Source organism: Streptomyces sp. NPDC017529 (assembly GCF_044329785.1).
Taxonomy (GTDB): Bacteria; Actinomycetota; Actinomycetes; order Streptomycetales; family Streptomycetaceae; genus Streptomyces.
The window spans coordinates 327493-383349 of the sequence record NZ_JBIRJY010000002.1; the positions used below are offsets into that span (position 1 = coordinate 327493).

At 72.8% G+C, this 55857-nt stretch carries 51 protein-coding genes, 4 tRNA genes and 1 pseudogene (2 of these 56 cut by a window edge); 25 read left to right on the forward strand and 31 right to left on the reverse strand.

The features are described 5' to 3' along the window. On the forward strand, positions 1 to 139 hold the 3' end of the coding sequence (locus tag ACH4K4_RS05160; protein ID WP_398164924.1) for an NAD(P)-dependent oxidoreductase. Its footprint begins 797 nt before the window's first position; the window shows 139 of its 936 coding nt (coding positions 798-936); its start codon lies off the left edge, out of view; it ends in the stop codon at positions 137 to 139. Here the strand turns inward: ACH4K4_RS05160 and ACH4K4_RS05165 are convergent. Next, positions 130 to 735 (reverse strand): HD domain-containing protein, encoded by a 606-nt coding sequence (locus ACH4K4_RS05165; protein ID WP_398164925.1) that lies wholly within the window; start codon positions 733 to 735, stop codon positions 130 to 132. The two genes, ACH4K4_RS05160 and ACH4K4_RS05165, sit on opposite strands and share 10 nt — an antisense overlap. An 81-nt stretch (positions 736 to 816) precedes the next feature. After that, positions 817 to 1083, reverse strand: coding sequence for a GntR family transcriptional regulator (locus tag ACH4K4_RS05170; RefSeq protein ID WP_398164926.1), 267 nt, complete (start codon positions 1081 to 1083; stop codon positions 817 to 819). A gap of 290 nt (positions 1084 to 1373) precedes the next feature. Between ACH4K4_RS05170 and ACH4K4_RS05175 the strand changes: the two genes are divergently transcribed. Together ACH4K4_RS05175 and ACH4K4_RS05180 are read left to right on the forward strand one after the other, a co-directional pair. Then, positions 1374 to 1511, forward strand: a complete 138-nt coding sequence (locus tag ACH4K4_RS05175; protein WP_398164927.1) for a hypothetical protein — start codon at positions 1374 to 1376, stop codon at positions 1509 to 1511. Continuing rightward, the gene (locus ACH4K4_RS05180; RefSeq protein WP_398164928.1) at positions 1508 to 1792 is read left to right on the forward strand and encodes a hypothetical protein; all 285 of its coding nucleotides are present in this window, start codon (positions 1508 to 1510) and stop codon (positions 1790 to 1792) included. The genes ACH4K4_RS05175 and ACH4K4_RS05180 overlap by 4 nt, the downstream gene beginning before the upstream one ends. Positions 1793 to 1799: 7 nt before the next feature. Here ACH4K4_RS05180 and ACH4K4_RS05185 read toward each other — a convergent pair whose 3' ends face one another. Continuing rightward, complete coding sequence (locus ACH4K4_RS05185) at positions 1800 to 2015, reverse strand: hypothetical protein (RefSeq protein WP_398164929.1); 216 nt, start codon at positions 2013 to 2015, stop codon at positions 1800 to 1802. A 71-nt stretch (positions 2016 to 2086) separates the two neighbouring features. After that, positions 2087 to 3616: a monooxygenase gene (locus tag ACH4K4_RS05190; RefSeq protein WP_398165408.1), complete on the reverse strand. Its 1530-nt coding sequence runs from the start codon at positions 3614 to 3616 to the stop codon at positions 2087 to 2089. A gap of 69 nt (positions 3617 to 3685) precedes the next feature. On the opposite strand from ACH4K4_RS05190, the gene ACH4K4_RS05195 reads away from it, so the two are divergent. The 4 genes from ACH4K4_RS05195 (at position 3686) to ACH4K4_RS05210 (ending at position 8679) form a co-directional block, all read left to right on the forward strand. Further along, on the forward strand, positions 3686 to 4366 hold the full coding sequence (locus ACH4K4_RS05195; protein ID WP_398164930.1) for a TetR/AcrR family transcriptional regulator: 681 nt from the start codon (positions 3686 to 3688) through the stop codon (positions 4364 to 4366). A gap of 193 nt (positions 4367 to 4559) precedes the next feature. Further along, on the forward strand, positions 4560 to 5033 hold the full coding sequence (locus tag ACH4K4_RS05200) for a MarR family winged helix-turn-helix transcriptional regulator (protein ID WP_398164931.1): 474 nt from the start codon (positions 4560 to 4562) through the stop codon (positions 5031 to 5033). Positions 5034 to 5044: 11 nt separating this feature from the next. Beyond that, a complete protein-coding gene (locus tag ACH4K4_RS05205; RefSeq protein ID WP_398164932.1) occupies positions 5045 to 7612 on the forward strand; it encodes an MFS transporter in 2568 nt (855 codons plus the stop codon). Positions 7613 to 7821: 209 nt separating this feature from the next. After that, the gene (locus ACH4K4_RS05210) at positions 7822 to 8679 is read left to right on the forward strand and encodes a YceI family protein (protein WP_398164933.1); all 858 of its coding nucleotides are present in this window, start codon (positions 7822 to 7824) and stop codon (positions 8677 to 8679) included. Positions 8680 to 8772: 93 nt separating this feature from the next. On the opposite strand, the gene ACH4K4_RS05215 is transcribed toward ACH4K4_RS05210, so the two are convergent. The 9 genes from ACH4K4_RS05215 to ACH4K4_RS05255 all read right to left on the reverse strand — a co-directional run bounded on the left by ACH4K4_RS05215 (position 8773) and on the right by ACH4K4_RS05255 (position 19937). Further along, positions 8773 to 9009, reverse strand: a complete 237-nt coding sequence (locus ACH4K4_RS05215) for a chaplin (protein ID WP_398164934.1) — start codon at positions 9007 to 9009, stop codon at positions 8773 to 8775. A gap of 156 nt (positions 9010 to 9165) precedes the next feature. Then, on the reverse strand, positions 9166 to 9954 hold the full coding sequence (locus tag ACH4K4_RS05220; RefSeq protein WP_398164935.1) for a TetR/AcrR family transcriptional regulator: 789 nt from the start codon (positions 9952 to 9954) through the stop codon (positions 9166 to 9168). A gap of 43 nt (positions 9955 to 9997) precedes the next feature. Continuing rightward, complete coding sequence (locus ACH4K4_RS05225; protein WP_398164936.1) at positions 9998 to 11569, reverse strand: MFS transporter; 1572 nt, start codon at positions 11567 to 11569, stop codon at positions 9998 to 10000. A gap of 124 nt (positions 11570 to 11693) precedes the next feature. Beyond that, complete coding sequence (locus tag ACH4K4_RS05230) at positions 11694 to 13904, reverse strand: ArnT family glycosyltransferase (RefSeq protein WP_398164937.1); 2211 nt, start codon at positions 13902 to 13904, stop codon at positions 11694 to 11696. Beyond that, on the reverse strand, positions 13901 to 15232 hold the full coding sequence (locus tag ACH4K4_RS05235) for a glycosyltransferase (protein ID WP_398164938.1): 1332 nt from the start codon (positions 15230 to 15232) through the stop codon (positions 13901 to 13903). The genes ACH4K4_RS05230 and ACH4K4_RS05235 overlap by 4 nt, the downstream gene beginning before the upstream one ends. Before the next feature lie 27 nt (positions 15233 to 15259). Then, positions 15260 to 16864 carry a sensor histidine kinase gene (locus tag ACH4K4_RS05240; RefSeq protein ID WP_398165409.1) on the reverse strand — a complete coding sequence of 535 codons (1605 nt, stop codon included), beginning with the start codon at positions 16862 to 16864 and terminating at the stop codon, positions 15260 to 15262. A gap of 87 nt (positions 16865 to 16951) precedes the next feature. Beyond that, positions 16952 to 17707, reverse strand: a complete 756-nt coding sequence (locus ACH4K4_RS05245) for a response regulator transcription factor (protein ID WP_398164939.1) — start codon at positions 17705 to 17707, stop codon at positions 16952 to 16954. Positions 17708 to 17964: 257 nt separating this feature from the next. Then, positions 17965 to 18894 carry a DUF2797 domain-containing protein gene (locus ACH4K4_RS05250; RefSeq protein ID WP_398164940.1) on the reverse strand — a complete coding sequence of 310 codons (930 nt, stop codon included), beginning with the start codon at positions 18892 to 18894 and terminating at the stop codon, positions 17965 to 17967. Beyond that, complete coding sequence (locus ACH4K4_RS05255) at positions 18891 to 19937, reverse strand: GlxA family transcriptional regulator (RefSeq protein ID WP_398164941.1); 1047 nt, start codon at positions 19935 to 19937, stop codon at positions 18891 to 18893. The genes ACH4K4_RS05250 and ACH4K4_RS05255 overlap by 4 nt, the downstream gene beginning before the upstream one ends. Positions 19938 to 20016: 79 nt before the next feature. On the opposite strand from ACH4K4_RS05255, the gene ACH4K4_RS05260 reads away from it, so the two are divergent. Next, positions 20017 to 20796, forward strand: coding sequence for an NAD(P)H-dependent oxidoreductase (locus ACH4K4_RS05260; protein ID WP_398164942.1), 780 nt, complete (start codon positions 20017 to 20019; stop codon positions 20794 to 20796). A gap of 65 nt (positions 20797 to 20861) precedes the next feature. On the opposite strand, the gene ACH4K4_RS05265 is transcribed toward ACH4K4_RS05260, so the two are convergent. The 5 genes from ACH4K4_RS05265 to ACH4K4_RS05285 all read right to left on the reverse strand — a co-directional run bounded on the left by ACH4K4_RS05265 (position 20862) and on the right by ACH4K4_RS05285 (position 23293). Beyond that, positions 20862 to 20935, reverse strand: a tRNA-Met gene (locus ACH4K4_RS05265). After that, positions 20913 to 21806 (reverse strand): GAF domain-containing protein, encoded by an 894-nt coding sequence (locus tag ACH4K4_RS05270; RefSeq protein ID WP_398164943.1) that lies wholly within the window; start codon positions 21804 to 21806, stop codon positions 20913 to 20915. Before ACH4K4_RS05270 ends, ACH4K4_RS05265 begins: the two co-directional genes overlap by 23 nt. Before the next feature lie 234 nt (positions 21807 to 22040). Then, positions 22041 to 22113, reverse strand: a tRNA-Arg gene (locus ACH4K4_RS05275). A gap of 132 nt (positions 22114 to 22245) precedes the next feature. Further along, complete coding sequence (locus ACH4K4_RS05280; protein ID WP_398164945.1) at positions 22246 to 23028, reverse strand: HD domain-containing protein; 783 nt, start codon at positions 23026 to 23028, stop codon at positions 22246 to 22248. Positions 23029 to 23202: 174 nt separating this feature from the next. Further along, positions 23203 to 23293 (reverse strand) — tRNA-Ser (locus tag ACH4K4_RS05285). 240 nt (positions 23294 to 23533) lie between these two features. On the opposite strand from ACH4K4_RS05285, the gene ACH4K4_RS05290 reads away from it, so the two are divergent. Beyond that, positions 23534 to 24109 carry an SSI family serine proteinase inhibitor gene (locus ACH4K4_RS05290; RefSeq protein WP_398164946.1) on the forward strand — a complete coding sequence of 192 codons (576 nt, stop codon included), beginning with the start codon at positions 23534 to 23536 and terminating at the stop codon, positions 24107 to 24109. Positions 24110 to 24301: 192 nt separating this feature from the next. Beyond that, positions 24302 to 28222, forward strand: a complete 3921-nt coding sequence (locus ACH4K4_RS05295) for a PAS domain-containing protein (protein ID WP_398164948.1) — start codon at positions 24302 to 24304, stop codon at positions 28220 to 28222. Positions 28223 to 28282: 60 nt separating this feature from the next. On the opposite strand, the gene ACH4K4_RS05300 is transcribed toward ACH4K4_RS05295, so the two are convergent. Next, entirely contained in the window at positions 28283 to 29938 is a 1656-nt protein-coding gene (locus ACH4K4_RS05300) for a long-chain fatty acid--CoA ligase (RefSeq protein ID WP_398164950.1), read from the reverse strand. A gap of 135 nt (positions 29939 to 30073) precedes the next feature. Here ACH4K4_RS05300 and ACH4K4_RS05305 point away from each other — a divergent pair, with 135 nt between their 5' ends. Continuing rightward, positions 30074 to 30913, forward strand: coding sequence for an MOSC domain-containing protein (locus ACH4K4_RS05305; protein WP_398164952.1), 840 nt, complete (start codon positions 30074 to 30076; stop codon positions 30911 to 30913). Positions 30914 to 30944: 31 nt separating this feature from the next. Here the strand turns inward: ACH4K4_RS05305 and ACH4K4_RS05310 are convergent, their stop codons facing one another. From ACH4K4_RS05310 to ACH4K4_RS05330, 5 genes are all read right to left on the reverse strand, one after another. Then, complete coding sequence (locus ACH4K4_RS05310) at positions 30945 to 31478, reverse strand: SigE family RNA polymerase sigma factor (protein WP_398164953.1); 534 nt, start codon at positions 31476 to 31478, stop codon at positions 30945 to 30947. Between the two features lie 176 nt (positions 31479 to 31654). Beyond that, positions 31655 to 32518: a DUF1906 domain-containing protein gene (locus ACH4K4_RS05315; protein WP_398164955.1), complete on the reverse strand. Its 864-nt coding sequence runs from the start codon at positions 32516 to 32518 to the stop codon at positions 31655 to 31657. 142 nt (positions 32519 to 32660) lie between these two features. Further along, the gene (locus tag ACH4K4_RS05320; protein ID WP_398164956.1) at positions 32661 to 33827 is read right to left on the reverse strand and encodes a lipid-transfer protein; all 1167 of its coding nucleotides are present in this window, start codon (positions 33825 to 33827) and stop codon (positions 32661 to 32663) included. Then, positions 33824 to 34267, reverse strand: a complete 444-nt coding sequence (locus ACH4K4_RS05325; protein ID WP_398164957.1) for a MaoC family dehydratase — start codon at positions 34265 to 34267, stop codon at positions 33824 to 33826. The genes ACH4K4_RS05320 and ACH4K4_RS05325 overlap by 4 nt, the downstream gene beginning before the upstream one ends. After that, positions 34264 to 35238: a bifunctional MaoC family dehydratase N-terminal/OB-fold nucleic acid binding domain-containing protein gene (locus tag ACH4K4_RS05330; protein ID WP_398164958.1), complete on the reverse strand. Its 975-nt coding sequence runs from the start codon at positions 35236 to 35238 to the stop codon at positions 34264 to 34266. Before ACH4K4_RS05330 ends, ACH4K4_RS05325 begins: the two co-directional genes overlap by 4 nt. A 126-nt stretch (positions 35239 to 35364) precedes the next feature. Between ACH4K4_RS05330 and ACH4K4_RS05335 the strand changes: the two genes are divergently transcribed. Together ACH4K4_RS05335 and ACH4K4_RS05340 are read left to right on the forward strand one after the other, a co-directional pair. After that, positions 35365 to 36210, forward strand: a complete 846-nt coding sequence (locus ACH4K4_RS05335; RefSeq protein ID WP_398164959.1) for a bifunctional DNA primase/polymerase — start codon at positions 35365 to 35367, stop codon at positions 36208 to 36210. A 105-nt stretch (positions 36211 to 36315) separates the two neighbouring features. Beyond that, positions 36316 to 36954, forward strand: a complete 639-nt coding sequence (locus ACH4K4_RS05340; RefSeq protein ID WP_398164960.1) for a GNAT family N-acetyltransferase — start codon at positions 36316 to 36318, stop codon at positions 36952 to 36954. Positions 36955 to 37058: 104 nt separating this feature from the next. On the opposite strand, the gene ACH4K4_RS05345 is transcribed toward ACH4K4_RS05340, so the two are convergent. Both ACH4K4_RS05345 and ACH4K4_RS05350 read right to left on the reverse strand, forming a co-directional pair. Then, positions 37059 to 37146, reverse strand: a tRNA-Ser gene (locus tag ACH4K4_RS05345). A gap of 43 nt (positions 37147 to 37189) precedes the next feature. Then, positions 37190 to 38782 (reverse strand): S1C family serine protease, encoded by a 1593-nt coding sequence (locus tag ACH4K4_RS05350; protein WP_398164962.1) that lies wholly within the window; start codon positions 38780 to 38782, stop codon positions 37190 to 37192. Between the two features lie 288 nt (positions 38783 to 39070). On the opposite strand from ACH4K4_RS05350, the gene ACH4K4_RS05355 reads away from it, so the two are divergent. Both ACH4K4_RS05355 and ACH4K4_RS05360 read left to right on the forward strand, forming a co-directional pair. Then, positions 39071 to 39913: a glycerophosphodiester phosphodiesterase gene (locus ACH4K4_RS05355; RefSeq protein WP_398164963.1), complete on the forward strand. Its 843-nt coding sequence runs from the start codon at positions 39071 to 39073 to the stop codon at positions 39911 to 39913. 230 nt (positions 39914 to 40143) lie between these two features. Continuing rightward, positions 40144 to 40710 (forward strand): ATP-binding protein, encoded by a 567-nt coding sequence (locus ACH4K4_RS05360; RefSeq protein ID WP_398164964.1) that lies wholly within the window; start codon positions 40144 to 40146, stop codon positions 40708 to 40710. A 111-nt stretch (positions 40711 to 40821) separates the two neighbouring features. Here the strand turns inward: ACH4K4_RS05360 and ACH4K4_RS05365 are convergent, their stop codons facing one another. After that, on the reverse strand, positions 40822 to 41019 hold the full coding sequence (locus ACH4K4_RS05365) for a hypothetical protein (protein ID WP_398164965.1): 198 nt from the start codon (positions 41017 to 41019) through the stop codon (positions 40822 to 40824). 64 nt (positions 41020 to 41083) lie between these two features. Here ACH4K4_RS05365 and ACH4K4_RS05370 point away from each other — a divergent pair, with 64 nt between their 5' ends. Continuing rightward, on the forward strand, positions 41084 to 42052 hold the full coding sequence (locus ACH4K4_RS05370; protein WP_398164966.1) for a DUF5926 family protein: 969 nt from the start codon (positions 41084 to 41086) through the stop codon (positions 42050 to 42052). A gap of 336 nt (positions 42053 to 42388) precedes the next feature. Here ACH4K4_RS05370 and ACH4K4_RS05375 read toward each other — a convergent pair whose 3' ends face one another. Together ACH4K4_RS05375 and ACH4K4_RS05380 are read right to left on the reverse strand one after the other, a co-directional pair. Next, positions 42389 to 42700, reverse strand: a complete 312-nt coding sequence (locus tag ACH4K4_RS05375) for a hypothetical protein (RefSeq protein WP_398164967.1) — start codon at positions 42698 to 42700, stop codon at positions 42389 to 42391. Positions 42701 to 43325: 625 nt separating this feature from the next. Then, positions 43326 to 44048, reverse strand: a complete 723-nt coding sequence (locus tag ACH4K4_RS05380) for a bifunctional DNA primase/polymerase (protein WP_398164969.1) — start codon at positions 44046 to 44048, stop codon at positions 43326 to 43328. 449 nt (positions 44049 to 44497) lie between these two features. Here ACH4K4_RS05380 and ACH4K4_RS05385 point away from each other — a divergent pair, with 449 nt between their 5' ends. Continuing rightward, positions 44498 to 46294, forward strand: a complete 1797-nt coding sequence (locus tag ACH4K4_RS05385; RefSeq protein ID WP_398164971.1) for a PP2C family protein-serine/threonine phosphatase — start codon at positions 44498 to 44500, stop codon at positions 46292 to 46294. Positions 46295 to 46453: 159 nt separating this feature from the next. Further along, positions 46454 to 47926: an aminopeptidase P family protein gene (locus ACH4K4_RS05390; protein WP_398164973.1), complete on the forward strand. Its 1473-nt coding sequence runs from the start codon at positions 46454 to 46456 to the stop codon at positions 47924 to 47926. A gap of 39 nt (positions 47927 to 47965) precedes the next feature. On the opposite strand, the gene ACH4K4_RS05395 is transcribed toward ACH4K4_RS05390, so the two are convergent. Then, entirely contained in the window at positions 47966 to 48607 is a 642-nt protein-coding gene (locus ACH4K4_RS05395) for a TetR/AcrR family transcriptional regulator (protein ID WP_398164974.1), read from the reverse strand. A gap of 333 nt (positions 48608 to 48940) precedes the next feature. On the opposite strand from ACH4K4_RS05395, the gene ACH4K4_RS05400 reads away from it, so the two are divergent. Beyond that, positions 48941 to 49981, forward strand: a complete 1041-nt coding sequence (locus ACH4K4_RS05400; protein ID WP_398164975.1) for a hypothetical protein — start codon at positions 48941 to 48943, stop codon at positions 49979 to 49981. A 106-nt stretch (positions 49982 to 50087) separates the two neighbouring features. Next, entirely contained in the window at positions 50088 to 50492 is a 405-nt protein-coding gene (locus ACH4K4_RS05405) for a peptidase inhibitor family I36 protein (RefSeq protein WP_398164977.1), read from the forward strand. Between the two features lie 78 nt (positions 50493 to 50570). Here the strand turns inward: ACH4K4_RS05405 and ACH4K4_RS05410 are convergent, their stop codons facing one another. Next, the gene (locus tag ACH4K4_RS05410) at positions 50571 to 51065 is read right to left on the reverse strand and encodes an ATP-binding protein (protein WP_398164978.1); all 495 of its coding nucleotides are present in this window, start codon (positions 51063 to 51065) and stop codon (positions 50571 to 50573) included. A gap of 298 nt (positions 51066 to 51363) precedes the next feature. On the opposite strand from ACH4K4_RS05410, the gene ACH4K4_RS05415 reads away from it, so the two are divergent. The 5 genes and pseudogenes from ACH4K4_RS05415 to ACH4K4_RS05435 all read left to right on the forward strand — a co-directional run. Continuing rightward, the gene (locus ACH4K4_RS05415; RefSeq protein ID WP_398164980.1) at positions 51364 to 52182 is read left to right on the forward strand and encodes a hypothetical protein; all 819 of its coding nucleotides are present in this window, start codon (positions 51364 to 51366) and stop codon (positions 52180 to 52182) included. Positions 52183 to 52318: 136 nt separating this feature from the next. Beyond that, positions 52319 to 53059: a YcnI family protein gene (locus ACH4K4_RS05420; protein WP_398164981.1), complete on the forward strand. Its 741-nt coding sequence runs from the start codon at positions 52319 to 52321 to the stop codon at positions 53057 to 53059. Positions 53060 to 53137: 78 nt separating this feature from the next. Continuing rightward, positions 53138 to 53785, forward strand: a complete 648-nt coding sequence (locus tag ACH4K4_RS05425; protein WP_398164983.1) for an SCO family protein — start codon at positions 53138 to 53140, stop codon at positions 53783 to 53785. Further along, positions 53782 to 54222 (forward strand): annotated as a pseudogene (locus ACH4K4_RS05430) (copper chaperone PCu(A)C); the annotation flags it as partial. The gene ACH4K4_RS05425 and the pseudogene ACH4K4_RS05430, both read left to right, overlap by 4 nt. 165 nt (positions 54223 to 54387) lie before the next feature. Continuing rightward, a protein-coding gene (locus tag ACH4K4_RS05435; RefSeq protein ID WP_398164984.1) for a copper resistance CopC/CopD family protein crosses the window boundary here: on the forward strand, positions 54388 to 55857 show its 5' portion. Its footprint extends 570 nt past the window's final position; 1470 of the gene's 2040 nt are visible here — the first part of the coding sequence; it begins with the start codon at positions 54388 to 54390; the stop codon falls past the right edge of the window.

Sequence of the window (55857 nt, forward strand, 5' to 3'; positions counted from 1 at the left end):
CCAGCCGGAGCTGATGAAGGCAATCGCCGGGCAGGCGATCGCCCAGGGCCACGGCGGCAAGAACTACCTGGCCGTGTTGGAAGTCTTCAAGAAGGCGGCACAGGCTCCGGCTGTTGCACCCGCCCGGCCTCAGCCCTGATCGAGCGGATTGGACGTAGTCCGCTCCGCCCAGGCTCCCGCCATCAGCTTCGCCGCCGCGCACCCCGGCTTGCGCTCCGCCTGGTCCTGGAGCAGTCCTACGAAGGACTTGGCGAAGCCCAGCCGGGGGTACGCCTCGACGAGCGCGCCCCGGAAAGACGGGTCGAAGGCCTCCAGGCCTGACCCCGATACATCCGCGCTGGTTCCCACCTGCAACAACCGGCTCTCTACGTCAACTTCCGGCGCCACGTCTTCCCGCATGTGGAGCACGATCAGCTCGGCCGCCCGGTCGCGTCGCTCGGTCGGCCAGCCGAGGCCGGCCGTGAAGACCCGGGCCAGGTGCCCGCCGGTCTCTTCGAACGCGACCGTGTGGCTGTCGAAGGGCGGGACGAGGGCCAAGTCGTGCAGCAGCGACGAGACGAAGAAGAGTTCGCGGTCGAAGTCGAGTCCCCGCTCCTCCGCCCAGGCCGCGCCGAAAAAGTACGACCGTACGGAGTGGTGGTACAGCGCGGCGTCGGCGTATTCCTCACAGACCAGCCGCGCAGCCTCTGCCGCCCGCCCCACGGGAACGCGCACCCCGGCAACCTCGATCAACATCCGCCCAACCCCCCGACAGCCGCACATCATCACGTTGTGCGCAGCTTAGCCAGGAGTGGACTCCCACCCGCGCGTTACGGGTCAGGCCTCACCGGAGCCCTCCGCGGGCTTCTTCGGCAGGTCCTTGGAGACGAAGGAGCCCATGCCCGGCTCCGTGTAGATCAAGCCCTCCGCCCGGAGGCCGCGGTGCACCTTCTGGCCCGTGGACGTGGAGATTCCGAACTCGTTCAGCATCTCCACCACCGAAGGAACTCGGGTTCCCGGCAGGTAGGTGCCGTCTTCGATGCGCTGACGGATGATCCGCGCGACTTGGCGCCAACGCGGCTCATCAGGGGCAAATTCGATCACAGAACCAAGGTAAGCAGACGACAACATGGCACGCGAGACGTAGTTTGGTCACTTTGGTAGGTCTGGTAGCCAGGGCTACTAGACCGCACTATGGTCGCGAAGCGTCAGGAGCCCCGGCGGGTGCACCACCACCCCCGGGGCGTGGCCAACGCTGAACAAGGAGCGCCGACATGCGCCACCGTATCCGCCGGATCACGGCAAAGGTGAGGGAACTCCTCTCGCCGACGCCGACTGCGCCCTGCACAACCCTCCGCGCTCCCGTGCGCCCCGCACCTCGGAGTGCGCTTCGGGTGCTCGACGTACCGATCGACGGGGACGCCACGGCGCTCGTACGCCCGTACCTCGTCGCCTACGAGGCACACGCGTACGAGCAGCAGATCCGGCGCTTCGCGCGTCTCGGGGCGCTTCGTGGGGAGTTCGCCGCGTGAGCGGCGACGGCGTGCGGCTGCTGCCCTGGTCGCAGGAGAGCGGGAAGCAGTGTCTGCTGTCGACGGACGGCGACGGCTACGTGTCGCGGCTCGCGGACGACATGGAGGCGGCTCAGCTCGACATGGGTACGGAGCTGCTCGGGCACGCAGGGGCGTTGCTGGGCGAGTCCGCCGCCTCGGCCAGTGAACTGCGGTTTCTCGCCAACCGGTTGGTGGAGGCGCTGCACGACGCGCTGCGGGTCGCCGACAGCCGAGGCCGGCGGATTTCCGCCGTCGAGTGAGGGGACGTCAGGACAGCGCGAGCCACGCGGCGCCGACGACGACCGCGATCGCGACGATCACGCCGACGATCAGGCCGATGCGCGGCCCGGCCGACTGCTCCTGGACGGCTGCCCGGCGGCCGCCGCCCTGGGGCGCGCCCTCGTCCACGAAGGCGCGGAACATCTGCGTGCTGCCGGCCGGGTCGTGGTTGCCGTTGGCCGGGTTCTGCTGGTAGTTCGCCATAGGCCAGGACCCTAGCGAACCCGGCATGCCCGGCACACCCCTGGGCCCCGTGCGTCACAGCACAGTTGCCCTCACGTCCCGGCCCCTGCCCCTGTCCCGGCCCCGGTCCCGGCCCAGGCCGTCAGCGCCTCGTGACGCTCCGCGCGGCGGGCCCGTACGTCGGTGGTGCGGGTGGCCCAGGCGATGTGGCCGTCGGGGCGTACGAGGATCTCGGTCACTCCGTGCAGGTCCGGGTGGTCGTCGCGGCCCGTGACGGTGACGGCGGTGACGCGTGTGCCCCAGCCCGGCGTGACGGCGGGTACCAGCTCCGGGTCGCCCGTGAGGTCGAGGAGGACGTACCGGCCCGCGGGGAGGAGTTCGTAGACCCGTATCGCGTCCGACGTGGCGGTGGTCAGGCCGATGTCGGGCATGCGCCGTCCCGCCAGCGGATCGGCCTCCGGTGCCGTCGGCTCGTACGCGGTGCCGAGCGCGGAGACCCTGGCGGCGAGCGTGCGGTTGACCTCGTCCATGCCGAGGAGTTCGTCGAAGAGGGCGCGTAGCGCGGTGGCTGGGCGCTGATACCGCGGTACGAGCGTCAGTTCGGCCAGCAGGGTCTGGACCTCGGTGTTATCGGTGACTGCCCGCCCCACCGGGCGGCGTTCCGCGTCGTAGCTGTCCAGCAGGCCGGGCGGCGCCCAGCCGTTGACCTCGGCGGCCAGCTTCCAGCCGAGGTTCGCGGCGTCCTGGAGGCCGGTGTTCAGGCCCTGGCCCGCCGCGGGGAAGTGGATGTGGGCGGCGTCGCCCGCGAGGAGGACGCGGCCTCGGCGGTAGCTTTCGGCGAGGCGGGTGGCGTTGCCGAAGCGGGAGAGCCAACGGGGCTCGCCGACACCGCAGTCGGTGCCGCAGATCCGGACCAGGGACGCGCGGACCTCCTCCAGGGTGACGGGTTCGCCGGCCGGCACCCGCAGCCGCTCCGGGTCCAGGTAGACGAGGCGGGTCAGGCCGTCCTCCAGCGGCGCGACCAGCACGCCCCGCGCGCGGGCCGCGTCGAGGCCGGTGCCGGTCACCGCGAAGTCGCCGAGTACGCCGGTGAGGGTCTCGTCGGTCCCCGGGAAGGCAATGCCGGCGGACTGCCGTACGACGCTGCGTCCGCCGTCGCAGCCGACGACATAGCCGGTGCGTACGGTCTCGACGCTGCCGTCGCCGCCGCGCACCCGCACCTCCACGCCGCCGTCGTCCTGGCTCAGCCCGGCGACCTCGTACCCCCGCTCGATCTCGACGCCCAGTTCGCGGGCCCGCTCCGCGAGCAGCGCCTCGGTGTGCGCCTGGGCGATGAACAGGGTGTAGGCGTGCCGGGAGTCCAGTGCGGAGAAGTCCAGGTGGGTGGGGAGCTGGGCGAAGTGCCAGCCGGGCACGGCCCGGCCGAGCGGCAGGAAGCGGTCGAGCAGTCCGCGCTGATCCATCAGCTCCACGCTGCGCGGGTGCAGGCTCAGCGCCCTGGAGTCGCGCTGCGGTGCGGTACGGCGTTCCAGGACGCGGGGCCGCACGCCGACCAGGGCCAGTTCGCAGGCGAGCATCAGGCCGGTGGGCCCCGCGCCGACAACGATCACATCGGTGTTCATGGCCATGGAGAGGTCCTCCCAATTTAGTGAACAGCGTTCACGTGAACGGCGTTCACTATAGTGAGATCCATGAGCTCTCCGTCAAGCCCGGCCCGCGGCCGTCCCGCTCGGCTCGACCGTGCGCGCACCCTGCAAACAGCCCTCGCCCTGCTGAACCAGTCGGGCCTCGACGCGCTGACCATGAGGCGGCTCGCCGACGCGATGGACGTGCGGGCAGGCGCCCTGTACCGCTATTTCGCGACCAAGCAGGACCTGCTCACCGCCATGGCGGAGCGCATGATGGAAGGCGTCGCCGAGTCGGCCGCCGCGATGGCCGACGGCGACTGGAGCGAGCGGCTGGCCGCCCTCGCCCGCGCCCAGCGCACCGCCCTGCTCGCCCACCGGGACGGCGCGCGCGTGTTCGCCGGTACGCACTCGACCGGGGCGAGCACCCTGGGTTTCGCCGATGCGTTCGTGGGCGTACTGCGCGAGGCAGGCTTTTCCGACGGAGACGCGGCCCGCGCGCTTTACACAGTGGCCAACTACACGGTGGGTCACACCCTGGAGGAGCAGGCGGCCCTCCAGCCGGGCGACGGCGCCCCCGAGGGCGCGGGGCTCCTGCGTGGCGCGGTGACGGCAGGGACGTATCCGCACCTCAGCGCGACTCTGCCCACCCTCACCAGCACAGACTTCGCCAGCCTCTTCGAGTTCGGACTCGATCTGCTCGTCGAAGGACTCCGGGGGCGGCACGCGCCGTCGGCCGTGAAGTAGCCGCAGCAGGGGGCGAGACCTCCGAGATGCCCCCTCACCTGCCCCTTTACCCCCACCCCCCGCCCTCTTGACCGTTGATCTTGGCAACCTTTTGGGTTCTTTTACCTTCATGGGCCAGGTAATCGTTTGCCTTCAGCAACCAAGTGGTTCTACGGTTGCTCAAGGCAACAAAAGAAGAAGTGCGGAGGTGCCCATGGCCGCTCAGAGTCAGTACGAGGAGCTGGCCCGGCAGCTCAGCGCCATCGGTGCCGTCAAGCGTGAGATGGGGCGGATCCTGCCGCCCGACTGCCCGCCCGCCTCGGCCGGCGTGCTCACGCTGCTCGACCGGTACGGCGAGATGCGGATGAGCAAGCTGGCGGAACTGCTCGCGATCGACATGTCGGTCACGAGCCGGCACGTGGCCCACGCCGCCGAGCGCGGCTGGATCGAGCGGGAGCCCGACCCGCTGGACAAGCGGTCGCGGCTGCTGCGCCTGACGCCGAGCGGCCGGTCGCTCCTCGCGGAGCTCTCCGAGCGCTACACAGCATCACTCGCCCGGTATCTGGACGACTGGTCCGACAGCGACGTCGGCCGCCTCAACGAGTTGCTCGCCAGGCTCCGTACGAGCTTCGGCGACTGCCGGACCCGGGCGCACCACGAACCCACCACCCGTACACCTGCGGAATGAATAGGAACTACATGGCTACGACCACACCATCCGGTGTGCGGGGCGGCCACGCCAAGCACGGGGGCCACCCGGCTCCCGACGGGGCGCCCATGACGCACCGTCAGATCATGGAGGCGATATCCGGGCTGCTGCTCGGCATGTTCGTCGCCATTCTGTCCTCGACGATCGTCTCCAACGCGCTGCCCGAGATCATTCACGATCTCAAGGGCGGCCAGAGCGCGTACACCTGGGTCGTCACGGCGTCGCTGCTGGCGATGACCGCGACCACCCCGCTGTGGGGCAAGCTCTCCGACCTGTTCAGCAAGAAGCTGCTGGTCCAGGTCGCGTTGGTGATCTATGTGGCGGGCTCGGTGGTGGCCGGTCTGTCGCAGAACTCCGGCATGCTGATCGCGTGCCGCGTCGTGCAGGGCATCGGCGTGGGCGGTCTGTCCGCGCTGGCCCAGATCGTCATGGCCGCGATGATCTCCCCGCGTGAGCGCGGTCGGTACAGCGGCTACATCGGCGCCACCTTCGCGGTCGCCACCGTCGGCGGCCCGCTGCTGGGCGGCGTCATCACCGACACCAGCTGGATGGGCTGGCGCTGGTGCTTCTACGTCGGCGTGCCGTTCGCGGTGATCGCCCTGATCGTCCTCCAGAAGACCCTGAAGCTGCCCGTGGTCAAGCGGGACGTCAAGGTCGACTGGGCGGGTGCGTTCTTCATCAGCGCCGCGGTCTCGCTGCTGCTGGTGTGGGTGACCCTGGCGGGCGACAAGTACGACTGGATCTCCGGCCAGACCTTCGCCATGGTCGGCGGCGCGATCGTGCTCGGCGCGATCTTCGTGTTCGTCGAGTCCAAGGCCAGCGAGCCGATCATCCCGCTGCGGCTGTTCCGCAACAAGACGATCACCCTGGCCTCCCTGGCGTCGCTGTTCGTCGGTATCGCGATGTTCTCCGGCACCGTCTTCTTCAGCCAGTACTTCCAGCTGGCGCGCGGCGAGTCGCCGACGATGTCCGGGATCATGACGATCCCGATGATCGGCGGTCTGTTCATCTCCTCGACCGTCTCCGGTCAGATCATCACCAAGACCGGCAAGTGGAAGGCGTGGCTGGTCTCCGGTGGCGTGCTGGTGACCGCGGGCCTCGGCCTGCTGGGCACCATCCGGTACGACACCGAGTACTGGCACATCGCCATCTTCATGGCGCTGATGGGCCTCGGCATCGGCATGATGATGCAGAACCTGGTGCTCTGCACGCAGAACCAGGTCGCCCCGAAGGACCTCGGCTCCGCCTCCTCCGTCGTGACCTTCTTCCGCTCCCTCGGTGGTGCGGTGGGTGTCTCGGCGCTCGGTGCGGTGCTCGCCAACCGCGTCACGCACTACGTGAAGGACGGCGTGCAGGAGCTCGGCCCGCAGGCCGCGGCGAAGTTCGCGCAGGGCGGCGCCGGCGGCGGTGGCGGCATCCCGGACCTGGACGCCCTCCCGGCCCCGTTCCGGACGATCATGGAGAGCGCCTACGGGCACGGCGTCGCCGACGTCTTCCTGTACGCGGCTCCGTGCGCGCTGCTCGCCTTCCTGCTGACGCTGTTCATCAAGGAGGTCGCGCTGAAGACCCAGGGTGGTCTGGCGCAGTCCGACGAGTCGGCGGCACCCGCCGCCGCCGGTGCGGCCGCCGCCGCGGCCCCGCAGCCGGAGCCCGCCCTCGTGGGCGCCGGTGCCCCGGTGGGCCAGGACGACGACGGCCGGGCGCCCTCCTGGGCGCAGCAGCCGGCGGCGTCGGCCACCACCCAGCCGCTGGCGGCGTACGCCTCGGCGGGCGGCGGCGACGAGGTCCCGGCCGGTCCGGCGATCCACGGTTCGGTCCGCAACGCGGAGGGCCACCCGGTCGCGAACTCCGCGGTCACGCTGATCTCGCTCAGCGGCAGCCAGCTGGGCCGCTCGGTGGTCCAGGCCAACGGCTCGTACGTGCTGAACGCCCCCGGCGCCGGTTCGTACGTGCTGATCGCGGCCGCCGACGGCCACCAGCCGCAGGCGTCCACGGTCGTCGTCGGTGACCAGCCGCTCGGCTACGACATCCTGCTCAGCGGTACCAGCGGCCTCGGCGGCCAGGTGCGCAGCGCGGTCACCGGCCAGCCGGTGGCGGACGCGATGGTCGTGGTCACCGACGTGCGCGGCGAGGTGCTGGCCACCGGCAAGACCGGCGAGGAGGGCCACTTCGCCTTCGACGAGCTGGCCGCCGGGTCCTTCACCGTCGCGGTCAACGCGGCCGACTTCCGGCCGACGGCGCTGCCCGTCGAGGTCGGCGGCCAGGGCACGACCCGCGTCGAGATCGAGCTGCTGGCCGGCGCCCGGGTACAGGGCGTCGTACGGGCCGGTGCCGAGCGGCGTCCGCTGCCGGACGCGCGGGTCACGCTGGTGGACGCGGCGGGCAACGTCGTGGCCACCTCCACCACCGGTGAGGACGGCGCGTACGCCTTCACCGACCTGGACGCGGGCGACTACACGGTCATCGCGAGCGGCTACCCGCCGGTCGCGGGCGGCCTGACGGTCGACGCGCGCGGGGTCGACGGCTTCGACGTCGAGCTCGCCCACCCCGGCGAGTGAGCCGGGCCCGGGGGCCTGCCGTACCGCGGCGGGCCCCCGGGGAGCCCGGTTCACCCGGGAGACAGAACCCCGGCCCGCGGTGCTCTTTTGAGCGGAGAGGCACCGGGGGCCGGCCCCAGGGCTCCGGCGGCGGTACGCGCACAGGCAGGGGACGGCCTGCGTGCCGCCGCCCGGAGCCCGACATGTGAGAGGCAAGAACGGGAGTGGGAATGAGTTCGACGGGCGCGGCAGCGGGAGCGGCCAACGGCGCGGGCGTACGCGCACAGGTCCGTACGCGGGACGGCTGGGCGGTGCAGCACGCGGTGCTGACCGTCACCGACATGACCGGCACCCAGGTGCTGCGCGCGGCGGCCGACCAGGACGGCGTCGTACGGGACGCGCAGCCGCTGGCCCCCGGCCCGTACACGGTGATCGTGACGGCGGTCGGTTACGCGCCGGTGGCGTCCAGCGCGATCGTGACGGCGAGCGGCCGGATGGACGTCGGCACCGTGACGCTGGCGCGGCAGGGCGGGGCCGAACTGCCGCCGCCCGGTCCCTGGACCGTCGACCCGATGCACTCGACGGTCGCGGCGACCGCCCAGCACCTGGGCATCACCAGCGTGCACGGCCGCTTCCTGGACTTCGCGGGCCGCATCGAGATCGCCGAGGACCTGCACAAGTCGTCGGTCGAGGCGGTCATCAAGACGGCGTCGATCGACACCGGCAACGGGATGCGCGACGGGCACCTGCGGTCCGGGGACTTCCTGGACGTCGAGCAGTACCCGGAGATGACCTACCGCAGCACCGGCCTGGAGGCGGCCGGCCCCGACCGCTGGACCGTGCACGGCGACCTGTCGCTGCGCGGCGTGGTCCGCCCGGTGGACCTGGACCTGAGCTACCTCGGCACGGGCCCCGACCCGTGGGGCGGCGTGCGGGCGGCGTTCAACGCCACCGCCGAGCTGCGCCGCGAGGACTTCAAGATGAACTACAACCAGGTCGTCGCCGCCGGTATCGCGGCGATCGGCACGACGCTCAGGGTCGAGCTGGACATCCAGGCCGTACAGGGCGAGAGCCTGCCCGCGGCCTGACCAGGACCGCATGAGTCGCACCGAGTGACGGCGCCCCGCCCCTTGCCTGGCAAGGGGCGGGGCGCCGTCGTACGGGGTCGTGCCCGCAACTGATCAGTCGGTCTTGCACTTGTTGCCCGTGGCGGGGTTCAGCAGCCCGATGACGTCGATCGTGTTGCCACAGATCGGGAGATCGAGGTCGATCGGGACCTGGATGGCGTTGCCGGACAGGATGCCCGGCGAGTTGGCGACCTTGGCACCCGCCCCGGCGTCGGCTACGGCGGTACCGACGCTGCCGAGGACGGCCGCGACGGCCAGGACACCCGCGCTGATGGTGGTACGAACGCGCATGTAGAGCTCCTTACGCTGCGCTGAGCTGAGAAATGATCAGATAAGAGGTACACGCGGCGCGGCGCTCAAAAACCGCGGAAACCGCCGAAGCCCACGTTCGGCGGGACCGCTTCACGCGTCTGGACGCCCAGAGCGTTCATAGCGGCGTGCGAGGTGCTAAGGGACCGGAGGCGCCGCCGCCTCCCGCGCCCGTTCGCGCTCCCGCATCGCCTCGATGCCCGCGATCTGGAGGTCGAGGGCGAAGGCGAAGTCGTCCTCCAGCATCTGCTCGGCGGACACCCCCCGGTCGTACACCGCCTTGACGGAGAGCTCCATCGTCTCGGCGAACTCCGGACGGTCCTGTACGGCGTGCACCACCTGCTGGAAGTACTCGTCCAGGGTGCTGCCCACCGACTGGCACCGGGCCCGGTGCAGGCCCTGGATGGTGGCGAAGCCGTAGACGAACTGGAAGACGGCCGCCAGCGCGCCCGAAGCCGACTCCTTCGACAGGCCGCTGCGCGCCATCACCCGCAGCGTCGCGGTGGAGAAGGCCATCGAGCGCGGACCGAAGTTGAGGTACTCGCCCAGCAGCCGCGGCACCCAGGGGTGGGCGAGCAGCATGGTGCGGTACTCGGTGGCGAGGTGGCGCAGGTGGTCGCGCCAGTCGGCCGCCGCGTCGGACTCGTCGGGCAGGCCGATCTCGCCGGCCACCGCGTCCATGGCCAGTTCCAGCAGGTCGTCCTTGGTGTCGACGTACCAGTAGACGGACATGGCGGTGACGCCCAGCTCCGCGGCGAGGCGCCGCATCGAGAACTTCGCCAGGCCCTCGGCGTCCAGCAGCCGGACCGTGGCCGCGACGATCTTGTCGAGGTCCAGTCCGGCCGGCTGGTCCGCCTTCCGTTTCACCGGGGGGCGCTCGGTCAGCCACACGCTCTTCGGCTGCTTCTCGGCGCGGCTCGCTGTCATCTCGCGCCCTCCCTTTCCTTCGTGCAGTGGTTCGCGGTCGATGCTATTCCGGCCGGGCGCCGGACGGCTCCGGGCGTATGTCACCGGCCGGCTGCCGGTCCGGCTCCGGCTGCGGTCCCGGCCGGTCGCGCTCGGCGCGGCGCAGCAGGAACGCCGCGAGCAGCCCGCCGAGGAAGACGGCGGCGGCGCCCACCAGTTGGCTGGTGCCGATGCCGGAGGCGAACGCGTCGTGCACGGCTGCCCGGTCCGCGTCCGTACGGGCCATGGCCAGCGCCGCGGGCAGCGACCCCGCGCCCAGGGCGACCGCCGGGAGCAGCGCGGCGAAGCGGGAGTTGAGGACCGCGCCGAGGACGGCGACGCCCAGGCCCTGGCCGAACTCCATCAGCGTGCCGTTCACGCCCGCGCCCACGCCCGCCTTCTCCACCGGGATCGACGACATGATCGCGTTGGCCATCGTGGGCATCGCGAACGCCACGCCGACGCCCATCAGCAGCAGTCCGAGCAGCATGCCGCCGTAGCTCTCGCTGCCCAGGGTGGCGATGGCGGCCAGGCCGCCGGCCAGCAGGCTCATACCGGTCACGATCATGCCGGGCGTGCCCAGCTTGGGCAGCAGCTTGACGCCCAGGCCGGTGAAGTTCAGCGCGACGACCATCAGCGCCAGCGGCGCCATCCGCAGCCCGGCCTCCAACGGGCCGTACCCGAGGACCAGTTGCAGGTGCTGGGTGAGCAGGAACATCGACCCGCCCAGGCCGAAGGCCACCAGGATGCCGCCGGACACGGCGCCGATGAAGCGGCTGTTGCGGAAGAAGTGCATGTCCAGCATCGGGTTCGGTATGCGCAGCTCCCACAGCGCGAAGACGGCGAGCCCCACGACGCCGACGGCGGCGGAGCCCAGCACCCGGCCGGAGAGCCAGCCGCTCTCGGGCCCGGAGATGATCGCGAAGACCACGCCCACCATGCCGATCATGGAGAGCAGCGCGCCGAGCAGGTCGGGCCGGTCGCCGCTGGAGCTCTTCGACTCGGGGACGAGGCGCAGGACGGCGGCGAGGCCGATGAAGGCGACCGGGATGTTGATCAGAAACAGCGAGCCCCACCAGAAGTGGGCCAGCAGGGAGCCGCCGATCAGCGGCCCGGCGGCGAAGCCGAGCGAGTTGACCGAGCTCCAGATGCCGATGGCCTTGGGGCGCTCGGTGTCGTCGAATATCTGCATGACGACGGCGAGCGTGGTCGTCATCAGCAGCGCGCCGCCGACGCCCATGGCGGCGCGGGCCGCGATCAGCTGGCCGGGCGACTGGGCGAGGGAGGCGGCGAGCGAGGCGACGCCGAACAGCACCAGGCCGAGGGCGAGCATCTTCTTGCGGCCGTAGCGGTCGGCGGCGTTGCCCGCGGTGAGCAGCAGGCCGGACTGCACCAGGGAGTACGCGTTGAGCATCCACTGGACGTCGGCGGTGGTCGCGCCCATCTCCGAAGTCAGCGAGGGGACGGCGACGTTCAGGACGGTGTTGTCGAGCAGGACGGTCAGCTGCGCGAGGCAGATGACGGCGAGGATGAGCCAGCGGGTGGGATTGCGGGGCGGACTCAGGGGCGAGGTGGCGCTGGAGGCCACGGCGGGCATACGTGCTCCCTGTACGGAGGGGGGTGAGCGGATGCTTTACACCGTACAGGGAGCGCTATACGCCGTACAGCCAATTACCGGTCGGGGCCGGAGGGGACCGCAGGGCGCCGGGAGGACCGCTAGCTCACTTGACGGGCCGGGAAAGGTCGTAGGCCGTCGCGCCCCCGAGGTCCACCTTCTTGAAGTTCTTCTCGACCCAACTCGTGATGTCGGCCGAGTTCGCCCCGTTGGGGACGTTCTCGCGGAAGAACCCGCCGCCCAGGCCGCCGCCGATGAAATAGTGGATCTTCCCCTGGCGCACGTACTCCTTGAACTGTTCCAGCGTCGGCGACGGGTCGCTGCCGTTGAAACCGCCGATGGGCATGACCGGCAGCCGGGTGGCCAACTGGTAACTGGCGGCGTTCTGGGCGCCGATGGTCGCGGCGGCCCAGGTGTAGTCGGCCGCGTTCTTGCGCAGGGCGGCCTTGGCCTCGGCGCTGACGCGCTGGCCTGCGAGGAGGCCGCTCAGGGCGATGCGGGGCTTGCCGCGTTCGCCGGCGCCGGGCGTTCCGGGGGCGCCGGGGCGCGGGTTCTGGTTGGCGCCCGGCGGCTGGCCCTTGCCCTGTCCCTGGCCTTGGCCTTGGCCTTGGCCCTGGCCTGGGCCTTGGCCCGGACCCTGGCCCTGCCCCTGGCCTTGGCCTTGGCCTTGGCCGCCGCCCCGGGGCGGCGGGCCGGCGGTCCGCTTGCCGCCGGGCCCGATCATGATCAGGCCGCCGTTGCCCGCGCCCTTGACCTCCGGCCCCGCGGTGACGATCGACCCGCTGTGCGGGGTGTTCACCGTGTTGGCGGCGTACGCGACCGGCCCGCCCACCGCCGCGGCCACACCCAGCCCGGCCGCGACCACGGCCAGGCGGCGCCCCAGCCGTACGGACAGCAGCAGACCCAGCGCCGCCACCGCGCCGACGGCCACCACCGACCAGCGCAGCCACGGCAGCCACTGCGGCGACCGGTCCAGCAGGACGTACGCCCAGACCGCCGTCGCCGCGACCGTGGCCGCCAGCACCAGCACGGCGGCCTTCCGCGCCCGCCGCTGCCAGAGCAGCGTTCCGCCCATCGCGACCAGCGCCGCGATGTACGGCGCCAGGGCGACGTTGTAGTACTGGTGGTAGATCCCGGACATGAAGCTGAAGGTGGCGAACGTCATCAGCAGCGCGCCGCCCCACACCAGGAGCGCCGCGCGCGCCGCATCGGTCCGCTTGGCGCGCCACAGCACCACCAGCCCCGCGACGAACAGGATCAAGGCGGCGGGCAGCAGCCAGGAGATCTGGCCGCCCATGTCGGAGGTGAAGAGCCGGTCGATACCGGTGTCGCCCCAGCCGCCGCCGCCCCCGTTCCCACCGCGACGGCCCCCGCCGCCGACGCTGCCGGCCTCGTCGCCGTTGAGGCGGCCGAGACCGTTGTAGCCGAAGGTCAGCTCCAGGAAGCTGTTCTTCTGCGAGCCGCCGATGTACGGGCGCGAGCCGGCCGGCCACAGCTCCACGATCGCGACCCACCAGCCACAGGACACGACCATCGCCAGCCCCGCGAGGAGCAGTTGCCCGATCCGGCGACGCAGGGCGGTGGGCGCGCACACCGCGTACACCAGCGCCAGCGGCGGCAGGATCAGCCACGCCTGGAGCGTCTTGGTCAGGAAGCCGAGGCCGAAGCAGACACCCGCCAGCAGCAGCCACTTGGTGCGGGCGTCCTCCAGCGCGCGCAGTACGTAGTAGATGGCGCCGACCATCAGCAGGCACAGCAGCGCGTCGGGGTTGTTGAAGCGGAACATCAGGGCGGCGACGGGCGTCAGCGCGAACAGCGCGCCCGCGAGCAGCCCGGCCCCCGCGCCGAAGCGGCGCCGTACGGCCGCGTACAGCACACCGACCGCCGCGACGCCCATCAGCGCCTCCGGCACCAGGATCGCCCACGCGTTGAGACCGAACAGCCGGACCGACAGCGCCATCGGCCAGAGGGCCGCGGGGGGCTTGTCCACGGTGATGGAGTTGGCGGCGTCGAGCGAACCGAAGAACAGCGCCTTCCAGCTCGCGGAGCCGGCCTGCGCCGCGGCCGAGTAGAACTGGTTCGCGTAGCCGGAGGCGCCCAGGTCCCAGAGATAGATCGCGGCGGTGGCCACGAGCAGCGCGATGAGCGCGGGGCGCGCCCAGCGGGGATCGGATGGTGCCGCTTGGGCTTCCGGGGTGGTTGGTGCCTCCGGTGCCTCCGGTGTCTCCGGTGGCTCGTGCGAGTCGGGTGAACCGGGTGCGGGTGCCTGGCCGGCGGCCGCCGCCGGGTGCGTTGCGCGGGGGTGGTGCGGGGTCATCGAGCGCTCCTGCGGGTGTCGTTCAAGGCGGCGGTGGCGCGGGGCCGGGAGGCGGTGGCGGGGCGGGACGCGGTGGCCGGCTCGCGTTCGGTGAAGACCCAGGACCGGAAGAGCAGGAACCGCAGCAGAGTGGCCGCGAGGTTCGCGGCGACCAGCACCGCCATCTCGGTACCGTGCGCCGGGTCGCCGGTCGCGGCGTCCAGGGCGGCCAGCGAACCACTGGTCAGGGCGAGGCCGATGCCGAACACGACGAGGCCCTGCGCCTGGTGGCGGACCACGCGGTCGCGGCCCCGTACGCCGAAGGTCAGGCGCCGGTTCGCCGCCGTGTTGCCGATCGCGGACAGCAGCAGCGCGGCGGCGTTGGCGGTCTGCGGTCCGACACCGAGCCGGAAGAGCGAGTAGAGACCGAGGTAGAGGAGCGTGCTCAGGGCGCCGACCACGCAGAAGCCCATGATCTGGCGGGCCAGGCCGCGCGGTACGCCGCTCAGTTCGCGGTCGCGCGGGTCGTCGCCGAAGGGTCGCGCGAGCCGGTCCAGGGGCAGCGCGCCGGTCGCCAGCGCGCGCCCCACCCGCCAGACGCCCTTGAGGTCCTCGGTGGCCGTGCGCACGATGTGCACGGTGCTGTCCGGATCGTCCACCCAGTCCACCGGCACCTCGTGGATGCGCAGCCCGGCTCGCTCCGCGAGCACCAGCATCTCGGTGTCGAAGAACCACCCGCTGTCCTCGACCATCGGCAGCAGCCGCTCGGCGACATCGCCCCGTACGGCCTTGAAGCCGCACTGCGCGTCGGAGAAGCGGGCGGCCAGCGAACCGCGCAGGATGAGGTTGTACGTACGGGAGATGAACTCGCGCTTCGGCCCGCGCACCACCCGCGAACTGCGCGCCAGCCGGGAGCCGATCGCCAGGTCGGAGTGGCCCGAGATGAGCGGGGCGACAAGCGGCAGCAGCGCGTTCAGATCGGTGGACAGGTCGACGTCCATGTAGGCGAGCACCGGGGCGTCGGACAGGGACCAGACGGTGCGCAGGGCCCGGCCGCGGCCCTTCTCCTCCAGGCGCACGGCCGCCACTTCGCGGATCGCGTCGTCCAGCTTGGCGGAGATCTCGGGCGTGCGGTCGGTGCTCGCGTTGTCCGCGATGGTGATCCGGAAGCCGTAGGGGAAGGTGCGGGAGAGGTGGTCGTGGAGCCGCCGTACGCACGGCTCCAGGTCGGACTCCTCGTTGTAGACGGGGATCACGACATCGAGCACCGTCGCGATCTGCCCGAGGCGCAGATGCTCGCGGGGCGGCAGGAAGCCCAGGGGGGTGCGGGCCGGGTGAGTCGTCGTCATGGAACCGAACACTCCCGAGGCGGGCTGTCACCCTTGTGTGGTGCTCCTGTGACCCGGCTGTGAATGGGTGTGCTCCAGGGGCGTATGGGGTGACTGAGGGGCGCTTGTGACACCGCGCGCCGGGCTCTTCCCCGAATCGCCACACGCCGGGCTCTTCGCCGCCGCGCCGCGCGCCGGCCCCTCCGCCGGCAGCCGGACGCTGAAGACCGTACGCCCGGGGACGCTCTCCACCCCGGCCGTACCGCCGTGCGCCGCGACCACGGCGTGCACGATCGCCAGCCCGAGCCCCGTACTGCCGCCGCGGGAGCCGGCACGGCTCCCGGACCCGCCGGTACGGGAACGGGAGGCGTCGCCGCGGGCGAAGCGCTCGAAGACGTGCGGCAGCAGCGCCGGCGGTACGCCCGGCCCGTCGTCCTGCACCTCCAGCCGGACGAACGGACCCGACCCGGCCATCGGCGCCTCGCGGCACAGCCGGGCGACGACCGTCGTGCCCTCCGGGGTGTGCGTACGGGCATTGGCGAGCAGGTTGACCAGCACTTGGCGCAGCCGGTCCCCGTCGGCCCGAACCGGAGCCGGGTCGTCCGGCAGCTCCAGGCGCCACGTGTGGCGGGGCCCCGCGGCACGCGCGTCGCTGACGGCGTCCACGAGCAGCGGCGCGAGGTCGGTGCTCTCGTACGAGAGCGGGCGCCCGGCATCCAGCCGGGCGAGCAGCAGCAGGTCCTCCACCAGCCCGGTCATCCGCACCGCCTCGGACTCGATGCGCCCCAGGGCGTGCCGGGTGGCGGGGCCCGGCTGCTCCCGGCCGCGCCGGGTCAGCTCGGCGTAGCCCCGGATCGACGCCAGCGGCGTGCGCAGTTCGTGGCTCGCGTCCGCGACGAACCTGCGGACCCGCGTCTCGCTCTCCTGCCGGGCCGCGAGCGCCGACCCCACATGGCCCAGCATGCGGTTGAGCGCCGCGCCGACCTGGCCGACCTCCGTACGCGGGTCGGCCTCCGCGGCCGGTACCCGCTCGTGCAGGGCCACCTCGCCGCGGTGCAGCGGCAGCTCCGAGACCCGGGTGGCGGTGGCGGCGACGCGGCGCAGCGGCCACAGCGCGAGGCGGACCGAGGCGGCGCCCGCTATGCCGGCGGCCACCAGGCCCGCCGCGGTGACGCAGACCTCCACCACGACCAGCCGGGCGACGACCTTCTGCACCTCGTCGGACGGCAGCCCGACCAGGGCCGAGCCGTCCGGCGCCGACGCGACGCGGTAGTCGCCGCGGCCGGGCAGCGTGACAGTGTGCGGGCGGCCGTCGCGCGGCACTTCGGCCAGCGCCCTGACCTGCTCGTCGGTCAGCGAGACCAGGTTCTGGACCGGCAGCGGGTTGCGCGCGTCGACGCTCCGCGCGGCGGCGGTGATCCGGCCGTCGGAGGAGAGCCGGGCGCCGACCGTGCCGATGGGCTGCCCGGGCGCCGCGACGAAGCCGAGGTCCTGGAAGTCCAGGAAGTCGTCCCGCCGGCCGCCGGCGTGTTCGGCGGACTCGCGCACCTTGTCGTCCAGTTGGCCCTGGAGGTAGGAGTGCAGCGCGATGGTGGTGACCGTGCCGATCACCGCGCAGACGACCGCGATCAGCACGACGGCCGAGACGACCAGCCGCGTACGCAGCGTCCAGCGACGCCGGGCCCGGGCTCCCCTCCCGCCCGCGCGCCCGGCCCCGCCCCGCGCGGCCTTCGCCACCCGCTACGCCCCCGGCTTGATCAGATATCCCGCGCCGCGGCGTGTGTGGATCATCGGGCTGCGCCCCGCGTCGATCTTCCGCCGCAGGTAGGAGATGTACAGCTCCACGACGTTGGCCTGGCCGCCGAAGTCGTAGCTCCACACCCGGTCCAGGATCTGCGACTTGCTCAGCACCCGCCGCGGGTTGCGCATCAGATACCGCAGCAGCTCGAACTCGGTGGCCGTCAGATGGATCTCCTGGCCGCCCCGCCACACGTCGTGGCTCTCCTCGTCGAGCAGCAGATCTCCCACCGCCAGCAGCGACTCGCTGCGCACCGCGGCGGCACCCGCCCTGCGCAGCAGCCCGCGCAGCCGCGCCACCACCTCCTCCAGGCTGAAGGGCTTGGTCACGTAGTCGTCACCACCCGCCGTCAGCCCGGCGATCCGGTCCTCCACCGCGTCCTTGGCGGTCAGGAACAGCACCGGCACCTCGGGCAGTTCGTGGCGCAGCCGCCCCAGGACGGTCAGCCCGTCCATGTCCGGCAGCATCACGTCGAGCAGCACCGCGTCCGGCCGCCATTCACGCGCGGCCCGCAGCGCGGTCGTACCGTCGCCCTCGGCGCGGATGTCCCAGCCTTCGTAACGCAGCGCCAAGGACAGCAGTTCGGCGAGCGACGCCTCGTCGTCGACGACCAGCACCCGTACCGGGCTCCCGTCGGGACGCAGCAGCTCGGCAGGCTTCTTGGCGGCTGATGCTGATGTGGACGCTGTCACGGTCATGCTGTCGAGGCTGACCACCCCCTCTGAGAGCCGTCTTGCGCGTATCTGTGAATCTCCTGAGAAACACCCGTCACCGCAGCACGAATGCGGTGGAACCGGACTGGGCCGCCCCCCGCGCGGTCCAGCCGGTCACCACGGGAAACAGCATGGCACCCACCACTGACAATCGCCTTGACCTGCGGGGATAGCCACAAGAGAGGCGCGGAGGGCCGGGCCTCGCCGACCTCAGTCCCCGTCAGGCCCCCGCAACCCGCTCGTCAAAACAAACTCCCCTGCGTCCCATCCCCATCCTTCACATCACCCTTCCCACTCCGCACAGTCGCCGTAGTAACCCCACCCACCGCACCTCGCAACACCCACCCCGCCAACAACCGCGCATCCACCACAAAAACCCCGCCCTCTCCCCCAGCGCCGCGCACATACAGGTCCGACCCCGCCCCCGCCACCACGTCCCCCACGATCTCCTCCCCGGCGGCCAGCCCCGCGACCTCCCCGGCCCCCGCCGGAATCCGCGCCAGCCCGAACACCTCCGAGTGGTCCGTCCACGCGAACGCGGCCGGTTCCAGCGCCTCCGGCCACCCCTCCAGCCCGAGCGCCGCCTCGTGCAATCCGGCCAGCGCCGCCACTCGTTCGGGCACCGGCGGCAGCGCGGCCCGCGCCGCCCGCTTGTCCGCCTTGCCGTACCGGTCCCGTACCTCCAGCGCGCTCCCCAGCAGCGCCTCCGCCCGGCGCGCCGCCATCAGCGGCCCGCGCCCCAGCCACGCGTACGTGACGGCGCCCTGCTCCACCAGGCGCGCGCCCCCGCGCTCGGCCGCCGTGATGCCCACCTTCAGCATCCCCGGCCCGAAATACGCCAGGTAGACCCCGTACGGACGCGGGTCGTCGGCCATCGTGTCCGCCGCCACCGACCGCGAACGGTCCAGCCGCGCGCACTCCGCGCACTGGTCCCGGGCGCTCCCGCCGTCGAGCACCGCCGCGTACGGGCACACGGCCCACCGCGCTCCCCGCCGCACCCCGAGGCACCGCCGCTCGCCCGTCACCGCGAACGCCAGCGCCTTGCCCTCAGGGAGCGCGCTGCGCCGCTGTGCGCCGCGCTCCGGGCAGTACCACCCGAGCCCCTGCTCGTGGCCCTCCCAGCGCGGCCCCGTGCACCACCAGGCCGCGGCGCCCGCCCCGAACCCGCTCACCGGCCGGCCCCCGCCCCCGCCATGCCGGCGTGGCTGCCGGCTCCCCTGAAGGTGCTGCGATACGTACTCGGCGACACCCCGACCGCGGCTTGGAGGTGCTGCCGCAGCGAGGCCGCCGTGCCGAATCCGGCGTCCGCCGCCACCCGGTCCACCGGCAGCTCCGTCTCCTCCAGCAACTGACGGGCCCGCTCCACACGTTGGCGGGTCAGCCACTGCAACGGCGACACGCCGACCTCCTCCCGGAACCGCCGGGTGAAGGTGCGCACGCTCATCGACTCGCACGCGGCCAGCTCCCGCAGCGTCACCGGCCGGTCCAGGTGCTCCAGCGCCCAGGCGCGGGCCGCGGCCGTCGAGGAGAGCCGCGGCTCGGGCACCGGCCGCTGGATGAACTGGGCCTGCCCGCCCTCCCGGTGCGGCGGTACGACCGTACGCCGCGCCACCTCGTTGGCCACCGCCGCGCCGTGATCACACCTGATCATGTGCAGGCACAGATCGATCCCCGAGGCGACACCCGCGGCCGTGAGGACCCGCCCCTCATCCGTATACAGAACATCGGCGTCCAGCTCCACCGCCGGAAACAAACGCCGGAACTGCTCCGCCGACCGCCAGTGCGTCGTCGCCCGCCGCCCCTCCAGCAGCCCGGCCGCCGCCAGCACGAAGGACCCCGTACAGATCGACGCGACACGGGTGCCGGGCCGGATGGCCGCCATCGCCCGCGCCATCTCCTCGCTCAGGCACCCGTCGCCGTCCCCGTAGTCCTGCTGCGAGGCCGGCACCACGACGGTGTCCGCCTCCGCCAGGGCTTGCGGCCCGTACCGCACGTTGACCGTGAAATCCGCGTCGGTGCGCAACTCCCCCGGCTCCGGCGCACACGTCAGCACCTCGTACAACCGCTCCCCGCCGGCCGTCTCGGCCTGCCCGAAGACCCGGTGCACGATCCCCAGCTCCATCGGCAGCAACCCGTGCCGCACCAGTACGGCGACCCGGTGCCGCCCGTCCTCCGCGAAAACGCCCATGGCCCGATCCTCACACATGCTGGCCATCCGGCCACTCGTCCGAACCCCTGTCCCCACCACAAGATCGATACACACAAGCCCCCTTTCCCCTCCCCGGAGGTACGCCATGAAGGTCCTGTGGGTCGCCGCCCACCCCGAGCAGCGCTCCCTGAACGGAGCCCTCAAGGACGAAGGCATACGCACGCTGCGCGCCCACGGCCACGAGGTCCAGCTCTCCGACCTCTACGCCATGAAGTGGAACCCGGTCGTCGACGCCGACGACTTCGACCACACCCCGGAAGAACGCCTGCACGTCGGCCACGCCGCCGAACGCGCGTACACCGGCGGCCGCTTGAGCCCGGACATCCGCGCCGAACAGGACAAGATCACCTGGGCCGACACCCTCGTCGTGCAGTTCCCCCTCTGGTGGTACGGCATGCCCGCCATCCTCAAGGGCTGGTTCGACCGCATCTTCGTCAAGGGCTTCGCGTACGGCATCGACGACCCCGCCACCGGCCAGACCCTGCGCTACGGCGACGGCCCGCTGACCGGCAAGCGCGCCATGACCGTCGTCACCGCCGGCGCCCGCCCCTCCTCCATCGGCCCCCGGGGCGTCAACGGCGACCTCGACGACCTGCTCTTCCCCCTCCACCACGGCACCTACTGGTACACGGGCATGAGCGCCCTCCCGCCCTTCTTCGTCCCCTCGGCGGACCGCATGACCCCCGAAGGCTTCGAGACCACCGCCGACGCCCTCCGAACCCGCCTCCTGGCCATCCCGACGACCCCGCCCCTGCCCTTCCGCCGCCAGAACTCCCCCGACTACGACCCGGACACCCTCACCCTCCGCCCGGACCTCGCCCCGCACACCACCGGCCTGGCCGCCCACTACACGGACGCCCCATAAGAACCTGCCGCGGCGCACAAAAAAGACCGGTCCGGCACTTTCCAGTGCCGGACCGGTCTTCGCAGTAGCGGGGACAGGATTTGAACCTGCGACCTCTGGGTTATGAGCCCAGCGAGCTACCGAGCTGCTCCACCCCGCGTCGGTGAACCCGACTCTACGCCACACCCACCCCCAGAGGGAAATCGTTTAACCCCGCTCCCCTCGCTCAGGACGGGGAGGAAGCCCTGCCGGTGTCCGGGGGCGGGGGGGGGCAGGGTGGTGGTGCCGTCGACGATGTCGCGGGCGAGGTCGACCAGGCGCAGGTGGTGGTGGCGGGCGTGGGCGCGCATGTGGTGGAAGGCGGTGTCGGGGTCGCTTTCGTGGCGGGCGGCCAGGAAGCCTTTGGCCTGTTCGATGATGGTGCGGGTGTCCAGGGCTTTTTCGAGCTGGGCGCGGACGGTGCGGTGCTGGTCGAGGGTGGTCTGCTGGAGCAGGGAGATGGCGGTGGCGTCCGCCAGGGCCCGGGCCAGGTGCCGGTCGGCTTCCAGCAGGCAACCGGGGATGCGGCGGAAGAGGTTGAGCACGCCGATGGTGTCGCCGCGCAGCCGGATCGGGGTGGCGTGCACGGAGGTGTAGCCGGCGCTGTGGGCGCGGGTGCTGAAGCGCGGCCAGCGCGGTGACGGTGCCGCGTTGAGGGTGTGGTCGACGGGGACGGCTTGGTCGAAGGCGGTGCAGCAGGGGCCTTCGCTGGCGTCGAGTTCGAAGAGTTCGACCACGCGGACGCGCTCGGAGGAGGCCGCGACCAGGCGCAGCGGCCCGCCGGGCAGGGCGAGCATCACGCCGGCGTCGCCGATGTCGAGCAGATCCATGCAGTGTTCGGCGACGCGGTAGAGGAACTCCGCAGGATCGAAGTCGTCGACCAGGGTGTCGGCCAGGTCGATCAGCGCGGCGGTGATCCGCGCCTCACGCGGCAGCCGGGGCGGCCCGTTCGACGAGGGCACATCCGGCGAGGGAAAAGACGAGCTGGGCATGGCGGCCTCCGGTCGGGACGACGCCAGCAACCGGGGCCGGAAGCACGCTACGGGGTCCGGGTGGAATACCAGCCGAACCACGGACTGGCCTACTGACAGGCTACTCCGCAGGCACCTTCGCGACCCAGGTATTCGCCATGGTGCAGCCTCTCCGGAGGCGTCACCGTCAACGACAGCCGCCACCCCTACGGCAAGAGGCCCTGTCGATTACTCGACAGGGCCTCTTGCCTGCTGTGCGCTCGGCAGGATTCGAACCTGCAACCTTCTGATCCGTAGTCAGATGCTCTATCCGTTAAGCTACGAGCGCTTGGCTTTCCGGCGGTTTTTCTTGCCGGTCGGCGTTGCAGAAAGAACATTACACGAACCGCGCCGTGAGGTGAAATCCGATTGGCCCACCCCCTCTGACCTGCGGAAACGCCCTGATGGTGGCGAGTGGGGGCTACTCGGGCCAGGCGGCGTCCTCGATGATCCGGACGAAATCCGGACGGGTGTAGTCCGGATCGAAGCGGGCCAGGACGTCGGCCTTGACGTTGCCGAAGGTGGTCTCCGGGCGGTGGGCGATGCCCTGGTGGAAGGCGCGGAGGATGCGGCGCTTGAAGTCGGGGCGGGGGTGGGCGGCGAGGATCTCGTCGCGGGCCTCGGGCGGGAGGGTGTCGTAGCCGATGCCGAGGACGTCGAGTTCGACACCGGCCGTGACGAGGGCGACCTCGGGGGCCATGTGGTGCGGGATCTCCGGAGTGGTGTGCAGGGCGACGGCTTCCCAGGCGAGGCGGGCGCGGTCGGCGGGGACGCCGTGGGCGGTCAGGAAGCGGCGGGCCTCGTCGGCGCCGTCCAGTTCGAAGCGCTGCCGGGAGGAGCGGAACCGGTCGGTCAGTCCGAGGTCGTGGAAGAGGGCGCCGACATAGAGGAGCTCCGCGTCGAAGGGCAGGTCCCGTTCGCGGCCGTGCCGGGCGCCGAAGAGGTAGACGCGGCGGGAGTGGTGGTAGATCAGCTCGTCGGTGGTGTCCCGGATCAGCTCGGTGGCCTCCTTGGCCAGCCCGCTGTCGGGGATGGGGATGCCGGCGATGTGGGTGTGGGTGGTGTGGGAGGTGTGGGTGGCGCGGCGGGTGGCAGTCGGGAGCCCCTCCCGGCCCGGCCCCCGGCTCCGGCCGTCCTGGTTCCGGCTGCCCTGGCTCTGGTCCCGGCTCCGGCCGTCCTGGTCCTTGTCCCGGTTGGGTGTCATGGGAGCAGGGTGGCGCGGTTACGGCGTGTGCGCCCGGGGGGTTCCGGCCAGTGTCGTACGGGGCGGTGCGGCGGCGGTGTGCCGCGTGCCGGTGCCGAGGTGTTCGCGTTCCGTACGGACGCGGAAACGCGTTCGGGCCCCGGTCGTGGTGACCGGGGCCCGAACTCGACACAGCGGAGGCGGAGGGATTTGAACCCTCGATGGGCTTTAAAACCCAAACCGCATTAGCAGTGCGGCGCCATAGACCGGACTAGGCGACGCCTCCACACACCCCGACCGCGCGCAAGCGCGATGTGGCGTGACCAGATGATGGCACAGCTCGGCGGGCTGTCACCAATCGGCCCCCACGGTACTCGGGGCACCGGCCGCCCGGCAAAGGTCTTTCGGCCGCGATTCGGAGGCGGCGGGGAGGCGGGCGAGGCGTACGGCGGTCGCGCACGGGAGTGGGTAATCGAACGGGGTTCGGACATCGGGCCGGGCGGGCGGCGGCGCGCAACGTCGGCCCGTGCGGCGCGTTAGACGCTGCGGGGACGGGACGGGTCCCGGCGGGAACGCCCCCGTACCGGCCCCGGCCCTGTCCCCGTACGACCTGGAGTCCGCGATGCCGATCCGCCGGCTGTCCCGCCTCGCCACGGCTGCCACCACCGCCACCGCCGCCCTCGCCCTGGCGGCCCCGGCCGCCACTTCCGCTCCCGCCGACATCCTGGTCGGCGTCCCGTCCGCGGCGGCGCCCCGCCCGCTGCCGCGCCCCGCCGACCACCTGACGATCACCGTCGCCGACTCCGGCAAGGCGGCCATGGACGGCCGGCGCGAGCTGTACTGCCACCCGGCGCGCGGCACCCACACCGACGCGCGCGGCGCCTGCGACAAGCTGGACAGCCTGACCCGGTGGGGCAGGGACGCGTTCGCGGGCGTGCCGAAGGACAGCAAGTGCACGATGCAGTACGGCGGGCCCGCCACCGCGCGGATCACCGGAACCTGGGCGGGGCGCCCGGTCAACGCCCAGTTCAAGCGCACCAACGGCTGTGAGATCGGACGCTGGGACCGGTTCGTGCCGGTGCTGCCCCCGGCCGGTTCGTGACGCGGAAGCGGGCCAGTTCAGGACGCGGGGCACATGTCGGGCGTGCGGCGAGTCGCACAATCCCGTGGCATTACCTCCTCGTGATCCGTCTCCGCGTCCACATCCGGTGCCCGTAGACTCCTTTCCAGTGACCCGCTGCGGACGTGGCGGCGGGCTCGGCAAGGTGCGGTAACTCAGGGAGGAAGCGTCGTCGTGAGCAGCAGGCCATCCCGAGGCGCTGCTCGCCTCGCAGCCATACTCGACGCCCTGCCCGACGCGTTGCTGCTGGTGAACTGCAACGGCACGGTCGTCAACGCCAACGCCATCGCCCTGGAGACCTTCGAGGCGCCGGGCACCGCCCTGGTGGGCCGCGGGCTGCTCGACCTGCTGCCGTCCTTCGACTCCAAGCGCATCCCCGGTTCGATGCGGCGCCACGACGAGCAGGAGCAGGGGCCGCGCACGAAGCCGACGCGGATGGTCGCGCGGCGCACCGACGGCAGCGAACTGCTGGTCGAGGTGACCAGCGCCAACCTGGAGGACGGCCGCACCCCGTACGAGTCCGCCTTCGAGGCCGCGTACGCCGACCACCGCAACGGCTACACCGGCGACGAGCTGCTGATGCTCGTCGTACGGGACCTGACCGGCACGCTCGACACCGAGACCGAGCTGGCCCGCCAGCAGCGGCAGACCGAGATGATCCTGCGCGCCGCGGCCGAGGGTGTGGTCGGCGTCGACTCCGACGGCAAGGTCGTCCTCGTCAACCCGTCCGCCGCGCAGATCCTGGGCTACCGGGCGAGCGAGCTGGGCGGCAAGGAGCTGCACCCGCTGATCCACCACTCGCGGGCGGACGGCACGCCGCTGCCCTGGGAGGAGACGCCGCTCGCCGACTCCCTGCGGTCCGGGCGCAAGCACCGGGTGCGGGGGCAGGCGCTGTGGGCCAAGGACGGGCGGTCGGTCCCGGTGGACCTGACGACCGCGCCGGTACGCGACGGCGACCAGCTCGTCGGCGCGGTGATGACGTTCACCGACCGGCGTCCGTACGACGCGCTGGCGGCGCGCCACTCGCAGCTGCTGGCCGTGCTGGACCAGTCGCTGCGCGGGCCGCTGGAGGAGCTGAAGGCCGAGCTGGGCACGCTCGCCGCCGACCCGGCCGGGCAGCTGTGGCCGGAGGCGAACCAGATCCTGCACCACCTGGCCGCCGGGTACGCGCGGATGACGACGCTGGTCGACAACGTGCTGAGCTACCAGCGGCTGGACGCGGGCGGTGAGCGCCTCGACCGGGCGAAGGTGTCGCTCGACGGGGTGGTGGCGGCCGGTGTCGAGGGCGCGATCGAGCTGATCGGCCCCGGGCGCGCGCAGTTCGCCGTGCACGCGCCGCCGATCGACGCCGAGGTGGACGCGGCCCGGCTCGCCCAGGCCCTGTCGCACCTGATCGCGGACGTGGCGGGCGTGGACGCCACGGGCAAGGCGGCGGGCGGCGCCGAGGACGGTACGGCCGCCGCTTCCGGGGACTCGACGATCGTGGTGGCCGCCGCGCAGCGCGGTGAGGTCGTACGGATCGAGGTGCGCGGCCCGTACGGCGGCGGCAACCCGGTCCACGCGCCCATCGTGCGCGGCATCGTGCGGCAGCACGGCGGTGTGCTCCAGACGCACCAGGTGCCGGGCGCGGGCGGCAGCGCGTACGTGCTCGAAGTGCCGGTCTCGGCCGGTGGCGCGCCGGTGGCCGGTGCCGCGGGCGCCGACCGGGCGCGCGAGGCGACGGGCAACGAGACGACCGTGATGCCGGTGCCCGCCGAGCGGGCCCGGGGGACGCAGACGCAGGGGGACGCCGGGGCACGCCCCGCCGGTGCCGGTGTGCGTGCGGCGGCCGGGGCCGGTGGGGCCGGTGCGCCGGACGGCGGTACGGACGGTGGCGCGGCCGAGGACACGCCGACCGGGCGCCGGCGTGCGCGCCGGGCGGACGTGCCGGCCCAGCAGCAGCCGGGCGGGGGCCCCGCCGCCGCGGCCGGTAACGGCAGCGGCCAGGTGCCCCGGGCCCGTAGTGAAGCGGATGCGCAGGGGCCGGGTTCCGGCGGCAGCGGCCCGGGCGGCGGGCGTCCGGGCGCGGAGCCGGGGGCCCCGGGCGCGTCCGGGATGCCGCAGGGCATGGCGGGGGCCGAGGTCGTACCGCCCGGTGGCCGGCGGCCGGACGTAGCGCAGGACGTACCGGAGAACGCCGCGCGGCCCGCGCTCCCGGCGCTCGCGAGCGCCGCGCAGGGGCAGGCCCCCCAGGGCCAGGTGCCGCCGTCCGGGCGGCGGGCGCGCCGGGCGCTGGCCGACACGGCCGAACGGCCGGTACCGGACCAGCAGCAGGCCCCGGCACCCCACCGGCACTCGGCCTTCGCGCTGCCGCCGGCGGCCGCCGACCAGCTTCCGCAGTCCCCCCTGCCCGCGCGGCCGACCGTGCCGGGACAGGCGTCGGGGCAGGCCGCGGACGCGCAGGAGAACACGGGTACGGGCCGCCGCCGGGCGCACCCGGGTACGGCGGAGGACGCGGGCGCGCACGACCCGGCCGCCCCCGAGGGCGGCTGGGGTCCCGAACCGACCGGACGGCGCCGCGCGCGGCGGGCCGCTGCCGAGGAGCGGGCGGCGGCCGCGATGGCCGACTCCGAGTCGACGGGCACGTTCGTGGCCGGGCCCGAGGGCCTGGTGGCACACCCTGCCGAGGGCGGGCCCACGGCAGGCGCCGAGGCCGCTCCGGCGGCCGCCGACGTGCCGCCCGCACCGACCGGTCGGCGGCGCGGCCGTCCCAGCCCGGTGGAGGCGGAGCAGGCCCGGCAGCCCGCCACCGGGCCCGCCGAAGCGGCCGGTACCGGCACGGCAGCCGACGGTCCCGGCGGCGCCCAGGGGCCCGCACAGGCCCCGGCAGCTCCCCGGCAGCCGCAGCCCGCGCCCGCTTCCCCCGAGGCGGCCGAGGACGACGACACGGCCGGCGGCCCCGCAGCGGGCCACTCCCACGGGCGCGCGTTCAGCGTGCGCACGCTCGGGCAGGGCGTGCCGTTCTCGCAGCAGCCGGCCGACCAGCAGCACCAGGCCGCACCCGGCAGCCAGGCCGCACCCGGGGGCCCGGCCGCCGGCACCCCCGCGGCCGGTTCGGGCCGCCGGCGCAAGCTGGCCCAGCCGCAGGAGGCGGAGCGTACGGCCGCGTCCGACGCGGCGCTCGCCGAGGCCCGCCCGCACCCGCAGCCCGGCGGCCACGCGCCCGGCCAGGCGCAACAGCAACCGCAGCAGCACCTGTTGAACAGCTCCGAGGGGCGCGCCTTCGCGGTCTCCGCGCCCGACGAGGGCAGCGAGGGCCCCGAGCCGCTGGACGGCCCGAACGGCGCCGTCGAGGTGACGGAGCACCCGCCGCAGCCGATGGACGACGAGCTGCCGCCGGAGCCGCTGGACAATCCGCGCCGGCTGCTGGTGTGGCCCGCCCCCGACGTCTCCACCCAGCAGGCGCTGAGCGACCGCGGCTACCGCCCGGTGATCGTCAACTCCCGTGAGGAGGTGGACGCGCAGATCGCCGCGTATCCGGCGGCGCTGTTCGTCGACCCGCTGACCGGGCCGATCACCCGTACCGCCCTCCAGTCGCTGCGTACGGCGGCGGTGGCGGCCGAGGTGCCGGTCCTGGTGACCGCGGGGCTCGGGCAGGCGACCCGGGAGGCCGCGTACGGCGCCGACCCGGCCGTGCTCCTGAAGGCGCTCGCCCCGCGCGACAGCGAACAGCACCCGCCGCGCGTCCTGCTGACCGAGGAGAACGACGCCGTCGCGGGCGCGCTGACGGCGTCGCTGGAGCGGCGCGGGATGCAGGTCGCGCGGGCCGCGACGGACGCGGACGCGGTCACGCTGGCCGCGCAGACCCCGCCGAACCTGGTGGTGATGGACCTGATGCAGGTGCGCCGCCGCCGGGCCGGGATCGTCGACTGGCTGCGCTCGAACGGCCTGCTCAACCGCACCCCGCTGGTCGTCTACACCTCGGCCGACCTGGACCCGGCCCAGCTGCCGCGGCTCGCGGCGGGCGAGACCGTGCTCTTCCTGGCGGAGCGCTCGACGAGCGCGGAGGTGCAGTCCCGGATCGTCGACCTGCTCGCCAAGATCGGTACGAACTGAGCGACCGGGAGGGGCCGCCCGCGCGGACAGCCCCTCCCGGATGTCCCCGCGCCGCCGGGCTCAGCCCACGCGCGTGACCGTCAGCTCCCCGTCCGCGTACTGCTTGCGCAGCACCTTCTTGTCGAACTTGCCGACGCTCGTCTTCGGTACGGCCGCCACCGCCGTCCACCGCTCCGGCAGCTGCCAGCGCGCCACCCGCTCGCCGAGGAAGGCCCGCAGCTCCTCGAACCCGGCGCTCGCGCCGTCCCGCAGGACCACGGCGGCCAGCGGGCGTTCGCCCCACTTGTCGTCCGGTACGGCCACCACGGCCGCCTCCGCGATCTCCGGGTGCGCCATCAGGTGGTTCTCCAGCTCCACCGAGGAGATCCACTCGCCGCCCGACTTGATGACGTCCTTGGCCCGGTCGGTCAGGGTCAGGTAGCCGTCCGGCGTGATGGTGCCGACGTCGCCGGTGCGCAGCCAGCCGTCGGGGCTGAACTTGTCCTCGGGGCGCAGGTCGGCGCCGTCCGCGCCGCCGTAGTACGCGCCCGCGATCCACGGCCCGCGCACCTCCAGCTCGCCCGCCGACTCCCCGTCCCACGGCAGGTGCTCGCCGCCGGGGCCGATCAGCCGGGCCTCCACGGAGGCCGGGAAGCGGCCCTGCGTCGCGCGGTAGGCCCACTCCTCCTCGCCGCGCACGCCGGCCGGCGGGTGCGAGACCGAGCCGAGCGGCGAGGTCTCGGTCATGCCCCAGGCGTGCACCACGCGCAGCCCGTGGCGCTCCTCGAAGGCGCGCATCAGGGTGGGGGGACACGCGGAACCGCCGATGACGACGTTGCGCAGCGACGTCACGTCGCGCTTGGTGGCGTCCAGCTCGCCGAGCAGGCCCTGCCAGATGGTGGGCACGGCGGCGGCGATGGTCGGCCGTACCGTCTCGATCATCTCGGCGAGCGGCGCGGGCTGCAGGAAGCGGTCCGGCATCAGCAGCGAGGCGCCCGCCATGAACGAGGCGTGCGGCAGGCCCCAGGCGTTGACGTGGAACATGGGCACCACGGGCAGCGCGATGTCCTGTGCGCCCAGTGCGAACGCCTCGGCGTTGTTGACCTGCATCGAGTGCAGGTAGAGCGAGCGGTGGCTGTAGGCCACGCCCTTGGGGTCGCCGGTCGTGCCGGAGGTGTAGCAGAGCGCGGCGGCCTGCCGCTCGTCGATCTCCGGCCAGTCGTAGCGCTGGGAGCGGCCGGCGAGCAGTTCCTCGTACTCGTGGACGTGTGCGCCGCTGCCTTCCAGTACGGAGCGGTCGCCGGCGCCGGAGACGACGACGTGCTCGACCGTGGGCAGATGCGGCAGCAGCGGCGCCAGCAGCGGCAGCAGGCTGCCGTTGACCAGGACGACCCGGTCCGCCGCGTGGTTGACGATCCACACCAGTTGTTCGACCGGCAGCCGCAGGTTGAGGGTGTGCAGCACCGCGCCCATGGAGGGAATGGCGAGGTACGCCTCCACGTGCTCGGCGTTGTTCCACATAAGGGTGGCGACACGTTCGTCGCCCCGGACGCCCAGTTCGTCGCGGAGCGCGTGGGCCAGCTGGGCGCAGCGCAGCCCCACGTCCCGGTAGGTGCGCCGGTGCGGTCCCGCCGCGTCCCCGGTCCACGTCACCACCTCGGCGGAGCCGTGCACCACCGCCCCGTGCTCAAGAATGCGGGTCACTGTCAGCGGTACGTCCTGCATCGTGCTCAGCACCGGGGGGCCTCCCGAAGGACCGGGTTACGCGCGGGTAGGGTTGCGCGCCGATTCTGTCGCCGTACCACGCGGTATGTCACCCCCGCACGGAGAAATCAGGAGTCTCGGACACTACGGTCGTGGCAGCCTGGAGGTATGGGGACGATGGTGGGAACGGTGACCACGCTGTGGCGGTATCCGGTGAAATCGCTGCTCGGCGAGGAGGTTCCGGACGCCGAGGCGGGCGCCGAGGGGCTGGCGGGGGACCGGGCGCTGGCACTGGTGCACCGCACATCGGGCCAGGTCGCAAGCGCCAAGAACCCGCGATTGTGGCGCGACTTGCTGAAGTTGCGCGCCGAGGTCATCGACGGCGCCGTACGCATCACGCTCCCCTCGGGACGGACCGTGCGCTCCACCGACGCGCACGTCGACAAGACGCTCTCCGCCCACCTCGGGCAGCCCGTCACCCTGACCGGCACGCCGCCCGAGGGCGCCACCCTGGAACGCTCCCGCCCCGAAGAGGTGCTGGACGCGGGGCCGGCGGCCGAGGTGGGCCAGGAGACGCTGGAGATCGGCTCGCAATCCCCCGCGGGCACCTTCTTCGACTTCGCCCCGCTGCACCTGATCACCCGCGCCACGCTGGACCGGATCACCGAACTCGGCCCGCGGGCCACCACCGTCGAGGCGGAGCGCTACCGCCCCAACATCGTCATCCGCACCGAGGCCGCCGGCTTCGTGGAGAACGACTGGCCGGGACGCGAACTGCGCATCGGCGACGACCTCACCCTCCGGGTCGTGGCCCGCACGCCGCGCTGCGCCGTGCCGACGCTGGAGCACGGCGGGCTGCCGCGCGACCCCGACGCGCTACGGGTGCCCGCACGGCACAACCGGGTGGTGCCGATGGAAGGGATGGGCCCGCAGCCGTGCGCGGGGGTGTACGCGCAGGTCGTACGGCCGGGACGGATCCGGCAGGGCGACGCGGTCCGGCTGCTGTGAGGCCCGCGCCGCGAGAGGCCGGCTCCGCGGCCTACGCCGCGACGGCCAGTTCCGGGTCCTCGCGGAGCTTGGCCAGGGCGCGGGAGACCGCGCTCTTGACCGTGCCGACCGAGACCCCCAGCACCTCCGCCGTCTGCGCCTCGCTCAGGTCCTCGTAGTACCGCAGCACGACCATGGCCCGCTGCCGCGCCGGCAGCCGCAGCACCGCCCGCCACATCGCGTCCCGCAGCACCTGGGCCTCGGCCGGGTCGGGCGCCGGCAGCGGGTCCGGCTCGGGTATCTCCTCGCAGGCGAACTCGTCGACCTTGCGCTTGCGCCACTGCGAGGTGCGGGTGTTCAGCAGGGCGCGGCGTACGTAGCCGTCCAGCGCCCGGTGGTCCTCGATCCGCTCCCACGCCACGAACGTCTTGGTCAGCGCGGTCTGCAGCAGGTCCTCCGCGTCGCTCGGGTTGGCGGTGAGCGAGCGGGCGGTCCGCAGCAGCACCGGCCCGCGGGCCCGTACGTACGAAGAGAACGACGGGAACACAGCGGCGCTGGAAGCGCTGGTGCACACTGGCGTGGTCATGCTCCAACGCTAGAAGCGTGGGGCACCACCACGGATCGCCCCCAGGTGCCGAAGCCCCCTCCCTCTCAAGTTGTACGGCTGGGGCTGTCCCCACCTCCTAAAGGCGGACGGCCGCCCCTCCCCGTCAGGGTCCCGTCCCGACTTACGGCCAGGCCGGGACCCCTGTCCTGAGGTTCCTACCGGATCACCGCGACCGGCGCGTCCACCTGGTTCCGGTCGATGACCAGCCGGTGCCCGCCGTGCGTCTCGGGGACGTTGCCCGCGTACTGGTGGATCCGGCGGTGCGGGCGCCACGCCTGGCTGGACAGCTCGGGCTCGCCGTACAGATTCGGCTTGGTGTGCCAGCGCGCGAACCACATCACCGACGGCAGGTCCCGGGTACCCGCCTGCCGCGCCCGCTCCATGTGCCGCACACCGGAGTCGGCGCTGCTGTAGAAGCCGGGCACATAGCCCTGGCCGGCGACCTCACGGTTCCAGGCGGTGATGTAGCTCAGCGTCCTGCCGGTGCAGGAAGCGCTGCCCAGGCTGTACGCCTCCATGTCCAGGTACAGCGCGCTGTCCGGGGCGATCCCCAGCGCCTGGGCCCGCCGCACCGCGTCCCGGCCCTCGCTCGCGCCCACCTGGGACGGGTTGCTGCCGATGGTGATCTTGCGCTTGTGCTTGTTGACGACGCAGGGCGCCTGCGAGCCGACGTAGAGCGGCAGCATCCGCCAGCCCGCGCGGTGGGCGGAGCGCACCCAGCCGGGGGTCAGGTTCGGCTGGTTGGGGCAGGCCCGGCCGCGGCCGCCGAAGTAGATGCCGATGCCGCGGTACTTGGAGTGCTTCCACGCTTGCAGGGTGCTCAGCGAAGGCGCCTTGCAGGTGTCGAACGCCCAGCCCTGGAACACGTTCGGGCCGCGCGGCCCGGTCCGGTCGGGTTCCGCTCCGGCGGCCGGGGCCAGGAGGGTGGCCAGCAGGCCGAGCAGGGCTGTGAGCAGGGCCGTGAGCAAGGCGGTGGGGCGCGGGGCGCTCCGTCGGATGATCTTCTTTGTCGATCCCATACCGGGAGTCAAAGACCGGTCAAGGGGCGCGGTCCGCCGGACACGCCCGCCGCCGCGCGCATTCAGCCGTCTGGGGGCCTCATCGCAGGGGCGTGCGAAACGGCTGGGCGGGCCGTGGACGCGCGGCTGCGGACACCGCCTCTCAACCGTCCGCGGTGAGCACCAGTCCGGACGTCGGTACGCCCGTACCGGCGGTGACCAGTACGCGGGCGGCCCCCGGCACCTGGTTGACGGAGCTGCCGCGCACCTGCCGCACCGCCTCCGCGATGCCGTTCATGCCGTGCAGGTACGCCTCGCCCAGCTGTCCGCCGTGCGTGTTGAGCGGCAGCACCCCCTCGGCCGTGAAATCCGCCGCCTCGCCCGGCCCGCAGAAGCCGAACTCCTCCAGCTGCATCAGCACGAACGGGGTGAAGTGGTCGTAGAGGATGCCGACGTCGATGTCCGCCGGCCGCAGCCCGCTCGTACGCCACAGCTGCCGCGCCACCACGGCCGACTCCGGCAGCCCGGTCAGGCCGTCCCGGTAGAAGCTGGTCATCTGCTCCTGGGCGCGGCCCGCGCCCTGCGCGGCGGCGGTGATCACCGCGGGCGCCTTCGGCAGGTCACGGGCCCGTTCGAGCGAGGTCACCACGAGGGCCTGCCCGCCGTCCGTCTCCTGGCAGCAGTCCAGCAGCCGCAGCGGCTCCACGATCCAGCGGGAGGCGGCGTGGTCGGCGAGGGTGATCGGCCTGCCGTGGAAGTACGCGGCGGGGTTGCGCGCCGCGTACCGCCGGCCTGCGACCGCGACCTGCCCGAACACGTCCGGGGTGAGCCCGTACGCGTACAGGTACCGCTGAGCGGCCATGGCGACCCAGGAGGCGGGGGTCAGCAGCCCGGCGGGCAGGTTCCAGCCGAGCGCCGCGCCCTCGGCGGACGGTTCGCGCCGCTGCACGCCGGAGCCGAAACGGCGGCCGGAGCGCTCGTTGAACGCCCGGTAGCAGACCACCACTTCGGCGATCCCGGACGCCACCGCGAGGGCCGCCTGCTGGACGGTCGCGCAGGCCGCGCCGCCGCCGTAGTGGACGCGGGAGAAGAAGGACAGCTCGCCGATGCCGGCCGCCTGGGCGACGGTGATCTCGGGGCTGGTGTCCATCGTGAAGGTGACCAGGCCGTCCACGTCGTCCGGTCCCAGGCCGGCGTCGTCGAGGGCGGCCCGTACGGCTTCGACGGCCAGCTTCAGTTCGCTGCGCCCCGAATCCTTGGAGAACTCGGTCGCCCCGATGCCGGCGATGGCGGCCCGGCCGCCGAGCGTGTCCGCGCGGCGCAGGCTCACGGCGTGGCCTCCCCGTACTCCGGGCCCCGCGGGCCTTCCGTGCCCGGCGGCCCCGGAAGGCCCGGCACGGTGACGGTGACGGCGCCGGTGACGTGGCGGCCGAGCCGGTTGGTGCCCACGACCCGCACCTGCGCCGTGCCGCCGGCCAGCGAGGTGACCGTCCCGGTCAGCTCCAGCTCGTCGCCCGGGTAGTTGGGGGCACCGAGGCGGATCGCGACCTTGCGCAGCACGGCATGCGGGCCGAAGTGGTCCGTGACGTAGCGGCCCACGAGGCCGTTCGTCGTCAGGATGTTCATGAAGACGTCCGGGGCGCCCTTCGCCCTGGCCGCCTCGGCGTCGTGGTGCACGTCCTGGTAGTCGCGGGAGGCGACCGCCCCGGCGACGATGAGGGTGCGGGTGACGGGGACGGTCAGCGGCGGCAGCTCGTCGCCGGTCCTCATGCCCGCCCCCCGCCGCCGTTGAAGACGGGCAGCACCAGGTCCTCGTCCACGGCGCGGAACTCCAGTCGTACGGGCATTCCGATGCGCACCTTCCCGGGCGGCACCCCGACGACGCCTGCCACCATCCGTACTCCTTCGGTGAGTTCGATCAGCCCGACCGCGTACGGCGGGTCGAAGGCCGGGAAGGGCGGGTGGTGCATCACGACGTACGAGAACACCGTGCCGGTACCGGCGGCCTCCACGGTGTCCCAGCCCGCGCCGCCGCAGCGGTTGCACCCCGGCAGCCAGGGGAAACGCAGCGTCGCGCAGTCCGTGCAGCGCTGGATGAGCAGCCGGTGCCCGGCGACCCCGGCCCAGAAACCGGCGTTGTCGCGGTTGACCACGGGCCGGGGACGCACGCCACCGGCCCTGTCCCGGGCCGCTGCCGTACGGCCCGCCGCCACCCCGTCCGGCCGCCTCGCGGGCGCGTACTTGAGGATCCGGAACCGGTGCGTCCCGGCCGGTTCGCCGTCCGCCCGTACGTCCATGCGCGTCGTGACGAAGTACCCGGTCCCCAGCTTCGTCGTCTTGCGCCGCGACACCGCCTCGATGACGGCGTCGAAGGTGATCCGGTCGCCGGGCCGCAGCGGGCGCAGGTACTCCTGCTCGCAGTCGGTCGCCACGACCGCGGTGCAACCGGCCCCGTCCAGCAGGGCGAACAGCGCGTCGTACGCGGCGGAGCGGCCCGGGTGGCCGGAGAGGCCGCCCATCGTCCACGCCTGCAACATCGTCGGCGGGGCGACGGCTCCGGGCCCCCGGTAAGCGGGGTTGGTGTCGCCCATGGCCTCGCACCAGTGGCGGATCATGGGCTCGTTGACGGGGTCCTTGCCCTCGCCCGCCGTCACGGCGGCCCGGCCCTCGAAGGCCTTCAGCCGTTCGTACAGCTCGTCGTGTCCCTCGTCCTCGCCGGCCACGCCCGCCGCCCCCTCCACGGTTGCCAGGGAAGGTTCCTGACTGTCCGTCAGGAGACGCGCGCTGTCAAGCGGCGAGCCCGCCCCACCTCGCCCGGGGCACCGGACCCTCTTCCTTAATTCGAACGCCCATACGAAAATAGCTCCATGGCCTCTCCCCACGCCACCGCCCTGACCCACGCCCTCGTAGCGGCCGGCCGCGGCCACTCCGTCATCCCGCTGACCCGCGCCAAACTGCCCGCCGTCCGCTCCCCGCACCACGCCGCCCCGGCCCCGTCCCCCTGCCACGGCGCCTGCGGCCGCCCCGGCCACGGCATCCACGACGCGACGCCGGACCCGCTCGCCGTGCGCCGCCTCTTCGCCGCCGCGCCCTGGGCCACCGCGTACGGCATCGCCTGCGGAGTGGCCCCGCACCACCTCATCGGCATCGACCTGGACACCAAACACGGCGCCGACGGCCTGACGGCACTGCGACTCCTCGCCGCCGGGCACCACTTCGCGCTGCCGCCCACCGTCACGGTCCGCACCCCCAGCGGCGGCCGCCACCTCTACTTCTCGGGCCCGCCCGCCCCGCCCGTACCGAACTCCGCCGGCCGCCTCGCCCCGGGAATCGACATCCGCGGCACCGGCGGCTACCTGGTCGGCCCCGGCTCCCTGACCTCCCGCGGCCGTTACCACCTCGTCCCCGGCACCCCGCGGACCCCCGCCCCGGCCCCGCCCGCGCTCCTCTCCCTCCTACACCGCCTGCCACCCACCTCTCACCAGCCCAAGCCGTCCCCCGCCCCTCCTCCTCACCCCGCCCCCGCCCTCCTCCGCTTCGTCCGCACCTCTCCCGACGGCCAGCGCAACGCCCGCCTCTTCTGGGCAGCCTGCCGCGCCTACGAGTCGGGCCTGGGCCAGGAGATGGCCACCGCCCTCACCACCGCCGCCCTCGACACGGGTCTCACCGAACGCGAAGCCCGCGCCACCATCGCCTCGGCCGCCCGCCGTTGACCCCGGCACCACCCGCCCCACAGAAACCGGATGCCCCTCCCCTCACCCGCCGAGTAATCTCCACTCAGCAGCTTCACCACTTACCTTTACGCGGGGGAGAGCTCGATGCTTCCGGAACTCGTCAGGACCTGGGTGGCCGGCTGGGCCGTGTCACGCCGCACGCCCCGACCGACCGAACAGCCATGGGGCCTGCACATCGAAGTGGGCCTGCCCCACCAGGCGGGCCGCCATGTACTGCCCGAACCGGACGAGCCCTCGGTACGCGCGGCCGCCACCACCGCGGTGACCGTGCCGCGCACCTGGCTCAAGGTGCCCCTGGAGCCGGACGTCGTCGAACCGTGGCTGCCCGAGGGCTGGGTGGTCGACAGGGCAGAGACCGGGCACCTCATGGCCGTGGACCTACGAACCGCGCACCGCCCGGCCCTCCCCGACGGCTACACCACCACCACGCAGACCCGCGAAGGCGTCACCTACGTACAGGTCCACGCCCCGACGGGCGAGCCCGCCGCAAAAGGCCAGGCGGCCGTCATCGGCCACGCCACGGTCATCGACCAGGTCAGCACCGAACCGGCCCACCGCCGCCGCGGCCTGGGCCGCCACGTCATGCACACCCTCACCGACCACGCCCTGGACGAAGGCTCCGCCCTCGGCATCCTGGGCGCCACCGACGAGGGCCGCGCCCTGTACGAATCCCTCGGCTGGAAGGCCCACGCCCCACTGGCGGCCTGCATCCACCGCCCGTGACCACCACCGGCCCGCCCGTGACCCGCAGCGGCCGACCCGGGAACGCCGAGAGGGGCACCCGGACGAACCGGGTGCCCCTCTCGGGCGCGGTATCAGCGCTTCGGCGGAGGCAGTGGGATTTGAACCCACGGTGAGGGGTTACCTCACGACAGTTTTCAAGACTGTTCCCTTAGGCCGCTCGGGCATACCTCCCCGCGGCACCGGTGGCCGGTGGCGCGGGGATCAGACTAGCGCGTCACTTGTCGCCCGTGCGCTGGCCCAGGGTCACCTGGGCGGTCTGCTCCTTGCCACCGCGCGTGAAGGTGAGCTTCACCTTGTCGCCCGGCTGGTGCTGGTAGATCGTGCTGATCAGGGTCGGGCCGCTGTCGACGATCGTGTCGTCCAGCTTGGTGATGACGTCGCCGGGCTTCAGGCCGGCCTTGTCGGCGGGGCCGTTCGGGGTGATCGCGGGCGAGCCGCCGATGCCGTCCTGGGCGATGGTCGCGCCGTCGCCCGTGTCGCGCATCAGAACCTGGGCGCCGATCTGGGGATAGACCGGCTGACCCTTCTTGATCAGGTCGTTCGCCACGCGCTTGGCCTGGTCGATCGGGATGGCGAAGCCCAGGCCGATGCTGCCGGACTGCTTGCTCTCGCCGCCGAAGCCACCGCCGTTGCCCGCCGACTGGATGGCCGAGTTGATCCCGATGACGCTGCCGGTGGCGTCCATCAGGGGGCCGCCGGAGTTGCCCGGGTTGATCGAGGCGTCCGTCTGGAGGGCGCTCATGTACGAGGGGCTGGCGCCGCCGCCGTCGCTGGAGGCGACCGGGCGGTTCTTGGCGCTGATGATGCCGGTCGTGACGGTGCCGGAGAGGCCGAAGGGCGCGCCGATGGCGATCGTCGCGTCGCCCACCTGGACGTTTGCCGACTTGCCGAGCGGCAGCGGTACGAGGTCGGCGTCGGCGGGGTTCTTGAGCTTGACGACGGCGACGTCGTAGCCCTGGGCCCGGCCGATGACCTCGGCGTCGTACTTCTTGCCGTTGGAGAACGTCGCGGTCAGCTTGCCGCCCTGGGCGGCGCTGGCGACGACGTGGTTGTTGGTGAGGATGTGGCCCTGCTTGTCGTAGACGAAGCCGGTGCCGGTGCCGCCTTCGCCGGTCGCGCCCTGTGCCTCGATCGTCACGACGCTCGGCAGCGCCTTCTGCGCTATCCCGGAGACGGAGGTGGGCTTGCGGTTGAGCGCCTCGGGGTCGCCGGAGGCGGAGACCGTGGTGGAGCTGGTGTCGTTCCGGTTGGCTGCCCAGAAGCCGATGCCGCCGCCGATGCCGCCGGCCACCAGCGCGGCCACGAGGACGGCCGCGATCAGGCCGCCGTTGCGCCGCTTCTTGGGCGCGGGCGCGCCCGGGGCGCCCCACACGTCGCCCGGACCGCCTCCGTATCCGGGCGGCGGGGGGCTGCCCCAGCCGCCGGCGGAGGCACCGTGCGCCGCCGTCGCGTACGGAGGCGGCGCGGCCTGGTGGGGCGCGCCCGTGCCGCCCGCGTGCGACTGGGCGGGGTCCGCCTGGTGCGGGTGCGCCGGCTGCTCGGGCTTCGTGAGCTGCGGGCCCGCCTGCCCGGCCGTCGGAGCGAACTCCGGCGGCGGGGGCGCGGACGGCGCGGAGCCGGCGGACGGCGGCGTGGCGGCGGGCGCGGAAGCGGGCGCCTGGGCCGCTTCCGGCTCGTCCGGCGCGCCCGGTGCGCCGGGGCCGTGCGGAGCCGGCGCACCGGACTCGGGTGCGCTGTCCGACGCCTGGGGCGCAGTCGGCGGCTGGGCCTCCGGCGGGACGGCGGCGCCCTCGTTCTCGGTGCTCACGGCTCTCTCCTCAGCTTCGCGACGGTGCCGGGCCACGGCCCGGCCTCCCCTTCAGGATGCGGGTTGGTGTTCAGGTTGCGGCGTCGGACCCTGGCGTACGGGCGAGGGACAGGTGGTACCGGTGACTGTCACGGGTGCAAGCCTTTCCCACCACGCGTCAGGGCGCCGTAAGCCAAGGCTGTGACTATCTCCCCATCCTTTATGCCGGGCGAAAACGACGTATCCGATCTTATGCGGATCAGGTGGGGCACAGGGCACCGGGCCCGCGAGCGATGGCACGATAACCCGGTGACCACCGCGCGCCCGCTCCGGGACGACACCCCGGGGCCTTCCCCTATTTCCGTCGTAGCCCATCGTGGCGCGTCCGAGGACGCACCGGAACACACTTTGGCCGCTTACCGCCGGGCGATCGAGGACGGTGCCGACGCACTGGAGTGCGACGTACGGCTCACCGCCGACGGCCACCTCGTCTGCGTACACGACCGCCGGGTCAACCGCACCTCCAACGGACGCGGCGCCGTCTCCGCCCTGGAGCTGGCCGATCTCACCGCCCTGGACTTCGGCTCCTGGAAGGAGGGCGAGGACGCGGCGGACGAGGCGCCGGACCGCCAGCACGAGGACCCGGAGCGCACGTCCGTCCTGACCCTGGAGCGGCTCCTCGAACTCGTCGCCGACGCGGGCCGCCGCGTCGAACTGGCCATCGAGACCAAGCACCCCACCCGCTGGGCCGGCCAGGTGGAGGAGCGGCTGGTCGCACTACTGGAGAGATTCGGCCACACCAAGGCGTCGGACGCGGGTCCGCCGCCGGTCCGGGTGATGAGTTTCTCGGCCCGGTCGCTGCACCGGGTACGGGCCGCGGCCCCCGACATCCCTGGTGTCTACCTCATGCAGTTCCTGACGCCGCGCCACCGCGACGGCCGGCTGCCGCCCGGTGTGGGCATCGCCGGGCCCGGCGTCCGGATCCTGCGCGCCCACCCCGAGTACGTCGCCAGGGCGCACCGCGCGGGCCACCAGGTGCACGTCTGGACCGTGAACGACGAGGCGGATGTCGACTTGTGTCAACGCCTGGGAGTGGACGCAATCATTACCAACCGCCCCAAACAGGTACGGACCCAACTGGGCCTGCCGTAGCGACTGTCACAGGGAGTGCTCCGGCGCATTCGACCCGTATTCGATCGTGACGAGTGCGTCACCGCACGGGTGTTGGCCGGTTTCCGGTCCAGGCCATTGGGGCATTCATCCCGTGGCGTGGGGCAAAGGAGGTCTCGGGGGTGGCGTTGATGGTGGCACAAGAGGTGCCGACGGCGTCGGTCATGGCCGTTCCCCATGGTCCGGCGGGGGTCGGTTCGGCCAGGCGACGCATGCGGGACGAACTGCTGGCAAGTGGGGTTCAGGACACAGTGGTCGACGACGCGGTGCTGATCCTCTCCGAACTGCTGAGCAACGCGTGCCGGCACGCCCGCCCGGTCCGCGCGCTGGGGACCCCGGGCGCCCGCGACGCGGCGCCGGACACGGTACGGGCGGCGTGGCGGATCGACGCGCACGGCCAGTTGACCATCTCGGTCACGGACGGCGGCGGCGCGACCCGGCCGCTTCCGGCCACTCCCTCGGTCACCGCCAAGGGCGGCCGCGGGCTCGCGATCATCCGGTCCCTCGCCAAGGAATGGGGCGTGCGGGACGCGGAGGACGAAGTGACCGTCTGGGCCCTGCTCACCTTGCACGGCCTCCGCGACACGTTCGCTACGCGCGTTGACCTACCGTCGGACCTGAGCGCCGAGCTGTCCGCCGGAATACGCGCGGGGCTGCCGAACGCCCTTGCCCCGGACCCCGCTTCCGGCCTGGCCCGGCCCGTGCGCACGCCGGAGCCCGCCGGGGAGCCGACCCTCATCGGCGAACCGGCCTTCGCGGACTTCGACGAGCCGGTGTAGCGGCGGCCCCGGGAGCACCGGCAGACGCCGTCGTACGGCCGCCCACCGGGCCTGCGGGCCCATGCGGCGCTTCCAGGCGCCCGCCCTCCTTCCGGGGGCACACAGGTCCGCCTACGCACGCGGCAGGGCGCCCGTGGCCCCGGCGCCGTACAGCAGCCGGCCGGTGCGGCGCCCCGGGCGTACGGCGGCGAGCGGGGCGGAGGACCACATCCGTTGGCCGGCGCGGTCGCGGGCGGTGGACGGCGCGTCCGGCCGCGGCGGCCGGGCGCCGCGGCCGAGGGCCGCAGCGCTCGGCGCGGTGCGGGGCACAGTCGTCTAGGCTCGCGCCGAAACGCGTCCGTACGCCCAGGATCGACCAGGAGAACGCCTCGCCATGGCCAAGAAGCGCCGTCCCCAGACCAAGGCCGCAGCACCGCAGATCAAGGACGGCGAGATCCCCGTCGTCGGGGCGCGCGAGCCCTGCCCCTGTGGCTCGGGCCGCCGCTACAAGGCGTGCCACGGCCGGACCGCGGCGCACGCCGCGACCGAGCTGGTCCACCGCCCCTTCGAGGGCCTCCAGGGCGAGTGCGACTGGGTGGCGCTGCGCGAGCTGGTGCCCGCCGCCACGGTCGAGTTGAAGCTCAAGGACGGGCTGCCCGAAGGCGTCCCCTCGGTGACGCTGGCGACCGTCCTGCCGATGGCCTGGCCCGCGTTGCGCCGCGACAACGGCGCCGTGCTGCTCGGCCTGCAGAACGACACCGCTTCGGGTGACCTCAGCCGCGACCTCGCCGACACCCTGCGGCGCGCGCTGGCCGCCGAGCCCGGCACCCCGGTCGCCGCCGAGCGCGCGGCCGCGGACGGCCCGCGCCTCCAGGACCTGCTGGACCCGGCCGCCCCCTTCGAGCCGCAGGTGCACACCGGCTTCGAGTTCTGGGTGGAGGACGCCGAGAACGCGACGGGCGAGGTCGCCGCCTCCCTGGAGCGGGCGAACGCCGCGGCCATCCCGACCGCGCGGCTGGCCGGCCTGGAGGGCGCCTACTGGTGCGAGACACCCGAGAAGAACCACCTGCGCTGGGTGATGGCCCACCCGGAGGAGAAGCTGCTGGACGCCCTGTCGCGGCTGCACGCGGCCGGTACGTCCGCGCTCGGCGAAGGCACCCGTCTGGTCGGTTCGTTCCGCGCCCACGGCCTGGTCGTGCCGGTCTGGGACCTGCCCTCCGGAATGGGCGCCGACGACGTGGCCAAGCCGGCCGCCGCCTTCGGGGAGCGGCTCGCCGCCGCGCTCGCCACGGACGCCCCGCTGACGCCGGAGGAGCGCCGGGCCCGCGGCGGCCTCACCAACCGTCAGGTGACGCTGAGCTGACCGCGGTCCGCGGGGCGCGGATCGGGGCGCCGGGCGTGACTCTGGTCACAACTCCTCGCACCGACCGGTAAATACGCGTCCGGAATTCCACGATCGAATTTGCGAACCGCGGATCTCTTGTTACGGTTCTAAAAGCCCGGTCGCTGGTGCATCCCCCGTCGCCAGCGACCGGGCGCTTCCATGCCCGCGTCCGGAGGACCGGCCGGGCACCGCGGGAAGGCCTGCCGCGCCCCGGGAGGGCGCCGCGAGGACACCGCCCCCGCCGCAGCGCCCACACCCCCGTACGGACACGTCACAGGCCCGTCGGCGCGCTCTCCCCGTGTCGCTTTCGTACCGTCATTGGTCCGAACCACTGGCATCCGGCGCCGCGTTGCTGCCGGAGCGCAGCAGCAGCCGCTCACCCCGCGCGTCGGCGACCTCCGCCACCGCCGTGTACGGCGCCTGCCTCCCGCCCGCCGTCGCCTGGCGCGGGGTTTCGCAGGTCCCGGGCTCGTCGCCGGCCGGCACGGCACAGTGCGCCTGTACGGTCCGGCCGTCCGGGCGCATGAGCGTGAGCACGGCGTACAGAGGCTCGCCGGAGGTGTTCCGGTAGTACGTACGCCCCCAGGTCCGACCGCCTTCGGAGAGAACACACGTCTGAGCTTCCACCCCTTCGGGTGAAGTCAGTTCAGGCCCGCAGCGGGCGGCACGACGGCCGTCTGCCGTGCCCTCCGGGCCGGTGGTGGCAGACGGCCCTCCAGGGCCCCTGTACGGGGCCGCTACGGGCCTTCCCGCACCCGGCCCGGCCGCCGGGCCGCCGTCCGCGCGCGGGCCCGGGCGTGCGGCCGGCGGGCCGGAAGGCGCCGCACCGCCCGGAATGCGCGCGTCCGCATGTGAAGCGGATGCGGAGCCGTCCGCCGCCGACCGCTCAGATTCGGCCGGACCCGCGGTCGCGGCGGCCAGCGGCAGCGCGATGGCGAGCGCGGCCGTGCTCACCAGCGCGATCATGCGGAGATTCGGCGCACGCTCCATGATTTCCACCTGCCGATGTCCGGGCGACGGGGCGACCGCCGGGTTGACCGCCGGATGGACGGTGCGCCGAACATATCGGGCCGGAACGGGCGTATGACGGGCCCAGACCCCCGTACCCCGTCCCCACGGGGCGGCTCACACCCGTACGAGTGAACCGCCCGCGCGTTCTTTTCACGGCGAGCGGTTCGGTGCGGAGCCGGGCGGACGCCGGCCGGGCGGCAAGCGGACGGGCGGCCCGTCCGCCGGAGCCCCGGCGGACGCTTCAGTACGCGAGCCGGCTGCCGCCGTCCGGCGCGCTGGTGCTCGCGGTGACCAGCGCGTCCACGATCGTGTCCACCTGCGGCAGCCAGGGCGCGGCCGGGCCGGTGCCCGGCGACCGCTCCCAGCGCACCTTGCCCGCGCCGACCTGGGACGGCGGCAGCACCACGTAGCCGCCCTCGCCGTGGAAGCGCAGCGAGCTGGGCACCCAGTCCCGGGAGTGCAGCAACTCGCCCAGCTCCGCGAGGGAGTACGGGGCGACCAGCAGCGACCAGCGGGTGGGTGTGGCGACGACCGGGCCGACCCGGACGCCGAAGTGGTCGAGGGCGGCCAGGGCCCGCGCGCCGGCGACGGCCGGCAGGCTGAGCGCGCAGGGTGCGCGGCCTCCGGTGGCCAGGAGGAGGGGCGCGGCGGGCCGGTTGCTCCACCACCAACGCACCATGCGGGCATCGGTGGTGGCCGCGAACAGGCCGGGGTCGAAGGGGTGCGCGCCGGGCACCACGCAGTCCGGGTCGGGACAACTGCACGGGCGGCTGCCGCGCTCGGCCTTCCCCGGCCGTCCGCCGGAGGCCTTGCCGCCCGCCTGTTTCCCACCGGTCCGCAGCCCGACGCCCGGGAGTACGGGCCACTGCCACTCGGTGGCGCAGTGGAGCGCCGCACCGAGCAGTGCCGACCTTCCGCCGCGCCGGAGCCGGAGCTTGCGTCGCCTTCCGAGGATCTCGCGCATGAGCGCTCGTTCCTTTCCGTTAACGCCGAGGGCTATGTCCATCGCACTACATGCCGGTTCATGCCGCTGCGTGGCGTTCCACGGCTCCTGTTTCGCGTACCGATAACGCCACGTGGATCACTGGTCACTGCTTGTAGGAGCAGCGCATCACGCCATACGCCGAGCGTGGAACGTGGCGGAGGGTGGCGCACGCATGGCGCTTGCTGTCCCGTGAAGCAGATCCGCCACTTGGGGGTGCGGTGCGGCGCGGTCGTCGCCGTGTTAGACGCCCGTGCCCGTCGGAGAGTTCCGGCGCGGCCCCAACTGGCCCGCACCTTTCCGAGTACGTACCCGCCATGGTGGTGATGACGCACTGTCGAACGCCGCCAGTCGACCTCAAATTGACGTTCGGGGGGATATTTTCCAGCCAACTTCCCCGTCCCGCTGACACCACAAACCCCACGGGGACAATGCTGGACATCGTGTCACCGGGGCGTGTACATGTGGAGGCATTGATAGCGGAGCAACATGACATGGGGGTTTGCGATGCTATTGAGAAAATTGAGCACTTACTCACATTTCCCAACGCCACTCAACAAACCGCCGCAATCTCTCTCAACAAGCGGCCTGACCTGGGGTCTCACCCGGCGCTACGTAAGCCGTCGGCCATGACCACCCCCCACGTTCCGAAAGTGGCTGGAATCGAACCAGCGCTTCCCGCCCCCACTCACACTGCCGAGTCCGCAACCGCAGCAGCCCCTGCGGACACCCCGCCCGAGGAACGCCCCGCGGCCGTCCAGGACCGGCTCGCCGGCTGGATCTCCGACCTCACCACCCTGCACGACCTCACCGAACAGCTGGCCCGTACCCGCACCCTCGAAGACGCGCTCCGGGAACTGCTGCGGGCCGGCGCCTCCCTCGTGGGCGCGCGGCGCGGACTGGTGGTCCTCGAACCGTGCGACGGGCTGGGGCCCGACACCACCATCGGCCTCGGAGTCGGCCGGGCGGACATCGGCCACATCGAGACCGTGCCCCGCAGCGCGCTGTCCTTCGGCCGGATCCTCGACGGCCTTCCGGAGACGGACGGCACCGACCCGGCCCGCGCCGAGGCCGAAGGACCCGCCGACGGCGGCCGCGCCGACGGCTCCGGCTGTGTCGCGCGCGGACGCGGCGACATCGCCCAGCCCGACATCCCCGGCCGGCCCGGCCTCGACCCCCGCCTGCGCGAGGTCGCCGCCCGCCTCGGGTACGCCGCCAGCTACGCCGTACCGCTGGACACCGACACCGCCGGCAGGTTCGGCGCCGCGGTCTGGCTCTACGACGAACCCGCCGAGCCCACCGAACGCCAGCGCCACCTCGTCGGCCTCTACCGCGCGTACGCCACCGAGCACCTCGCCCGCCTCCTCGAACTGCACCGGCAGCGGCAGGCCGTCGCCACGCTCCGCGAGGAACTGCTGCCCAGCCGGCTGCCGCGCGTCCCCGGCGTACGGCTCGCGGTACGGCACGGCTGCGGGCCGCTCGGCGGCGGCGACTGGTACGACGCGCTCCCGCTGCCGGACGGCGCGCTGGGCCTGGCGGTCGGGTCCGTCACCGGTACCGGGCCCGGCGCGGTGGCCGCCATGGGACGACTGCGCGCGTCGCTGCGGGCGTACGCGGTGATGGAGGGCGAGGATCCGGTCGCGGTCCTGTCCGACCTGGAACTGCTGCTGCGGCTGACCGAGCCGGCGCGCAGCGCGACGGCGCTGTTCGCCTTCGCCGAGGCACCGCAGGCCGGGACCGGGGGCGCGGGTCCTGGAGGCGCGGGTCCTGGAGGCGCGGGCCTCGGCGGCGCGGACACGCCCGCCGGGCCGCCGGGCACCGGCGCGTACGGGGCGATCGGCGGCGGTTCGGCCGCGCGCCGGATCGTGCTGGCCGGGGCCGGGCACTGCCCGCCGTTGATCATCGGTGACCGGCGTACCGAGTACGTGGAGACCACGCTGTCCGCGCCGCTGGGCATGCTGGCGTGCTGGGAGGCGCCGAGCGTGGAGCTGGCACCGGCGCCAGGAGAAACCCTTCTGCTGTACAGCGACGGGCTGCTGCGCCGCACCGGCGAGCCGATGGACCGCGCCTTCGCGCGGCTGCACAACGCCGCCGCCGGCGTCCCGCGGGCCGCACGCCACGACCCCGAGGCGCTGGCGGACCACCTGCTGCACACGCTGCTCCCGGGCGGGCTCGACGACCCGGATTCGCCCGAGGACGTGGTCCTGCTCGCGGCGTACTTCGAGTAGGCGGCGCGCTTCCCGGCGCGCGGACCGGCCGTACGGGCCCGCCCCGCACCGGCCCGCGGGACATGTCCGTACTGTCTGATTCCTCACCGCTTCCGGTCCCTGGACCCCGTTCCCTCCGCACTTACGATGGAACGCGGTGCAGTCTTACAAGGAGGCATTGTGACCGACGAGCTCACGCCGGAGACCCCGGACGAGGACGAGCAGCCGATCAAGCAGCGCAAGAACGGCCTTTACCCGGGCGTATCGGATGAGCTTGCGGAGAACATGAAGTCGGGTTGGGCCGACACCGAACTGCGGGACCTGGAGCCCATCGAGCAGGCGCCGAACGCGGCCCGGCGGCGCGAGGCGCTGTCCCGCCGCTTCCCCGGCGAGCGCCTGGTGATCCCCGCCGGCAACCTGAAGACCCGCTCCAACGACACCGAGTACGACTTCCGCGCCTCGACGGAGTTCGTCTACCTCACGGGGGACCAGACCGACGACAGCGTGCTCGTCCTGGAGCCCCGCGAGGACGGCGAGGGCCACGACGCGACCGTCTACCGGCTGCCCCGCTCCGACCGTGAGAACGGCGAGTTCTGGCTGAACGGCATGGGCGAGCTGTGGGTCGGCCGCCGCAACAGCCTGTCCGAGGCCGCCACGCTGCTCGGTGTGGCCTGCGCGGACGTGCGCGAGCTGGCCGGCAAGCTGCGTGCGGCGACCGGTCCGGTCCGCGTCGTGCGCGGCCACGACGCGGGCATCGAGGAGGCGCTGACCGACAAGGTCACCGCCGAGCGCGACGAAGAGCTGCGGGTGTACCTCTCCGAGGCCCGTCTGGTGAAGGACGACTTCGAGGTCGGCGAGCTGCAGAAGGCGGTCGACTCGACCGTGCGCGGCTTCGAGGACGTCGTGAAGGTCCTGGACAAGGCCGAGGCGACCAGCGAGCGCTACATCGAAGGAACGTTCTTCCTGCGCGCCCGCGTCGAGGGCAACGACGTCGGCTACGGCTCGATCTGCGCCGCCGGGCCGCACGCCACCACCCTGCACTGGGTCCGCAACAACGGCGAGGTGCGCTCCGGCGACCTGCTCCTGCTGGACGCCGGCGTGGAGACCACCACCCTCTACACCGCGGACGTCACCCGTACGCTGCCGATCAACGGCACCTACAACGACCTCCAGCGCAAGATCTACGACGCCGTGTACGAGGCCCAGGAGGCGGGCATCGCGGCGGTCAAGCCGGGCGCCGCGTTCCGCGACTTCCACGACGCCTCCCAGCGTGTGCTCGCCGCGAAGCTGGTCGAGTGGGGCCTCGTCGAGGGCCCGGTGGAGCGGGTGCTGGAGCTGGGCCTCCAGCGCCGCTGGACGCTGCACGGCACCGGCCACATGCTCGGCCTGGACGTCCACGACTGCGCCGCCGCCCGCACGGAGGCGTACGTCAACGGGACGCTGGAGGCCGGCATGGTGCTGACCGTCGAGCCCGGCCTGTACTTCCAGGCCGACGACCTGACCGTGCCGGAGGTGTACCGCGGCATCGGCGTCCGCATCGAGGACGACATCCTCGTCACCGAGGACGGCAACCGGAACCTGTCCGCCGCGCTGCCGCGCCGCTCGGACGAGGTCGAGGCGTGGATGGCGCGCCTGACCGGGGACCGGGCCTGACCGCAGCCGCTGGGAGGCGGCCGGTGACCCCGCGCGGGGTCACCGGCCGCCTTCGCCGTTTTCGTCCCCCTCGGTGTGTGTGAACACTCCGGCCAGGGCAGCCGCGTAGGCGGCGTCGGCGGCGCAGTCCGCCAGGCGGAGGTCGACGGGCCGGCGGGAGATCAGCAGCCGGTAGTAGAAGGGCGCCCCCAGGGCGGCCATGACCTCGTCGGGATCGGCGTCGGCGGGCAGCTCGCCGCGGTCCACGGCGCGGTGCACCATGCGGCCGGCCAGCCGCAGCCGGTCGTCGAAGAACTCCCGCAGCACGTCGGCCGCCGCCGGCTCGCGGGCGGCGGCCGAGACCACGGCCTCCAGGAGCCCGCGGTAGCGCGGCTCCGAGTAGAAGGCGGCGATCGCACGGGCCAGCGCGCGCAGGTCGCCCGCGAGCGTCCCGGTGTCCGGGAGCGGCACCTCGGCGCTGAGGTCGGTCATCAGCTCGCAGACGAGCCCCTCGGTGGAGCGCCAGCGCCGGTAGATGGTCGCGACGTGGACCCCGGAACGCCGGGCGATCCGCTCCATGGTGAGCGCGGCGTACCCGCCCTCCCCCAGTTCCTCGAAGACCGCTTCCAGTACGGCTTGTCTCGTACGCGCGGTACGTCCTCCCGGCCGGGCTCCCCCGGGCGGAGGCTGCGCTGTGTTCACGGCGTCTCCGTATTGCAGTGCGGGTTCAGGCCACGTATCGTCCAGAACAAGCTAACGCGAGTCGCTTCGCGTTAGAGCGGGTGCGCGCGGGTCTCGCAGCATTTCGGGGACGCGGCGGGGGACGTCCTTCCCCTGCGAGACCGCGCAAACCACCCTCGGCGGCACACCGCCTCCCCTCCCCGCCTCCGGAACTTCTTCGGCATGTCGAGGGCGCGAAGCCGCGGCAAGACCTCTCGCGGCCGACGAGCGCGAAGGCCCAAAACCGGGACATGTCAGAATTGTAGTAAATAGATTGCCCTACGTGGTTGATGCATGATTTGCTGATCACGAGCCATGGCACTTGGGGACGAAATGCCGGACGGCTCGGGGGAATCGCGAGCAGCACGGCATGAACGGAAGCGGGGCGGGCCGCCTTCCAGGGGGGAATCGGGTTCGGACGTGAGGCGTCATTCAACAGGCGGGAAACTGCGCACAGGCGCGTCCGCACTGGCCGCCGCCCTACTCCTTTCACTGACCGGCTGCTCGGCGGACCAACCGACCCCGAAAAAAGCACAGGAAAAGCCCGCACCGGCGATTCTGAAAAGCGTCGACCTGCACCTCCCCGTAGCGACCTATCTCTTCTCCGACGCGGAACTTGAGAAGCTGTCCAGGGCCAGAGCCGTACTGCACAAGAAGTGCCTCGAACGATTCGACCTGGACTACGAAATCCGCCCGGCGGGCCCGCCGGTGGGACCGCGCAGCCTCATGGACCGCCGGTACGGGGTGACGGACGAGGCCGCGGCCGAGGCCGACGGGTACCACCTCGGCGACCGCGACCCACGCACGCACCCGGCCCACCCGCCGAAGCTGTCCGACGCCCAGCAGGAAGCACTCACCGGGCGCTCCCAGGGGAAGGACGCGGCCGCGTCCGACGGCGGCGGCACGATCCGGGTCAACGGAGTGCCGGTACCGCCCGGTGGTTGCAGCGCGGAGGCGGCCAAGGAACTGGCCGGCTCGGGTCAGCTGGGCCCCGCCGACCTGCCCCGCAAGGCCAACCTCGACAGTTTCACGGCCACCAGGTCCGACCCGCGCGTACAAAAGGCGTTCAAGGCGTGGTCCGGCTGCATGAAGGGCCAGGGCCATTCCTATACCGACCCGTTGGCGGCCATAAGCGACCCCCGATTCCAGGGGAATTCACCCACGCAGCAGGAACGCGAGACGGCAACGGCCGACGTGGCCTGCAAAAAGCAAGTGAACCTGGTCGGCATCTGGTTCACGGTCGAGACTTCCTTGCAAAAAGAAATGATCACGCGGCAGCAAGCGGCATTCGCCGCGGCGCTCAAAACAAAAAACGAGCAACTCGCCAAGGTGAACGCCGCGCTGCGCGATCAGTGAAGCGGTGGGACCGACCTTTTCCGTCCTGGCACGCCCACCCTCCCCGGAATTTTCCGGGGAACTGCACAACGCCATGGACATCCGCAAAAGAGAGGACCGGAAAGAAATGAAGCGCGTTTCCAAGCTCGCCGCCGCCGCACTCGGTGCCGCCCTGCTCGTCCCCGCGGTCGCCACCACGGCACAGGCGGGCAGCATCCACGGCTGTCCGGACAGTTCGTTCTGCTTCTACTACAACTCGAACATGCAGGGCTCGCACAACTCCCTGCGGGCGCCCGCCAACTACGGCAACCTCGCCGGGTACAAGTTCACCAGCTCCGGCAAGGGCCAGGGGCTGAGCGTCAAGAACAACTCCGCGTCGGTCGTGAACGACACGTACTGCACGGCCAGGGTCTACGTGAACTCCGGCTACAGCGGCGCCTACGACGCCTACATGAACCTGCAACGCGGCAACCTGGACGTCACCTACAACAACAACGCCTCGCTGTTCTACAGGGACGGCGAGTGCGGCTGATCCCCGCAGCACGACTGGGCCCCGGTACGCACTCCGCCGACCGGGGCCCGGCCCGTTCCACCGGTCGGCACACCCGCGTCACAACGCCATCAGCGGGACCCCCTCCTTCCATTTGAGGATCTTGTCGAAGCTGACCACCGCGCCGCACCGCCCGGAGCGGTTGCGGTAGCGGACGTGGTCGGTCAGTGCCTCGATCAGAAAGAGCCCCCGTCCGTGTTCGGCCTGGGCCGGGGCGGGGGCTGCTGTGCTCGGGGGCGGCGCGGCGGTGTCGGGCGTCGGGCTCCACCCGGGGCGCTTGGGCCTGCGGGCGCGTTCCCGGAAGCCGGGCCCGGAGTCGGTGACTTCGATACGGCAGGTGTCTCCGTTGATGAAGGCGGTGACCCGGTAGTCCTCCGTAGCGGCGTCGCCACCGTGTTCGACGGCGTTCGCACACGCTTCGGAGAGGGCGACGGACAGGTCGTGGGAGACATCCGGGTCCACCCCGGCCGTCTCCATCGTGCCCAGCAAGAGCCGCCGGGCGAGCGGAACGCTCGCAGCCTCGCGCCGCAGGTGCAGGGACCACCAGATGCTCATCGCTGCAGCCTCCTGGTCGCGGCTCGACATATCGATACGTATTGCCGGGGCGCATGGTCCGTAAGCGTGCCCGGGACGTGACTCCGCTCATTCGGCGGATGCGTCCACGACGTCCGCCGGTGTAACGGGGCCGAGCGTGCGCCCGCGTGCGCCCCGGCGTCCGCGGTCGTCGTGCCGGCGCCGCCCCCGCCGCGCTCCGGCCCCCACCTGCCGAAGGCCGGAATCGCGCGGTCCGCCGTGGCGATGCCGCGGACCTGCCGTACGGGGGCCGGGGGCGCAGTGGGATGATGGCGCGGCCATGTCTGCCCCGTACGCCCCAGAAGAGCGCGCCGCCGCGGACCTGCGGCTGCTGAGGGCCGCGGTGTTCACCGCGGTCTGCGTCGCGCTGTCCGCGGCCGGGCACATGATCGGGTCCTGCGCGGCCGTCCCCCTGTGGACGCTGGGCGTGGGCTGCGCGGCGGTGTTCGCGGTCGCGGCGCCGCTGGCCGGGCGGGAGCGCTCGCTGCCCGGCATCGCGGTGGCGCTGGCCGTCGGCCAGCTCGCGCTGCACACCGTGTTCGCGCTGGGGCAGCACCGGATGGCCGCGCCGCCCGCGGCGGGCGGCGGGCTCTCCGACCAGGCGGCGGTCACCATGGCGCGGCACGTCACCTGTGGCCTGGGGGCCGGGCAGCTGGACGGCGCCGAGGCGCGCCGCATCCTGGACGCCTCGGCGTTCGGGCCGGGCGGCACGGGCACACCGGCTGCCGGGCACACCATGGATCACGCGGCCGCGGGAGCGCACGGGCTGCTGCCCTCGCTGCCGATGCTGCTGGCGCACCTGCTCGCGGCGCTCGCCGCCGGGTGGCTGCTGCGCCGCGGCGAGGCCGCGCTGTGGCGGCTGGTACGGCTTTCGGCGCCCACGGCACGTCAGGCCGCGGTCGTCGCCGAGGCGCTCGTGGGCGCACTGCACGGCGCGCTCGCGCTCGTACGCGCTCTGTGTGCCGGGCTGCCGGACGCGGCCGGCGCCCGCCCCGCGGCCTGTTTTTCGTACCGGAATGACCAAGCCCGCCCGAAGGAACCCGCGCTCCAGCACAGTGTCGTCAGGCGGGGGCCGCCCGCCCTGGCCCTCGCGGTCTGACGTCACGCACAGCACTTCCCGCAGCGGAACCGGGCACGCCCCGGCGCACGGGAGGGACCGTCGCGCGCCGTCGTCGCCGCACGCGCGCCAGCCGTTCCCTTCCCTCGTCCCTCCTGCCTGTGGAGTGTTTTCCGCCATGTTCCAGAACCCTGTCGTGCCCGCACGCCTCGCCCGCCGCCTGCCCGTCGTGGCGGGCCTCGCCGCGGGCAGCGTGCTGCTGCTCGCCGCCCCCGCCTTCGCGCACGTCAGCGTGCAGCCGGGCCAGGCCGAGCAGGGCGGCTACGCGACGATCAACTTCAAGGTCCCCAACGAGCGCGACAACGCCTCGACCGTGAAGCTCGAAGTGACGCTGCCGACCGATCACCCGCTGGCCTCCGCCATGCCGCAGCCGGTGCCGGGGTGGCAGATCGAGATCACCAGGTCCAAGCTCGACAAGCCCATCGAGACGCACGGCAAGAAGCTCACCGAGGCCGTCTCGAAGATCACCTGGACCGCGGACGGCGGCAAGATCGAGCCGGGCCAGTTCCAGCAGTTCCCGGTCTCCGTCGGCCAGTTGCCCAAGACCGACCAGCTCGTCTTCAAGGCCCTCCAGACGTACGACAACAAGGAGGTCGTACGGTGGATCGAGATGCCCAGGAAGGGCGAGCCGGAGCCGAACAACCCGGCGCCGGTGCTCAAGCTGACGCCCGCGTCCGGTGACGGCCACGGCTCGGCCGGGGCCGGCGCGAAGAACGGCGGTGGCAGCGACGAGGCCGCGCAGACCGCCGCCGCGGACGGCAGTGACACCACGGCCCGCGTACTGGGCGGTGTCGGCATCCTCGTCGGCATCATCGGTGTCGGGTTCGGCGTGCTCGCCGGCCGGCGCCGCGGCGCCTGATCCGACCCCGTGCCCGTACCCGGCGCCCCAGCGGCGCCGGGACGGCACCACCATTTGCGAAACACGGGACATATTGCAATGCGTAGTAGGAATCTGATCGCGGCCGCCGCCGTAGTGGCCTCGGCCCTGACGCTGACCGCCTGCGGCTCCGGCGCCGACAGCGACGGGCCCGCCGCCAGCGTCTCCGGCGCCACCTCCAAGCCGATCGTCTCGCTCGACTCCCCCCTGGAGAAGCCGGACCTGGTCCTGACCGACACCGAGGGCAAGAAGTACGACCTGATCGAACAGACCAAGGGCCACCCGACCCTGGTCTACTTCGGCTACACCCACTGCCCCGACGTCTGCCCGCTGACGATGAACAACATCGACGTGGCGATGCGGCAGCTGCCCAAGGCCGAACAGGACGACCTGCGCGTCGTCTTCGTCACCTCGGACCCCGAGCGGGACGACTCCGCCGCGCTCAAGAAGTGGCTCGGCGGCATCAACAAGAAGTTCGTCGGCCTGACCGGCTCCTTCGACACCATCCAGGCCGGCGCGCGCAGCGTGAACATCGGCATCGAGAAGCCCGTCAAGAAGAAGAACGGCGACGTCGTCTCCACCCACGGCGCGCAGGTCCTGATGAGCTCCCCCAAGGACGACAAGGTCCACTGGATGGGGATGCAGGACGCGAGCGTCGACAACTACAGCCAGGCACTGCCGAAGATCGTCAAGGGACAGAACCCGTGAACCGCCGCACCGCCCTCGCCGCCGCCCTCGCCCTGACCGCCGGATTCGCCCTCGCGGGCTGCGGCGGCGACAGCGCGCCCGAGCTGAAGGTCTCCGGCGCGTACATGCCCCAGCCGGTCACCCAGAGCATGGCCGGCGCCTTCATGGTCATCGAGAACTCCGGCGGTACGGCCGACAAGCTCACCTCCGTGACCAGCGACCTGTCGGAGAACGTGACCATCCACGAGACCGCCGGCAACAAGATGCAGGAGGTCAAGTCGCTGGACATCCCCGCGCACGGCGAGCTCGAACTCGCCAGGGGCGGCAACCACCTGATGTTCATGGGCTTGAAGAACAAGCCGGCCGAGGGCCAGAAGGTCACCATCGAGCTGCACTTCGACAAGTCCGACCCGGTCACGGTCGAGGTGCCGGTCACGTCCGGCACCTATGACCCGAAGAACGGCGGCAAGAAGGCGGGGTCCGGCGGTGGGGGCGCGGCCGGCCACGGTTCGACGCAGCACGACGGGTCCGGGCACGACGGGTCCGGGCACGACGGCTCGAAGCACGAGGGCTCCATGGACGACCACTCGCAGCACGACGCCAAGAAGTAGGGGGCGCCCGCCATGACCACCACCACCGTCCCCTGCGCACCGGGCTCCGGCGCCCGCGCCCCGGGCACACGCCCGCGAAGCGCCCCGCGCACCCGCCGGTCGCACGCGCTGCGCCTGCTGGTGCTCGCGGCGGCCCTGCTCGGCGCGCTGTTCGGCGGCGCTGCCCCGGCCTCCGCGCACGCCGCGCTGACCGGCAGCACCCCGGCGCAGGGGTCGGTGGTGCAGAGCGCCCCCGAACAAGTCACCCTCACCTTCTCCGAAGGCGTCGCCATGGGCGACGACTCGATCCGGGTCCTGGACCCGAAGGGCAAGCGGGTCGACCGCGGCAAGCTGCGTGACCTGTGCAGCGGCGAGACGGTCAAGTACGGCGCGGGGCTGCCTCCGGGGCTGCCGGACGGCACGTACACCGTCGCCTGGCAGGCCGTCTCCGCCGACAGCCACCCGGTCTCCGGCGCCTTCACCTTCTCCGTCGGCGCGCCCTCCGAGACGAGCGCGCCGCTGCCCCAGCAGCAGGTCGGCGGCGGAGTGGTCGGCGCCCTGTACGGGATCGCCCGCTACATCGCGTACGCAGGCTTCGTCGTCCTGGTGGGCGGGGCGGCGTTCGTGCTGGTCTGCCGCCCGGCCGCCGCGCGCGTACGGTCCGTGCAGCGCCTGGTCTCCCAGGGCTGGGCCGCGCTGACCGCCGCGACGATCGCGATGCTGCTGCTGCGCACCCCGTACACGACGTCCGGGGACCTCGCCGATGTCTTCGACCTGGGCGGGCTCAAGCAGGTCATCGAGACCAAGCCGGGGGCCGCACTGGTCTCCCGGCTGCTGCTGCTCGCCGCCGCGGCACTGTTCGTGGCCGTCCTCTTCGGCGCGTACGCCCGCGCGCAGGGCGGCGAGGGCGGTGAGAGCGGCGAGGAGGCCAAGCGCCGCAAGGACCTCACCTTCGGCCTCTCCGTGGGCGGCGTGATCGTCGCCGTGGGGCTCGCCGCGACCTGGGCGATGGCCGAGCACGCCTCGACCGGCCTGCAGACCGGCATCGCCATGCCCGTGGACGTCCTGCACCTGCTGGCCGTCGCCACCTGGCTCGGCGGCCTGACCGCGCTGCTGGTCTCCCTCTACCGGGGCCCGTCCGTGGCCCGCTCCGGCGTCCGGCGCTTCTCGCGGCTCGCCTTCGGCTCCGTCCTGGTCGTGGTGGCCACCGGCGTCTACCAGTCGTGGCGGCAGGTCGGCACGTGGAAGGCGCTGACCGACACGTCGTACGGACGACTCTTGCTGATCAAGGTGGCGCTGGTCGTCGTCCTCGTCGGCGTCGCCTGGTTCTCGCGGCGGTGGACGGCGCGGCTCGGCGAGGGGCCGGCGCCCGAGGCGGAGGCCGCCGCCGTACTGGAGCGGCCGGCGGCGGACACGGCGCCGGCGGAGGAAGAGGAGCCGGTCACCGTGGGCGCGGCACCGGCGGACGCCGACGGCCCGCCGCGGCCCGTCGACGCCGCGCGG

Excerpts from the sequence above, each read along its gene's own strand:
- ACH4K4_RS05280 (WP_398164945.1), bottom strand. The coding sequence starts at position 23,028 with ATGACACCCAACCGGGACAAGGACCAGGACGGCCGGAGCCGGGACCAG.
- ACH4K4_RS05200 (WP_398164931.1), top strand. The coding sequence starts at position 4,560 with ATGGCCGCTCAGAGTCAGTACGAGGAGCTGGCCCGGCAGCTCAGCGCC.
- ACH4K4_RS05235 (WP_398164938.1), bottom strand. The coding sequence starts at position 15,232 with ATGACGACGACTCACCCGGCCCGCACCCCCCTGGGCTTCCTGCCGCCC.
- ACH4K4_RS05195 (WP_398164930.1), top strand. The coding sequence starts at position 3,686 with ATGAGCTCTCCGTCAAGCCCGGCCCGCGGCCGTCCCGCTCGGCTCGAC.
- ACH4K4_RS05205 (WP_398164932.1), top strand. The coding sequence starts at position 5,045 with ATGGCTACGACCACACCATCCGGTGTGCGGGGCGGCCACGCCAAGCAC.
- ACH4K4_RS05190 (WP_398165408.1), bottom strand. The coding sequence starts at position 3,616 with ATGAACACCGATGTGATCGTTGTCGGCGCGGGGCCCACCGGCCTGATG.
- ACH4K4_RS05210 (WP_398164933.1), top strand. The coding sequence starts at position 7,822 with ATGAGTTCGACGGGCGCGGCAGCGGGAGCGGCCAACGGCGCGGGCGTA.
- ACH4K4_RS05400 (WP_398164975.1), top strand. The coding sequence starts at position 48,941 with ATGGCACTTGGGGACGAAATGCCGGACGGCTCGGGGGAATCGCGAGCA.
- ACH4K4_RS05360 (WP_398164964.1), top strand. The coding sequence starts at position 40,144 with ATGCGGGACGAACTGCTGGCAAGTGGGGTTCAGGACACAGTGGTCGAC.
- ACH4K4_RS05215 (WP_398164934.1), bottom strand. The coding sequence starts at position 9,009 with ATGCGCGTTCGTACCACCATCAGCGCGGGTGTCCTGGCCGTCGCGGCC.
- ACH4K4_RS05415 (WP_398164980.1), top strand. The coding sequence starts at position 51,364 with ATGTCTGCCCCGTACGCCCCAGAAGAGCGCGCCGCCGCGGACCTGCGG.
- ACH4K4_RS05310 (WP_398164953.1), bottom strand. The coding sequence starts at position 31,478 with ATGACCACGCCAGTGTGCACCAGCGCTTCCAGCGCCGCTGTGTTCCCG.
- ACH4K4_RS05385 (WP_398164971.1), top strand. The coding sequence starts at position 44,498 with ATGCTGGACATCGTGTCACCGGGGCGTGTACATGTGGAGGCATTGATA.
- ACH4K4_RS05185 (WP_398164929.1), bottom strand. The coding sequence starts at position 2,015 with ATGGCGAACTACCAGCAGAACCCGGCCAACGGCAACCACGACCCGGCC.
- ACH4K4_RS05325 (WP_398164957.1), bottom strand. The coding sequence starts at position 34,267 with ATGAGGACCGGCGACGAGCTGCCGCCGCTGACCGTCCCCGTCACCCGC.
- ACH4K4_RS05220 (WP_398164935.1), bottom strand. The coding sequence starts at position 9,954 with ATGACAGCGAGCCGCGCCGAGAAGCAGCCGAAGAGCGTGTGGCTGACC.
- ACH4K4_RS05305 (WP_398164952.1), top strand. The coding sequence starts at position 30,074 with ATGGGGACGATGGTGGGAACGGTGACCACGCTGTGGCGGTATCCGGTG.
- ACH4K4_RS05260 (WP_398164942.1), top strand. The coding sequence starts at position 20,017 with ATGAAGGTCCTGTGGGTCGCCGCCCACCCCGAGCAGCGCTCCCTGAAC.
- ACH4K4_RS05335 (WP_398164959.1), top strand. The coding sequence starts at position 35,365 with ATGGCCTCTCCCCACGCCACCGCCCTGACCCACGCCCTCGTAGCGGCC.
- ACH4K4_RS05380 (WP_398164969.1), bottom strand. The coding sequence starts at position 44,048 with ATGCGCGAGATCCTCGGAAGGCGACGCAAGCTCCGGCTCCGGCGCGGC.
- ACH4K4_RS05425 (WP_398164983.1), top strand. The coding sequence starts at position 53,138 with ATGCGTAGTAGGAATCTGATCGCGGCCGCCGCCGTAGTGGCCTCGGCC.
- ACH4K4_RS05405 (WP_398164977.1), top strand. The coding sequence starts at position 50,088 with ATGAAGCGCGTTTCCAAGCTCGCCGCCGCCGCACTCGGTGCCGCCCTG.
- ACH4K4_RS05165 (WP_398164925.1), bottom strand. The coding sequence starts at position 735 with ATGTTGATCGAGGTTGCCGGGGTGCGCGTTCCCGTGGGGCGGGCGGCA.
- ACH4K4_RS05230 (WP_398164937.1), bottom strand. The coding sequence starts at position 13,904 with ATGACCCCGCACCACCCCCGCGCAACGCACCCGGCGGCGGCCGCCGGC.
- ACH4K4_RS05420 (WP_398164981.1), top strand. The coding sequence starts at position 52,319 with ATGTTCCAGAACCCTGTCGTGCCCGCACGCCTCGCCCGCCGCCTGCCC.
- ACH4K4_RS05245 (WP_398164939.1), bottom strand. The coding sequence starts at position 17,707 with ATGACCGTGACAGCGTCCACATCAGCATCAGCCGCCAAGAAGCCTGCC.
- ACH4K4_RS05255 (WP_398164941.1), bottom strand. The coding sequence starts at position 19,937 with ATGGCCAGCATGTGTGAGGATCGGGCCATGGGCGTTTTCGCGGAGGAC.
- ACH4K4_RS05270 (WP_398164943.1), bottom strand. The coding sequence starts at position 21,806 with ATGCCCAGCTCGTCTTTTCCCTCGCCGGATGTGCCCTCGTCGAACGGG.
- ACH4K4_RS05410 (WP_398164978.1), bottom strand. The coding sequence starts at position 51,065 with ATGAGCATCTGGTGGTCCCTGCACCTGCGGCGCGAGGCTGCGAGCGTT.
- ACH4K4_RS05340 (WP_398164960.1), top strand. The coding sequence starts at position 36,316 with ATGCTTCCGGAACTCGTCAGGACCTGGGTGGCCGGCTGGGCCGTGTCA.
- ACH4K4_RS05370 (WP_398164966.1), top strand. The coding sequence starts at position 41,084 with ATGGCCAAGAAGCGCCGTCCCCAGACCAAGGCCGCAGCACCGCAGATC.
- ACH4K4_RS05225 (WP_398164936.1), bottom strand. The coding sequence starts at position 11,569 with ATGCCCGCCGTGGCCTCCAGCGCCACCTCGCCCCTGAGTCCGCCCCGC.
- ACH4K4_RS05315 (WP_398164955.1), bottom strand. The coding sequence starts at position 32,518 with ATGGGATCGACAAAGAAGATCATCCGACGGAGCGCCCCGCGCCCCACC.